This is a genomic window from Bacillus sp. jun7 (assembly GCF_051034795.1).
Lineage (GTDB): Bacteria > Bacillota > Bacilli > Bacillales > Bacillaceae > Bacillus > Bacillus velezensis.
Genome location: NZ_CP093219.1, coordinates 682,844 through 740,337, shown reverse-complemented (window position 1 = coordinate 740,337; position 57,494 = coordinate 682,844). Strand labels below are relative to the sequence as shown.

Below are 57,494 nucleotides of genomic sequence, written 5' to 3'. Positions count from 1 at the left end.
AAAATTGCAAAAACATCATACGAAACAATAAAATCCCCCTGTATCCCTAGGGGGATTTCAGTATGTCTGCGCCTGATATAAGCGGGTGATTATGATAATATTGAGATACTTATACGATAAGGAGGATCTGGGATGTTCCTCAAACGTTTAGACGTTATAGGATTTAAATCATTTGCAGAACGGATATCCGTTGACTTTGTAAAAGGCGTCACGGCCGTTGTCGGTCCGAACGGCAGCGGAAAGAGCAACATTACCGAAGCCATCCGCTGGGTGCTCGGCGAACAATCAGCCCGCTCGCTTCGGGGCGGAAAAATGGAAGATATCATTTTTGCGGGAAGTGATTCGCGCAAGCGGCTGAACCTTGCCGAAGTCACGTTAACGCTTGATAATGAAGATCAATTTCTCCCGATCGATTATCATGAAGTCAGCGTGACGAGACGGGTGTACCGTTCCGGAGAAAGTGAATTTCTCATCAACAATCAGCAGTGCCGCCTGAAAGACATCATTGACTTATTTATGGACTCCGGGCTTGGAAAAGAAGCATTCTCTATTATCAGTCAGGGGAAAGTCGAAGAGATTCTCAGCAGCAAAGCGGAAGACCGCCGCAGTATTTTTGAAGAAGCGGCCGGCGTGCTGAAATATAAAACACGAAAGAAAAAAGCGGAAAATAAACTGTTTGAGACGCAGGATAACTTAAACAGGGTGGAAGATATTCTCCACGAGCTTGAAGATCAGGTCGAACCGCTGAAAATCCAGGCATCAATCGCCAAAGACTACTTAGAAAAAAAAGAAAGAGCTTGAGCATGTCGAAATCGCCCTTACCGCCTTTGACATCGAACAACTGCATGGCAGATGGTCGGGTTTAAAAGACAAGGTGCAGGCTGCTAAAGAAGAAGAATTGGCGGAATCATCGGCTCTGTCCGCAAAAGAAGCGATGATAGAAGAGACGAGAGATAAAATCCACGCGCTTGATGAATCCATCAACGAACTGCAGCAGGTTCTGCTCGTGACAAGTGAAGAGCTGGAAAAGCTGGAAGGCCGGAAAGAAGTGCTGAAAGAGCGTAAAAAAAAACGCCGCGCAAAACCGGGAACAGCTAGAGGAATCCGTTACACATTACACGAACAAAGAAGCCGAACTGAAAGCGGACATTGAAAAGCAGTCTGCCGTCTATGATAAACTTCGTGCGGAAGTGAAGCGGTTAAACGCCCAGGTGAAAGAAAAGCAGCAGGCTCTCAGTCTGCATAATGAAAATGTAGAAGAGAAAATCGAACAATTAAAAAGCGATTACTTTGAATTGTTAAACAGTCAGGCGTCGATTCGCAACGAGCTGCAGCTTTTAGATGACCAGATGTCCCAATCTGCGGTCCAGCAGGCGAGACTGACCGCAAACAATGAAAAATATCTTGAAGAACGTAACGATATTGCAGTCCGCAAAGCGGCGTGCGAAGAGGAATTGGCCGCCGTTGAAGAGGATATTCACAATCAGGTCGTCCGCTTTCGCGAAGTCCAGACAGCATATGAACAGAAAAAACGCCAGTATGAAAAGAAAGAATCAGCGCTGTATCAGGCATATCAATTCGTCCAGCAGGCCAGATCCAAAAAAGATATGCTTGAAACGATGCAAGGCGATTTTTCAGGATTTTACCAAGGCGTAAAAGAAGTGCTGAAGCAGAAAGAGCAGCTCGGCGGCATCCGCGGCGCCGTTCTCGAACTGATTGCCACCGAACAAAAATATGAGACGGCGATCGAGATTGCACTCGGCGCAGCGGCGCAGCACGTTGTCACAGACGATGAGCAGGCGGCGCGGAAAGCGATTCAATATTTAAAACAGAATTCCTTCGGCCGCGCGACGTTCCTGCCGCTTACGGTTATGAAACCGCGCCAGCTCCAAACCCGTGATGAACAGACGGCTTCAAAGCATCCGTCTTTCCTCGGCACAGCGAGCGGGCTTGTCACATATGATGCGGCATATCGGAATGTTATTCAAAACCTTCTCGGCACCGTGCTGATCACTGAAGATTTAAAAGGCGCGAATGAACTGGCCAAGCTTCTCGGGCACCGCTACCGCATCGTGACGCTTGAGGGCGATGTCGTCAATCCAGGCGGATCAATGACAGGCGGCGCGGTCAAAAAGAAAAACAATTCTCTGCTCGGCAGAAGCCGTGAGCTTGAGACGGTGACTGCGCGGCTTGCCGAAATGGAAGAAAAAACAGCTCTGCTCGAAAAAGAGGTCAAAACGCTGAAGCAGGCCATTCAAGAGCTTGAACATACGCTGAGCGGTCTCCGTGAAGACGGTGAAGCTTTCAGAACAAAGCAGCAGGATGTAAAAGGCAGGCTGTATGAACTTGAAGTCGCTGAAAAGAACATCAATACCCATCTGGAGCTTTACGATCAGGAGAAAGCATCACTGACGGAAAGCAGCCGGGAAAAAGAGACGCGCAAATCAGCTCTGGAAGAACAGCTGAGTGAGGCATCCGGCCAGCTGAAAGAGCTTGAGGAAGAGATGGAAAGGCTGACAAAACAAAAGCAGACCCTATCCTCAACAAAAGAAACGCTCTCTCATGAACTGACGGAATGTAAAGTGGCCGCTGCGAAAAAAGAACAGGCGTGCTCGAGTGAAGAAGACAACCTCAAAAGGCTGAAAAAAGAGCTTGAGGAAACGCAGCTCGCTCTGAAAGAAACACGGGAAGATTTAAGCCTCCTGACCTCAGAAATGACGTCCAGCACAAGCGGTGAGGAGCAGCTTGAAGAAGCAGCCCATCATAAGCTTCACGATAAAACGAGAACAATCGAATTGATCGCCAGCCGGCGCGACCAGCGTGTGAAGCTTCAGAGGGCGCTTGATACGAACGAACTTGAGCTGAAAGAGATGAAGCGTCTCTACAAGCAAAAAACAGAAATTCTGAAAGATGAAGAGGTAAAACTCGGCCGGATGGAAGTTGAGCTTGATAATCTCTTGCAGTATTTACGCGAGGAATACAGCTTATCCTTTGAAGGGGCTAAAGAACAATATCAGCTTGAAATCGAGCCTGAAGAGGCGAGAAAACGGGTCAAACTGATCAAGCTCTCAATTGAAGAGCTCGGAACGGTCAATCTCGGCAGCATCGATGAATTTGAAAGAGTAAACGAACGGTACCAGTTTTTAACAGAGCAGAAAAATGACCTGACGGAAGCGAAAAACACACTGTTTCAAGTCATTGAAGAAATGGATTCTGAAATGACGAAGCGTTTCCATGAAACGTTTATCCAGATCCGTTCTCAATTCAACGACGTGTTCCGTTCTTTATTCGGAGGAGGGCGGGCTGAACTGAAGCTGACTGATCCGAATGATCTTCTTAACTCCGGGGTGGACATTATCGCGCAGCCTCCGGGCAAAAAACTGCAAAACTTAAATCTTTTGTCAGGGGGAGAACGGGCGCTGACTGCCATTGCCCTTTTATTCTCCATTCTGAAAGTAAGGCCCGTGCCGTTCTGCGTCCTTGATGAAGTGGAAGCTGCGCTTGATGAAGCCAATGTATTCAGGTTTGCGCAATATTTAAAAAAATACAGCAGCGACAGCCAGTTTATCGTCATCACCCACAGAAAAGGCACCATGGAAGAAGCGGATGTCCTCTACGGTGTAACGATGCAGGAATCCGGCGTTTCCCGAATGGTTTCGGTCAAACTGGAAGAAACAAAAGAATTCGTTCAGTAACGAGGAAAGAGGTTGAAAGATGAGCTTTTTTAAAAAATTAAAAGAGAAAATCACGAAACAGACAGACTCCGTCTCTGAAAAATTTAAAGATGGTCTTGAAAAAACAAGAAATTCCTTCTCGAATAAAGTGAACGAACTCGTCTCCCGCTACCGGAAAGTCGACGAGGATTTCTTCGAGGAGCTTGAGGAAGTGCTGATTGGCGCTGACGTCGGTTTTACAACCGTCATGGAGCTGATTGATGAGCTCAAAAAAGAAGTGAAGCTGAAAAACATCCAGGATCCTCAGGAAGTGCAGTCCGTCATTTCTGAAAAGCTTGTCGACATTTATAACAGCGGCGACGAACAGATTTCTGAATTAAATATTCAGGACGGGCGCCTGAACGTTATTCTGCTTGTCGGGGTAAACGGCGTCGGAAAAACGACAACGATCGGAAAACTTGCCCATAAGCTGAAGAATGAAGGCAAATCCGTTGTGCTCGCTGCCGGAGACACCTTCAGAGCCGGGGCGATTGAACAGCTTGAAGTGTGGGGGGAGCGTACAGGCGTGCCTGTCATTAAGCAGGCTGCCGGAAGCGACCCTGCGGCGGTTATTTATGATGCCGTACACGCGGCTAAAGCAAGAGGAGCGGATGTGCTGATTTGTGATACGGCCGGCCGCCTTCAGAATAAAGTAAACTTAATGAAAGAGCTTGAAAAAGTCAAACGCGTCATCGAACGCGAAGTGCCTGAGGCTCCGCATGAGGTTCTCCTTGCGCTGGACGCGACGACAGGCCAGAATGCGATGGCGCAGGCGAAAGAATTCTCCAAAGCGACGAATGTGACGGGTATCGCGTTAACGAAGCTTGACGGCACCGCAAAAGGCGGTATCGTCCTGGCGATCCGCAATGAGCTTCACATCCCCGTGAAACTGGTCGGCCTCGGAGAAAAGGTTGACGATCTCCAGCGATTTGATGCAGAATCTTACGTATACGGTCTCTTTTCTGATTTAGTTGAAAAAGCCGAGGATTAATGAATAAAAAACGAGTATAAAATGGACGGTTTTATACTCGTTTTTTTATACGCATTGATAGATCGGAATGGAGGGGGCAATTGTTGGACAAATGGCTGAAAGCTGAATTGGAAAGTAAGATCGGCGCGATAAACCATATGTCGCTGTTGGGTGAACAGGGAGGCACTTCAACCGTTCGAAAAATAGTGACCGGTCAAGACGCATTTCTGCTGAAAAGTTCTTTTCAACAGAAGTATCGGGAATGGTTAATGAGAGAAGCCTTCGTTTTACAAAAACTGACGGAAACTCGTCGTCTGCCTGTTCCTGTTTATTATGGGATGATACAGGAACAGCATGCCAGCCATATCATCATGTCATTTGAGGATGGAATCACCCTGACTTCGGCTTTAAGAAAAGCAAAAGGGGATACTGAAAAGAAAAAGCTGATCAAAAGTTTCGGCCGGTTTCTGCAACGGCTGCATGAAACCGAAATGGTCTCTGGTTTACAGCCGGAAACAGACTGGCTCGATCTGCAAATCAAACGAGCCGGGGAATATGTCAAAAAAGGGCAGGCTGAAGGAAGTGCAGAGCTTTTGAAGGAATTGGACAGGTACAGGCCTGTTCCTGTTCAGCAGACAATGATTCACGGTGACTGCACGACTGATAATGTGCTGGTGAAAGACGGAGAGGTCTATCTGTTTATCGATGCTGCGGGAATATCGGCGGGAGATCCGCGATATGATGAATCATTAGCGATCAGTCGTTTTGTCACAAATGAAGCATGCCTCAATGCTTTTTACGAAGGTTATTGCCGCTATCGTGTATCAAAACAAGAATTCGAGTATTTTAACGACGGTCTGTATGAATTTTTTTGAAAACTTATTATGTAAAAAGAGCATCATTCTTTGACAAGATAAAAACTTGACACACGCTCTGAAACCATGTAAACTAAGTTTTTGTAAAGGGATTTGACTTAACAAAGGGGAGAGCTCAAATGTCGCTCGAAAAAACGACGAGAATGAACTATTTGTTTGACTTCTATCAGTCGTTGCTGACGTCAAAACAAAAGAGCTATATGTCGCTTTATTATCTGGACGATTTCTCCCTTGGTGAAATAGCCGAAGAGTATGACGTTTCAAGGCAAGCCGTTTACGATAACATCAAACGGACTGAAGCGATGCTTGAACAATATGAAGAAAAACTGCTCCTTTTTAAAAAGTTTCAGGAGCGTAAAGAAATGTTTACAAAGCTGAAAGAGCTTGCTTCCGGCTTGCAGGAAGAGGAAAAAATGACGGCTCTGATTGAAGCGCTTGAGAAATTAGATTAGGAGGCGGCAAACAATGGCATTTGAAGGATTAGCCGACCGACTGCAAAAGACGATTTCAAAAATCCGCGGAAAAGGAAAAGTCAGCGAACAAGACGTAAAAGAGATGATGCGTGAAGTCCGTCTTGCGCTTCTTGAGGCTGACGTTAACTTTAAAGTCGTAAAGGATTTTGTGAAAAAAGTAAGTGAACGGGCTGTCGGGCAGGACGTCATGCAGAGTCTGACACCCGGTCAGCAGGTTATTAAAGTCGTAAAAGAAGAGCTTACCGAGCTGATGGGCGGCGAAGAAAGCAAAATTGCCGCCGCCAAACGCCCGCCGACCGTTATTATGATGGTCGGGCTCCAAGGTGCCGGTAAAACGACAACCACGGGGAAGCTTGCCAACCTGCTGCGCAAAAAACATAACCGCAAACCGCTGCTCGTGGCTGCGGATATTTACCGCCCCGCCGCGATTAAACAGCTGGAAACACTGGGGAAACAGCTTGATATGCCGGTCTTTTCGCTTGGCGATCAGGTCAGCCCGGTGGAAATTGCCAGACAGGCGATTGAAAAAGCGAAGGAAGAGCATCATGATTATGTGATTTTAGATACCGCCGGACGGCTGCACATCGATCATGAACTGATGGATGAGCTCTCCGGTGTAAAGGAAGTCGCAAATCCTGAGGAAATTTTCCTTGTCGTCGACTCAATGACCGGTCAGGATGCGGTAAACGTCGCCAAAAGCTTTAATGACCAGCTCGGTTTAACGGGCGTCATTTTAACAAAGCTTGACGGGGATACCCGCGGAGGTGCGGCGCTTTCTATCCGCGCGGTCACCGAAACGCCGATTAAATTCGCCGGAATGGGAGAAAAGCTCGATGCTCTTGAAGCGTTCCATCCTGAACGGATGGCATCCCGGATTCTCGGAATGGGTGACGTGCTGACGCTGATTGAAAAAGCTCAGGCGACCGTTGATGAAGACAAAGCCAAAGAGCTTGAGCAGAAAATGAGAACGATGAGCTTCACATTGGATGATTTTCTGGAGCAGCTCGGCCAGGTCCGAAACATGGGGCCTCTTGACGAACTGCTGCAAATGATGCCCGGCGCAGGCAAAATGAAAGGCTTAAAAAACATCCAAGTCGATGAAAAACAGCTGAATCATGTGGAAGCGATCATTAAATCAATGACTGTTCTTGAAAAAGAACAGCCGGATATTATTAACGCCAGCCGGCGGAAGCGGATTGCCAAAGGAAGCGGAACATCCGTTCAGGAAGTCAACCGTCTTTTAAAGCAGTTTGAGGAAATGAAAAAAATGATGAAGCAGATGACCAACATGTCAAAAGGGAAGAAAAAAGGCTTTAAATTACCTTTTATGTAATCGGTTATACATGATAAAACCGTTGTTAAGAAAAAACACTTTACAAACACTTTTATCATTGTTAATATACTATCTTGTTGAAATATTTTCGGAGGTGCTAGTAAAATGGCAGTAAAAATTCGTTTAAAACGTATGGGAGCAAAAAAATCTCCTTTCTATCGTATTGTTGTAGCAGATTCTCGTTCACCGCGTGACGGCCGTTTCATCGAAACAGTCGGCACATACAACCCGGTTGCAAAGCCGGCTGAAGTGAAAATCAACGAAGAGCTTGCTCTTAAATGGCTTCAAACAGGAGCTAAACCTTCTGATACAGTCCGCAACTTGTTCTCAAGCCAAGGAATTATGGAAAAATTCCACAACGCTAAACAAGGCAAGTAATGACTGATCAGAACTTGGAAGATTTGATTGTCAGCATTGTGGCTCCGCTTGTCGACCATCCGGAAGACATAACGGTCACAAAGGAAGAGACTGATCAAAAGATTGCGCTGCGCTTATCTGTCAATAAGTCAGATACCGGTAAGATTATCGGAAAGCAAGGCCGGACTGCAAGAGCGATTCGAACCGTCGTTTTTGCAGCTGGCGCACAGTCTTCTAAGAAAGTTCAATTTGAAATATTTGACTGAAAAAGGGAGAGGGCCGGCACCTCCCCTTTTTTTACACGTAAAAAAGGCAAATGAACAGAAATATGTTGGAAGAGTGGGGAGTCTGGTCCTATGCAGATTATTCACAGGGTAACCGTTATGCAGGTTCTGACCGAGCAAAGCAAGGAAAAGCTTTTGGCCTCTTTTGCAGAAAAAAAGCAAACGCTTGAACGAGAATGCAGCCAGCTCTATTTTCAGCTTAGAAAACATGAAAAAGATCAGCAGAATCGCGATGTAGCGGAATCTTTTAAAAAAGCCATTGAAAAAAGACAAGACAAAATCAAAATGATCGATTTCCAAATAAGCCAGACAGAGTCGCTCCCGCTTGGAAGCGAAGTGAAGGAAAAGGAGATCGATGCGCTGCTTTCAATCAATGTCGGTGATAACTGGCATGAAAAAACAGCGGCAAATACCATCGTCATAAAAGACGGGGTAGTAATTGAAATCCGCCCGAGGTGATAATATGACAAACAGATGGTTTAATGTAGGCAAAATTGTAAATACCCACGGCATTAAAGGCGAAGTGCGGGTCATTTCTAAAACGGACTTTGCCGAAGAACGGTACAAGCCCGGCAATACGCTCTATTTGTTTGCGGAAGGGGCTGCGGAGCCAATCAAAGTAACGGTCAGCGCCCACAGGCTTCACAAACAGTTTCACCTGCTGCAATTCAAAGAAATGCCGAGTCTCAATGAAGTCGAACACTTAAGAAACATGGTGATCAAAGTCCCTGAAGAAGACTTGGGAGAGCTTGAAGAAGATGAATTTTATTTTCATGAAATCATCGGCTGCGAGGTTGTGTCAGAAGACGGGGAACTGATCGGCACAGTGAAGGAAATCTTGACGCCCGGGGCTAATGACGTATGGGTGGTTGCAAGAAAAGGCAAAAAAGATGCGCTCATTCCGTATATTGCTTCTGTGGTAAAGGATATTAATATAAATGAGAAGAAAATTAAGATTCATGTAATGGAAGGGTTAATAGACGAATGAAAATCGACTTTTTAACACTGTTTCCCGAAATGTTTCAAGGGGTGCTCGGCTCATCCATTCTGCAAAAAGCACAGGAAAAAGAGGCTGTCCGTTTTGACGTCATCAATTTCCGGGCTTTTTCGGATAATAAACACCAAACGGTTGATGATTACCCGTACGGCGGGGGAGCCGGGATGGTGTTAAAGCCGCAGCCCGTATTTGATGCGGTTGAAAAGCTGACAGCCGGTACGGACGCCAAGCCGCGCATTATTCTCGTCTGCCCGCAAGGTGAGCGTTATACGCAGAAGAAAGCCGAGGAGCTGGCGGAAGAGGAACATCTCATGTTTATTTGCGGACATTATGAAGGGTATGATGAACGGATCCGGGAACATCTTGTCACTGATGAAATCTCCATCGGGGATTTTGTGCTGACCGGGGGAGAGCTCCCTGCCATGATGATTGCCGACAGCGTTGTCAGGCTTTTGCCGGGCGTCCTCGGAAAAGAAGCATCCCACGTGGAGGATTCCTTCAGCACGGGGCTTTTAGAGCATCCGCACTATACGAGGCCAGCAGATTATAAAGGCTTAAAAGTGCCTGAGACCCTTCTGTCCGGCAACCATGCCAAAATACAAGAATGGCGCAATAAAGAATCAATCAGAAGAACCTTTTTAAGACGTCCGGATCTTCTTGAAAACTATCCTCTCACTGATGAGCAAAGAAAATGGATTTCCGAGTGGGAAAACGAATAGATTCTATTGCGCAGGTGATGAAGATATGATAAGATACTACTTGTGGCTTAAGGAGGCTTATCCTTCAGAAGCTTGAAAACGATGTTCCGCTGTGCCTTGCAGTTGTGGCCAAGAGCATCTGTTGGAAGGAGTTGAAAACGATGCAAAAACTAATTCAAGATATCACAAAAGAACAGCTTCGCACTGATCTTCCTGCGTTCCGTCCTGGTGACACTTTACGTGTACACGTAAAAGTTGTTGAGGGTAACCGTGAGCGTATCCAGATCTTCGAAGGTGTTGTGATCAAGCGTCGTGGTGGTGGAATCAGCGAAACGTTCACAGTTCGTAAGATTTCTTACGGTGTTGGCGTTGAACGTACATTCCCTGTACACACACCAAAAATCGCGAAAATCGAAGTTGTACGTTACGGTAAAGTACGTCGCGCTAAGCTTTACTACCTGCGTGAACTTCGCGGAAAAGCGGCTCGTATTAAAGAAATCAGACGATAATGATAACGAACGAAAAGAGCTTGTTACCCGTAACAGGCTCTTTTTTTATATGAAATTTGTAAAAGCGGAACAAGCAACGTAAAATACATAAGAGATCATCGGAACATCCGGTTCCGGTAAATAAGGCAGGTGTCGAAGTCACATGACCATTCAATGGTTCCCGGGCCATATGGCTAAAGCGAGACGGGAAGTAACAGAAAAACTGAAATTAATTGATATCGTATACGAATTGGTGGATGCGAGAATCCCGATGTCATCGAGAAATCCGATGATTGAGGAGATTTTAAAAAATAAGCCGCGCATTATGCTTTTAAATAAAGCCGATAAGGCGGATGCGGCTGTGACTGCCCAGTGGAAGGACCACTTTCAGGAACAGGGCATTCCCTCTCTTTCAATAAACTCCGTTAACGGGCAGGGACTGCATCAAATCGTGCCGTCCTCGAAAGAGCTGTTGAAGGATAAGTTCGATAAAATGAAAGCAAAAGGCATTAGGCCGAGAGCAATCCGCGCATTAATCATCGGCATTCCGAATGTCGGCAAGTCTACGCTCATTAACCGGCTGGCCAAAAAAAACATTGCCAAGACGGGAGACAGGCCCGGCATTACCACTTCACAGCAGTGGGTAAAGGTAGGCAAGGAATTAGAGCTGCTCGATACACCGGGAATTTTATGGCCTAAATTTGAAGATGAGCTTGTCGGCTTGCGCCTGGCGATCACCGGGGCGATTAAAGATACGATTATCAACCTGCAGGATGTGGCTGTTTTCGGGCTGCGCTTTCTGGAAGAGCATTATCCCGACCGTTTGAAGGAGCGCTACGGACTTCAGGAAATCCCTGAGGATATCGCCGCTCTTTTCGACGCGATCGGTGAAAAACGCGGCTGTTTGATGGGCGGCGGAATGGTTGACTATGATAAAACAACGGAAGTCATCATTCGGGACATCCGTACGGAAAAATTCGGCAGGCTTTCATTTGAAGCACCATCAGAATAAAGACGCGCAGCGATGCGGGTCTTTATTTTTTCCGCAGAATACCGATATACATAATGTAAGGGAGAAGAGAACGTGAATACATTAACCGTAAAAAGCGTAAAAGAACGCCTGCAAGAGATCAGGGACGAAAGCGACCCCTTCCTTGCCCAATGTGAGAAAGACCCGAGAAAAAGCGTACAGACGCTTTTAGAGCAATGGCTGAAAAAGCACGCGAAGGAAAAAGCTCTTAAAGAGCAATGGCTGAACATGACGGCATACGAAAGACTGTCATCCAAAAAGGGCTTCCGCCTGATTGCGGGTGTTGACGAAGCCGGAAGAGGGCCGCTTGCCGGACCGGTTGTCGCCGGCGCCGTCATTTTGCCGGCAGAATGCGAGATTCTCGGTCTCACGGACTCGAAGAAATTGTCGGAAAAGAAGCTCGAGGAGTATTACAGCCGGATCACGGAAGAAGCGGCGGCTGTAGGAGTCGGCATTGTCCATGCGGACGTCATTGACCGGATCAACATTTATGAGGCCGCGAGACTGGCGATGGTAAAAGCCGTCAATGCTTTAACGGAAACTCCTGATTATCTGCTTGTTGATGCCATGACCCTTCCGCTCGACATTCCGCAGTCATCAGTTATAAAAGGGGATGCCAAAAGCGTGTCAATTGCCGCCGGAGCCTGCATAGCAAAAGTAACGCGGGACCGTCTCATGGCTGAGTACGCCAAAACCTACCCCATGTACGGCTTTGAAAAAAATAAAGGCTACGGAACGAAAGAACATCTTGAAGCTCTTCAGGCATACGGACCGACAACTATTCACCGAAAAACGTTCGCTCCCGTTCAATCTTATTGTTAGAAAAGAGGCTTAAGACATGAACATTAGCGGCGAAATCCAAGCGGCTTTCAGACAGCTGACGGCGGAAATCCCTCCGGACCGGCAGGACGGCGGTAAAGACAGCGGCGCTCAAAGGCTGCTGTTAGGGAAGGTTCTCCGTTTGCTGGACGATCAAAGCGCTCTTATCCAGATCGGCGGCCGGACGATGCAGGGAAAGCTTGAAACCGCCCTCCGACCGCAGGCGTATTACTGGTTTTCTTATGACAAACAGCCGGCGGAAAAAACGGGCCGGCTTCATGTCATCGACCAATTCGAAGGAAGCCCGAAAACCGTTCAGGAAGCGGCGGGTAGACTGTTAAACGCACTTTCCGTCAAACCGGGCCCTGTGTCTCTGCAGATTGCCGAAACGTTTATGCAGCAGAAGCTGCCGATGACGGAAAACAGTCTCAAAGCCTGCATCCGCTGGGCTGAATCGCTTCCGGCCGCCGAATTGAAAAAAGCGGCGGAAACAATCGTATTTGCGCTGAAACGGGAACTGCCCGCACATCCGGAAGTCTTGTCAGCCATTCATGCCGTTAAATATCCGGTTCCGACCCGTCGCCTCCTCTCAGGACTGCTTCAGGCAATCAATCAGGCTCCGCAATCGGCAAAAGAGCTGTCTGTGCTCAAAGAGGCGGTTTCTGACGTATTAAACGCGGAAACGGATCTTCATGCAGAACGTCTCTTGAAGAAGCTTGCCGAGGCTGCACGCATGCCGATCCCAGAAACCGGGCTGATGGATGAAGAAGAACGGACGGAATCAAAACAATCACCATTTGTCCGAGAGACTCGTGAAAACGGAAAGGCAGTCTCAAGCCAACCTTCTCCTCCGAGTGCGCGGACAGATCCGGAACTTCCTGAAAAAACGGCAAAACAGATTATAGAGAAATTAATGACATCGGCAGAAAAAACTGAAAACCGCCCCGTAAAAGTAACGGCGGAGATCATTAAGGCTTTCATTTCTCAAGAAAAAACATTTAAAACAGCACCTGTTCTTCAAAAAGCACATCTGACAGAACAGGAGGCGGCTGTTTTCGAAAAAGCCGTTCAGCTCACCGAATTGAAATATGCGGAAAAAGATGATGTATTAAGCCTTTTGCAGAAAATCAAAAAAGGATTGGGCACGCGTGATGAATTATCATTCATTACAGCGCTTGAAAAAGGCGTATCTCCGCAGCCGGAGAAACAAGCGCTGAAAACCGCCCTCCAAGCCGTCCGGACGCTTCAAGAAGCGCCCCAATCCGTTAAACAAGAGGCGGAACCGCTTATTCATAAATTAAACGGCCAGCTGTTTATTGAGCAGCATAACCCTTCTTTTACGCAGATGGTGCTGTCATTTCCGCTGGGAGCGTCCGCGTATGAGAATGACATCACAGTTCTCTTTAAAGGACGGAAGAAGCCGGACGGAAAACTCGATCCGTCACATTGCAGGCTCCTGTTTTTGCTGCATCTTGAAACACTGCAAGAAACCGTTGTGGACTGCATGATTCAGCAAAATGTAATGACCATTACGGTTGAGACTGATTTTGAGCTTCAGGCGGCCATCGACCCTCTCGTACCGGCTTTAAAAGAAGCCGTAAAAGAAACGGGCTTCAGCCTGTCAGGCGTCACGTCTAAAAAACGGCGCCCGAAAGACCAGAGCGCTCTTGTGGAAGAGTTTATAGAAAAAGACGGCGGAAGAAAAGTGGATGTGAAAATATGAAAGAGCAAACGCCGTTAAGAAGAGCTGTCGCCCTGCATTACGACCGGCAGAAAGACCAAGCCCCGAAGGTTGTCGCAACAGGCAGGGGGCATGTGGCGGAAAATATTATAAAAGAAGCTGAGAAGGCTGGGGTTCCCATTCAGGAAGACAGAACCCTTGTCGAATTAATGCGCCATTTGACGGTTGACGATCAGATACCGGAGGCGCTCTATGAAACCGTTGCCGAAATTTTTTCATTTGTTTACAGACTGGACGAAACCCTGAAAAACGAAAAATAAGGACCATTCATTTCCCGGACTCCGTTTAAATTTATATTTTCAATAAAATAAAAGTTAGAATGTTTGGAAGGATATAAAGATTTTGTTTTGAACCCTAGACAATTCTTCCAGTATTATATAGAATGAAAGCGCAGTCTATTTTTAGTTTTGCTACATAAGTTAGGAGGATGGGAAATGAATATCCATGAGTACCAGGGAAAAGAAGTCCTCAGAAAATACGGGGTGTCTGTTCCTGAAGGTAAAGTGGCTTTTACAGCAGAGGAAGCAGTTGAAAAAGCAGAGAGCCTGTCAAGCTCGGTTTATGTCGTAAAGGCGCAAATCCATGCTGGCGGCCGCGGCAAAGCTGGTGGGGTAAAGATTGCAAAAACAAAAGATGAAGTGAAAGAGTATGCCGAAGAACTGTTAGGCAAGACGCTCGTCACACATCAAACGGGTCCGGACGGACAAGTAATAAAACGCTTACTTATTGAAGAAGGCTGCGATATTAAAAAGGAATACTATGTCGGGCTTGTACTTGACCGCGCTACTTCAAGAATCGTTTTAATGGCGTCTGAAGAAGGCGGAACGGAGATTGAAGAAGTAGCGGAAAAAACACCTGAAAAAATTAAAAAAGCGGTAATTGATCCGGCTGTCGGCCTTCAGGGCTATCAGGCAAGGGAAATTGCATTCGCAATTAACATCCCGAAAGAGCTTGTCGGCAAAGCCGCTAAATTTATGCTCGGTTTATATAAAGCATTTGTTGAGAAGGACTGCTCCATCGCCGAGATCAACCCTCTCGTCGTTACGGGGGACGGAAACGTCATGGCGCTGGATGCTAAGCTGAACTTCGACAGCAATGCGTTATACAGACAAAAAGACATTATGGAATACAGAGATTTAGATGAAGAAGATCCGAAAGAAATCGAAGCGTCAAAATACGATTTAAGCTACATTTCCCTTGATGGAAATATCGGCTGTATGGTAAACGGCGCGGGTCTTGCAATGTCTACAATGGATATCATTAAACACTACGGCGGAGAACCTGCAAACTTCCTTGATGTCGGGGGCGGCGCAACCGCAGAAAAAGTGACGGAAGCTTTTAAAATCATTCTTTCCGATCAAAACGTAAAAGGAATTTTCGTTAATATTTTCGGAGGCATCATGAAGTGTGATGTCATCGCCGAGGGCGTTGTTGAAGCGACGAGACAAGTCGGATTGACATTGCCGCTGGTCGTGCGCCTTGAAGGGACAAACGTAGATTTAGGAAAGAAAATCCTGAATGAATCAGGCTTAAACATCACATCTGCGGAATCAATGGCAGACGGCGCACAGAAAATCGTATCCTTAGTTTAGGAAAGAATGAAAGGCAGGGGACCAGATAATGAGTGTTTTTATCAATAAAGATACAAGAGTTATTGTACAGGGGATTACAGGTTCTACCGCTTTATTTCATACAAAGCAGATGCTGGAATACGGCACGAATATCGTTGGCGGTGTAACACCTGGAAAAGGCGGAACGGAAGCGGAAGGCGTACCGGTATTCAATACGGTCGCAGAAGCGGTTCACACAACGGGCGCTGATGCGTCAGTCATTTACGTGCCGGCTCCGTTTGCGGCGGACGCAATTATGGAAGCGGTTGACGCGGAAATTGATCTTGTCATTTGTATCACTGAGCACATTCCGGTTTTGGACATGGTGAAAGTGAAGCGCTTTATGGAAGGCAAGAAAACGAGATTAATAGGGCCGAACTGCCCGGGTGTTATTACACCTGAAGAATGCAAGATCGGCATTATGCCGGGATACATTCATAAAAAGGGTCATGTAGGCGTTGTATCCCGTTCAGGAACATTGACATACGAGGCCGTCCATCAGCTTTCAGAAGCCGGCGTAGGCCAGTCTACCGCTGTAGGGATCGGCGGCGATCCGGTCAACGGCACGAACTTTATTGACGTGTTAAAAGCGTTCAATGAAGATCCTGAAACACATGCCGTCATCATGATCGGAGAAATCGGCGGCACAGCTGAAGAAGAAGCGGCTGAGTGGGTGAAAGCGAACATGACGAAGCCTGTTGTCGGCTTTATCGGCGGTAAAACCGCGCCTCCGGGAAAACGCATGGGCCATGCGGGCGCCATCATCTCCGGAGGAAAAGGCACGGCAGAAGAAAAAGTCAAAACGATGAACGCCTGCGGAATTGAAGTCGCGGAAACCCCTTCTGTAATGGGTGAAACGCTGATTAAGGTGTTAAAAGAAAAAGGCTTATTTGAAACGTGCAAAACGCACTGATCGAAGCAGGGGCAGCCGTAACGGCTGTTCCTGTTTTTGCTGTACAAAAGAGGAGGTTGCCCGATTTGGATCAAGCATCGCGCTGTTTAATGGTCTGCAGTATTAATCAAATCATTTCCCCGTCTCTTCTATTAAAATGGTGGAAAGCTGATCACTCTCTGTCTTTTTTACCGGATCCGCATCCATTAACTGTTTTATCAGAAGGGAAAACAGCCCCGGAAGAAATTTTTCGGGAAATAGAGCGCAAGGATCCGGAACTTGATGAAGTTCTGTCCGATTACCGCCGCGAAGGCATTACTGTCATTCCGATTTCATCAAGCCGCTACCCAACATGGCTTAAAGCGATTTATGATCCGCCGGCTGTCTTGTATGCAAAAGGGAACACGCCGCTTCTTGAAAAAGGCAGAAAAATCGGGATTGTAGGAACGCGGAAACCGACGGAAGACGGAATAAAAGCGGCTGGGCATCTTTCCGCCGAACTCTCAAAAAAAGGCTGGGTCATTGTAAGCGGGCTTGCATCCGGTATAGACGGATTGTCTCATAAGGCGAGCATCAGGGCAAAAGGGCTTACGATCGGCGTGATAGCCGGCGGATTCCATCACATCTATCCCCGGGAAAATCTCCTGTTAGCAGAATACATGGCTGAACACCATCTCCTACTCTCAGAACATCCTCCTGAAACAAAGCCGAAAAAATGGCATTTTCCGATGAGAAACCGCATAATCAGCGGACTAAGTGAAGGAATTGTGGTCGTGCAGGGAAAAGAAAAAAGCGGTTCATTAATCACAGCTTACCAGGCCCTCGATCAAGGCAGAGAGGTATTTGCCGTTCCGGGTTCCATATTTAATCCATATTCCGGAGGACCTATAAAACTCATTCAAGAAGGGGCGAAAGCTGTATTATGCGCAGAGGATATTGACGGAGAGCTGACCGCCCGATGCGTTCAGTATACGGAACCCTTTTGAAATATCGTTTGACAAACGGTATTGTAATATTTAATAATAGTGAGGATTTAAAGTTGCATATTATTTTCATGTATAAAATGACGTTCATCATAAAGAATGAAATGTTGAAAGCCATAAAAAGGCAGCTCTAAAATGAATTGATACTTGAAAAGAGAGAGAACACCTCTTGAGGGGGATGAAAATGTCTGATTATCTAGTCATCGTGGAATCGCCGGCAAAGGCGAAAACGATTGAACGTTATTTAGGGAAGAAATATAAAGTCAAAGCTTCAATGGGACATGTCCGGGATCTTCCGAAAAGTCAAATGGGAGTTGACATCGAACAGAACTTTGAACCGAAATATATTACGATCCGCGGAAAAGGCCCTGTTTTAAAAGAATTAAAAACAGCGGCAAAGAAAGCAAAAAAAGTCTATCTCGCGGCCGACCCCGACAGAGAAGGGGAAGCGATTGCATGGCATCTCGCACACAGCCTTGATCTGGATCTCAGCTCGGACTGCCGGGTCGTCTTTAATGAAATAACGAAAGACGCCATTAAAGAATCATTTAAACATCCGCGCATGATTAATATGGATCTTGTCGATGCGCAGCAGGCGCGCCGCATACTAGACAGACTCGTCGGATACAAAATCAGCCCGATTCTTTGGAAAAAAGTAAAAAAAGGCCTCAGTGCGGGCCGTGTGCAATCCGTTGCGCTCCGGCTGATCATCGACCGGGAAAAGGAAATCAATGACTTTAAACCTGAAGAGTACTGGACGATTACCGGCTCATTTTTAAAGGGAAAAGAGACGTTTGAAGCCGGATTTTTCGGGAAAAACGGCAAAAAGCTTCCTTTAAAAAGCGAAGAAGACGTAAAAGCCGTCCTTGCTCAGCTGAAAGGCAATAAGTATACAGTTGACAAGGTGACGAAAAAAGAGCGCAAACGAAATCCCGCTCTGCCGTTTACAACGTCCACTCTGCAGCAGGAGGCTGCCAGGAAGCTGAATTTCAGAGCGAAGAAAACGATGATGATCGCTCAGCAATTATATGAAGGAATTGATCTCGGCAAAGAAGGGACAGTCGGGCTCATCACGTATATGAGAACGGACTCAACGCGGATTTCCAATACAGCCGTTGAAGAGGCGTCAGCTTTTATTGATCAGGCGTACGGAAAAGAGTACTTAGCGGGAAAACGGAAACCGGCAAAGAAAAATGAAAACGCTCAAGATGCCCACGAAGCGATCCGCCCGACTTCAGTACTCAGAAAACCAGCCGACTTAAAAGCGGTGCTTGGAAGAGACCAGCTCAGATTATACAAGCTGATTTGGGAGCGCTTTGTTGCAAGCCAGATGGCGCCTGCCGTCCTTGATACGATGAGCGTCGATCTCAGCAATAACGGATTGACATTCCGGGCAAACGGAAGTAAAGTCAAATTCGCCGGCTTCATGAAAGTCTATGTAGAGGGTAAAGACGATCAGCTGGAAGAAAAAGACCGCATGCTTCCGGACCTTAAAGAGGGAGACACGGTTTTATCGAAAGATATTGAGCCTGAGCAGCACTTTACTCAGCCGCCTCCGCGTTACACAGAAGCGCGCCTGGTTAAAACGCTTGAAGAACTGGGAATCGGCCGTCCTTCGACATATGCGCCGACTCTTGATACCATCCAGCGCCGCGGTTACGTGGGATTAGACAATAAACGGTTTGTGCCGACTGAGCTTGGGCAGATCGTGCTGGATCTTATCATGGAGTTTTTCCCGGAAATCATCAACGTTGAATTCACGGCTAAAATGGAAAGAGACCTTGACCATGTTGAAGATGGCCAGACAGAATGGGTTCAAATCATTGACAGCTTCTATACCGATTTCGAAAAACGCGTGAAAAAAGCGGAAGCTGAAATGAAAGAAGTGGAAATTGAACCTGAATACGCAGATGAAGATTGTGAATTATGCGGCTCCCGGATGGTTTATAAAATGGGCCGATACGGTAAATTTATGGCGTGTTCCAACTTCCCTGACTGCCGGAATACAAAACCGATTGTCAAACAAATCGGCGTAAAATGTCCGAAGTGCCATGAAGGAAACATTGTCGAACGAAAATCAAAAAAGAAACGCGTCTTTTACGGCTGTGACCGTTATCCTGAATGCGACTTCGTATCTTGGGACAAACCGATTGAACGAAAATGCCCGAAATGTGAAAATATGCTCGTAGAGAAAAAGCTTAAAAAAGGCATACAAGTCCAATGCGTCGAATGCGATTATAAGGAAGAACCACAGAAGTAGCGGTGAGCAGAGCCTTGCTCACCTTCTTTGTGTGGAAGGGACAAACAACAGGAGATGAAAAGAAATGAACCAGCAAACAGTTAATGTAATCGGAGCAGGCCTTGCCGGAAGTGAAGCGGCATGGCAGCTTGCAAAACGAGGAATTCAAGTAAAACTATACGAAATGCGGCCCGTCAGGCAGACGGCAGCCCATCATACTGATAAATTCGCTGAACTGGTATGCAGCAACTCCCTCCGTTCAAATACACTCGCCAATGCGGTAGGCGTATTAAAAGAAGAAATGCGGGCGCTTGACTCAGCAATCATTCAATCTGCTGATAAATGCTCGGTTCCGGCAGGGGGAGCGCTTGCAGTTGACCGCCATGAATTTGCGCAAAGCGTGACGGATCTCGTGAAAAACCATCCGAACGTAACGGTTCTTACTGAGGAAGTAACAGAGATTCCGGAAGGCCCGACGGTTATCGCGACCGGACCGCTTACGTCAGAATCGCTTTCACAGCAGCTGAAAGAGCTCACGGGAGAAGAGTATCTGTATTTTTATGACGCGGCGGCGCCGATTGTCGAAAAAGACAGCCTTGATATGGAGAAAGTGTACTTAAAATCCCGTTACGACAAGGGAGAAGCGGCATACTTAAACTGCCCGATGACAGAGGAAGAGTTTGACCGTTTTTATGAAGCATTGACGACGGCTGAGACGGTTCCTTTAAAAGAATTCGAGAAAGAAATCTTCTTTGAAGGCTGTATGCCGATTGAAGTCATGGCGAAAAGAGGCAAGAAAACGATGCTGTTCGGACCGATGAAACCGGTCGGACTGGAAGATCCGAAAACAGGCAAGCGCCCTTATGCAGTCGTTCAGCTCAGACAGGATGACGCGGCGGGAACGCTTTATAATATTGTAGGTTTTCAGACACATTTAAAATGGGGAGACCAAAAAGAAGTGCTTAAACTGATCCCCGGCCTTGAAAATGTTGATATCGTCAGATACGGCGTCATGCACAGAAACACATTTATCAACTCGCCGAGCCTTTTGAACCCGACATATCAATTTAAACAGCGGAACGATCTGTTTTTCGCGGGCCAAATGACCGGTGTAGAGGGTTATGTTGAATCTGCCGCTTCAGGTCTTGTAGCGGGAATCAATGCCGCCAAACTTGTGCTCGGTCAGGATCTTGTGACATTCCCGCAGGAGACGGCGATCGGAAGCATGGCTCACTACATTACGACGACAAATCAGAAGAACTTCCAGCCGATGAATGCAAACTTCGGCCTCTTAAAAGAATTGCCTGTAAAAATTAAAAACAAAAAAGAACGAAATGAAGAATACGCTAAACGCGCAATTGAGACTATTCAAACTATTTCGAAAACGATATAGCTTTTCATTGCAACTTCGATGCATTATATGATACCATTTAAAAGCCCTTCGGAGAGGGAGGTCTTCATAATGACTGAGAATGTTAACTTTTTTTTAAAGTTATTCGTTGAATATTTACAAATTGAAAAAAATTATTCACAATATACTATTGTGAATTATGTTAATTCGATTGAAGAATTTGGGATGTTTCTGCATGCTCAAAATATAAATGGAATGAAAGAAGCTGCATATCATGATGTGAGAATATTTTTGACAGAGGCTTATGAAAAAGGCCTGTCAAGAAAAACAATCAGCAAGAAAATTTCAGCTTTGAGAAGCTTCTATAAATTTTTAATGAGGGAAAAGCTTGTTGAAGAGAATCCGTTTCAGCTTGTTCATCTGCCGAAACAAGAGAAACGGATTCCGAAGTTTCTTTATGAAAAAGAACTTGAGGAGCTATTCGCTGTCTCAGACAGAAGTCAGCCGTCAGGGATGCGCGATCAGGCCCTGCTTGAGCTTCTTTATGCGACCGGAATGAGGGTCAGTGAGTGCTGTACGCTCACTGTCGGCGATCTTGACCTGTTCATGGATACGGTGCTCGTTCACGGGAAAGGCAAGAAGCAGCGCTATATCCCGTTCGGCTCATATGCCCGTGATGCGCTGGAGCTGTATATCAACAGCGGAAGGCAGTGCCTGCTTGAAAAAGCAAAAGAGCCTCATGATGTGCTGTTTGTCAATCAAAGAGGCGGCCCGCTGACCGCCAGAGGAATCCGGTATATTTTAAGCGGGCTTGTAAAAAAAGCATCCGGCACTTTACATATACACCCGCATATGCTTCGGCACACGTTTGCGACTCATCTGCTGAATGAAGGGGCTGATTTAAGAAGCGTCCAGGAGCTTTTGGGCCATTCCAATCTGTCTTCTACGCAGATATACACGCATGTATCGAAGGAAATGCTGAGAAACACATATATGTCCCACCACCCGAGAGCTTTTAAAGAAAATTAAAAGGAGGCCCTTCTCATGTCATCTTTTCATGCGACAACGATTTTTGCCGTCCAGCATAACGGGAAAAGCGCTATGTCAGGAGACGGCCAGGTCACATTCGGTCAGGCTGTAGTCATGAAACATACTGCGAGAAAAGTGAGAAAGCTGTTTAACGGAAAGGTTCTGGCCGGATTTGCGGGATCTGTTGCAGACGCTTTCACACTTTTTGAAATGTTTGAGGCGAAGCTTGAAGAATACAACGGCAATTTAAAACGTGCGTCGGTTGAGCTTGCGAAAGAATGGCGCAGCGATAAAGTGCTGCGCAAGCTGGAAGCCATGCTGATTGTCATGAACCAGGATACCTTGCTTCTCGTATCGGGAACAGGTGAAGTGATTGAGCCGGATGACGGCATTTTGGCAATCGGCTCCGGCGGAAACTACGCCCTGTCAGCAGGAAGGGCGCTGAAAACCTATGCCGGAGAGAATCTGTCCGCCAAAGATATTGCAAAAGCCGCTTTGAAAATCGCAGGCGAGATCTGCGTGTACACAAACGATCAGATCATTTTGGAAGAACTTGAATAGAAAGGACTTGAGGCGCATGGAAAACAAACCGTTAACACCGAGACAAATCGTAGATCGGTTGGATCAATACATTGTAGGACAGCAGGATGCGAAAAAAGCTGTCGCCGTGGCATTAAGAAACCGCTATCGCAGAAGTCTTCTTGATGAAAAACTGAGAGACGAGATCGTTCCCAAAAACATCCTGATGATGGGCCCGACCGGGGTGGGGAAAACAGAGATCGCCAGACGGATCGCCAAGCTTACCGGTGCGCCATTTATAAAAATTGAAGCGACAAAATTTACAGAAGTCGGCTATGTAGGCAGAGATGTCGAATCAATGGTCAGAGACCTTGTTGAGACATCCGTGCGGCTCATTAAAGAAGAAAAAATCAGCGAAGTGAAAGAACAGGCTGAAGAAAATGCAAACAAACGTATAGTGCGGCTTCTCGTTCCGGGAAAGAAAAAACAAGCGGGTGTGAAAAATCCGTTTGAAATGCTTTTCGGAGGAAGCCAGACGGCAAATGATGATGAAGCCGACCAGCAGGAAGAAGCAAGCCTTGAAGAAAAAAGAAAACGCATGGCGCATCAGCTCGCATTGGGAGAGCTCGAAGACCATTACGTCTCCGTAGAGGTGGAAGAGCAGCAGCCGTCGATGTTTGACATGCTGCAAGGCTCCGGGATGGAGCAGATGGGCATGAATATGCAGGATGCGCTGAGCAATCTGATGCCGAAAAAGAAAAAACGCCGCAAAATGACGGTCAGAGAAGCAAGGAAGGTTCTGACCAATGAAGAGGCAGGCAAATTAATCGATATGGATGAAGTCGGCCAAGAGGCCGTGTTAAGAGCTGAAGAGGGCGGCATTATCTTTATTGACGAAATAGATAAAATCGCAAAAAATGGAGGGGCTTCTTCCTCAGCAGATGTATCGAGAGAAGGCGTTCAAAGAGATATCCTTCCGATTGTCGAAGGATCTACCGTCGTCACGAAATACGGCTCCGTCAAAACAGATCACGTGCTGTTTATCGCAGCCGGGGCATTCCATATGGCCAAACCGTCTGATCTGATACCGGAGCTGCAGGGCCGCTTTCCGATTCGTGTAGAATTGAGCAAGCTGACGGTGGATGATTTTGTGAAGATTCTCGTCGAACCCGATAACGCGCTGTTAAAACAATATCAGGCTTTATTGCAGACAGAAGGTATATCTCTTGAATTTTCTGACGAAGCTATTCGTAAGATCGCCGAAGTGGCTTATCATGTGAATCAGGACACGGACAACATCGGAGCGAGAAGGCTTCACACGATATTGGAACGTCTCTTGGAAGACCTGTCGTTTGAAGCGCCGGACGTGACGATGGAAAAAGTCGCCATCACGCCGCAATACGTTGAAGAAAAGCTCGGAACGATTGCAAACAACAAAGATCTAAGTCAATTTATATTGTGAAAATTTAATAAGAGGAATTCTAGGAGGATTATTTATCATGGCTTTACTACAAAAAACACGAATTATTAACAGCATGCTGCAGGCTGCGGCAGGCAAACCCGTAAACTTTAAAGAAATGGCTGAAACGCTTCGTGACGTCATTGATTCTAATATTTTCGTCGTCAGCCGCAGAGGAAAGCTTTTGGGCTACTCTATTAATCAGCAGATTGAAAATGACCGCATGAAAAAAATGCTTGAAGACCGCCAGTTCCCGGAAGAGTACACGAGAAATCTGTTCAATGTTCCGGAGACGTCTTCAAACCTTGATATCAACAGCGAATACACGGCGTTTCCTGTGGAAAACAGAGACCTGTTCCAAGCGGGCTTAACAACGATCGTGCCGATCATCGGCGGAGGAGAGAGACTGGGCACGCTGATTCTGTCCCGTCTGCAGGATCAATTTGAAGATGATGATCTCATTCTTGCTGAATACGGAGCAACCGTTGTAGGAATGGAGATTTTAAGAGAAAAAGCGGAAGAAATCGAAGAAGAGGCGCGAAGCAAAGCGGTTGTTCAAATGGCGATCAGTTCTCTGTCTTACAGTGAACTTGAAGCGATTGAGCATATCTTTGAAGAGCTTGACGGAAACGAAGGCTTGCTTGTGGCAAGTAAGATTGCGGACCGTGTCGGCATTACGCGTTCAGTCATCGTTAACGCGCTGAGAAAGCTGGAAAGCGCAGGCGTCATTGAATCCAGATCACTGGGAATGAAGGGGACGTACATTAAAGTTCTGAACAACAAATTCCTTATTGAATTGGAAAACCTTAAATCTCATTAAGACAAAAGCAGGATCCCTGAAAATGGGGGTCCTGCTTTTTTTATGGACAATAGGTGAAAAGTTGCAGTTTAAAGTTGCTTATTGGAAGCTGATCTGAGATAATCCATCTTGCTGTGTGAAAAAAGGAGGAAGATACAGAAATTCTGCTATTTTCAGTCTTATATTAAACAAATGCTTGTAGTCCAAATACTCTAGGACTTAATACCTACATGCAAAATAGATATAATTGAGCACTTTTTTTTAGCCTAACTTCATAGACTTTAAGCCTGTTATTTCTTACAATAAGCATATGGTTTTACAATTCTCGACAAGGATTTTTAGGAGAAAAATATCTGAAATGGAGGTAAGTGGATTTGGACTTATTTTCTGGAACTATACAAAATCTTGAGAATGCCTTGGGGAGAGCGGACATTAAGCAAAAAGTCTTAACTAATAACATCGCCAATATAGATACACCGAACTATAAGGCAAAAAAAGTCTCTTTCCGAAATTTGTTAGATCAGGAAACATCCAATTTCGAGGCGGTAAAAACCGACTATCGGCACGTTGACTTTACGGGTTCAGGGGACGATTATTCTATCGTGTCCAGCAGTGATACATCGTACCAGCAAAACGGAAACAATGTCGATATCGACAAAGAAATGACAGATTTAGCCGAAAACCAAATTAATTATCAGGCTTTGGTTGAAAGAATGAGCGGCAAATTCAATTCTCTGAAAACCGTCTTGACAGGAGGAAAATAATGAGTGGCTTTCAAAGCTTAAATATTTCGGGCTCCGCTTTAACTGCACAGCGTGTCCGGATGGACGTCGTATCGTCCAACCTGGCCAATATGGATACAACGAGAGCGAAGCAGGTAAATGGCGAATGGGTGCCTTACAGAAGAAAGCTGGTATCTCTCCAATCGGGAGGCGAATCATTTTCGTCCCTTTTACATTCCAAGATGAACGGAACAGGAAGCGCTGGAAATGGCGTAAAGGTATCTGGCGTTACGGAAGACCCGTCCGCTTTTAATCTCGTTTATGATCCGGAGAATCCTGATGCGAATAAAGACGGATATGTACAAAAACCAAATGTAGACCCATTAAAAGAAATGGTTGATCTTGTCAGCAGCACGAGATCATATGAAGCAAACGTAACTGCATTAAACGCCTCCAAAGGCATGCTTTTGAAGGCTTTAGAAATCGGAAAGTAAGGTGATGTAAGTGGTTAACGCTATTACTCCTTTTCAGCTTCAACAAACCCAAAACACTCAAAACGTAACGAATCAATTAAACCAAACTCAAAAAACTGATTCTTCAAACCAAACAAGCTTTTCGGAGCTTTTAAAAAACTCTATTGATTCGTTAAATGAGTCACAAGTAAAATCTGACCAAATAACGAACGAACTGGCTGCAGGAAAGGATGTAAACCTTGACGAGGTCATGATCGCTGCCCAAAAAGCAAATATCTCTCTGACGGCCGCTACCGAATTCCGCAATAAAGCCGTGGAAGCCTATCAGGAAATCATGAGAATGCAGATGTAGTGGTCAGATTGAAGAGAATGACTGGAATGACCGGGGGTTAACATGAATCGTACTCTAATGCAAATGAAAACCAAAACGGCAGCGTTTTGGAACAACAGATCAAAAACACAGAAGATACTCATGGTAAGCGGCTTGGCCGCATTCATTATTTTACTCATCGTCGTTATTATTTTTACTTCGTCTGAAAAGATGGTGCCTCTTTATAAAGATTTGTCCGCGGAAGAAGCGGGGAAGATTAAAGAAGAGCTCGATACGAAAAAGGTGTCTTCTGAACTTGCTGACGGCGGCACGGTCATTAAGGTTCCTGAGAGCCAAGTGGATTCGCTTAAAGTCCAGCTTGCCGCGGAAGGCCTGCCGAAAACGGGATCAATTGATTATTCGTTTTTCGGACAAAATGCGGGCTTCGGCCTGACAGATAATGAGTTTGACGTTTTAAAGGTTGAGGCGACTCAGACCGAATTGTCAAACCTGATAAATGAAATGGACGGTATTAAAAACTCGAAGGTCATGATCAATATGCCGAAAGAAGCCGTGTTCGTCGGTGAAGATCAGCCGGCAGCGTCCGCATCCATCGTTTTGCAGATGAAACCGGGCTACTCGCTTGATCAAAATCAGATCAACGGGCTGTACCATCTCGTTTCTAAAAGTGTTCCGAACTTAAAAGAAGATAATATCGTCATAATGGATCAAAATTCTACATATTATGACAAAAGTGACAGCGGTGCAGGGTCCGTTTCTGACAGTTATGCATCTCAGCAAGGTATTAAGTCGCAGGTCGAAAAGGACATTCAAAAACATGTTCAGTCACTGCTCGGCACAATGATGGGGCAGGATAAGGTCGTTGTTTCCGTAACGGCGGATATTGACTTCACGAAGGAAAAACGCACTGAAGACACTGTCGAACCTGTCGATAAAGATAACATGGAAGGCATAGCGGTAAGCGCCGAAAAAGTTGCGGAAACGTATAAAGGCGACGGCGCAGCCAACGGCGGCACGGCCGGAACGGGAAGCAATGACACCGCGAACTATGCCGAGACAAACGGCGGTTCAAACAGCGGGGACTACGAAAAAAGCAGCAATAAAATCAACTATGAAGTCAACCGCATTCATAAAGAAATCGCGGAAAGCCCGTATAAAGTGCGTGATTTAGGCATTCAGGTCATGGTGGAGCCGCCTAATCCGAAAAATGCCGCTTCCTTATCAGCACAGAGACAGGCTGATATACAGAAGATTTTAGGAACGGTCGTCAGAACGTCTCTTGATAAAAACGAAACGCAAAATCAAAACCTGACAGACAATGATATCAACAATAAAATCGTTGTATCCGTTCAGCCGTTTGACGGAAAAACAAGCCTGAACACAGATTCGGCACAATCTTCAGGTCTTCCGATCTGGGTATACATTACAGGCGGCGTACTGCTTGCGGCCATTATTCTGCTTATTATTCTCCTCATCAGAAAGAAACGCTCACAAGAGGATGAATACGAAGAATATGAATATGAAACACCGCCGGAGCCGGTTCGATTGCCTGATATCAACGAAGAGAAAATTGAAACGGAAGAAACAGTCAGACGAAAACAGCTTGAAAAAATGGCTAAAGAAAAACCGGAAGACTTTGCTAAATTGCTTCGAAGCTGGCTGGACGAGGATTAGGGGGAATGGAAAATGGCGAAACGTGATCAGAACAAGCTTACAGGAAAACAAAAAGCAGCCATCCTCATGATTTCCTTAGGCCTTGATGTATCAGCTTCTGTGTACAAGCATTTGTCTGAAGAAGAAATTGAAAGATTGACTCTCGAGATTTCGGGAGTCAGAAGCGTCGATCATCAAAGAAAAGATGAAATCATTGAAGAATTTCATAATATCGCAATCGCTCAGGACTATATTTCACAAGGCGGTTTAAATTACGCCCGCCAAGTGCTTGAAAAAGCGCTCGGAGAAGATAAAGCGGTAAGCATTTTAAACAGGCTCACCTCTTCTTTGCAGGTAAAGCCGTTTGATTTTGCAAGAAAAGCGGAGCCCGAACAGATTTTAAATTTCATTCAGCAGGAACATCCGCAAACGATGGCACTGATTTTATCCTACCTTGACCCGGTGCAGGCCGGACAGATTTTGTCTGAGCTGAACCCGGACGTTCAGGCTGAGGTGGCAAGAAGGATTGCGGTTATGGACAGAACGTCTCCCGAAATCATAAATGAAGTGGAGCGGGTCCTTGAACAAAAGCTGTCCTCCTCCTTTACGCAGGATTATACGCAGACCGGCGGCATAGAAGCCGTTGTTGAAGTGTTAAACGGCGTAGACAGAGGAACGGAAAAAACGATCCTTGATTCATTAGAAATCCAAGATCCTGAATTGGCGGATGAAATCAAAAAACGGATGTTTGTCTTTGAAGATATTGTCACTCTTGATAACCGTGCGATTCAGCGCGTGATCAGAGACGTTGAAAACGACGACCTCCTGCTTTCATTGAAGGTTGCAAGCGAGGAAGTCAAAGAGATCGTCTTCAGCAATATGTCACAGCGTATGGTTGAAACGTTTAAAGAGGAAATGGAAATTATGGGGCCTGTGCGTTTGCGTGATGTGGAAGAGGCGCAATCAAGAATCGTGGGCGTCGTCCGCAAGCTGGAAGAAGCCGGAGAAATTGTAATCGCGCGAGGCGGAGGAGACGATATTATTGTCTAATATCATTAAACAGCAATCATCATTTTCTCCTGAACAAAAACGGCGTAAGCTTTCCTTGCAGGAAGTCAGGAAAACACATTCCCAGCCAGACCGGGAGGAACTTGAAAATCCGGAGGCTCTCATGGCCTTTGCCAAGGCCGAAGCCGACAGGGTGTCTGAAGAAGCGAAAAATCAATTGGATCACACTCTTCGGCAGATTGAAGAAGAGAAAAACCGCTGGGCGGAAGAAAAACAAAGATTGATGGAAGAAGCGAAGGCAGAAGGATATAAAGAAGGCATGGCATTGGGAAAAGCCGATGCTCAAGCTGAATATGCCAATCTCATCAGCCGGGCCAATGCCGTTATGGAAATGGCGAGACAGTCAGTCGAGGAAAAACTGGAAAGCGCTGAAGAAGAAATTATTGAGCTTTCCGTTGCGCTCGCTAAAAAAGTCTGGCGGCAAAAAAGTGACGATAAAGAGGCTTTCCTTCTGCTGGTCAAACAGGTAGTAGCCGAAGTAAAAGATTATGATGACATCTCCATCTATGTGGACCCTGAATATTATGAGACGGTTCATCAGCATATGGACGAAATTCAGCAGCTGTTATACAAAGAATGCAGATTAAGCTTATATGCCGATGAAAAAGCCGCGAAGGGAACGTGCTCGATAGAAACTCCGTTCGGACGTGTTGATGCAGGCATAGACACCCAGCTGATGCAATTAAAGCAAAAACTTTTAACGGCGCTTGAGGCGGGAGCGGAGCAATGAAGACACAGTATTTAATAGAATCAATTGAAACAGCGGATCCGTACAAACGCTACGGCAAGGTTAAACGGGTCATCGGGCTGATGATTGAATCAAAAGGGCCCGAAAGCTCAATCGGAGATGTTTGTCTCATTTATCCGAAAGGCCATGCAAAAAAAGCGATTAAAGCTGAGGTTGTAGGCTTCCAGGATGAAAACATTCTGTTAATGCCTTATCTGGAAGCAGCCAGTATCGCGCCGGGCAGCATTGTGGAGGCCACTGGCGAGTCGCTCCGCATCAAAGTAGGGGCGGGGTTAATCGGACAAGTTGTCGACGCGTTCGGCGAACCTCTTGACGGCCGGGCGCTTCCGAAAGGTTTGTCCCCCGTTTCGACAGAACAGCAGCCGCCAAACCCGATGAAACGCCCGCCGATACGGGAAAAGATGGGTGTCGGCGTCAGATCGATTGACAGTCTGCTGACGGTAGGAAAAGGGCAGAGAATCGGGATTTTTGCCGGAAGCGGAGTCGGGAAAAGCACCTTGATGGGAATGATTGCGAAGCAGACTGAAGCTGATTTAAACATTATCGCACTTGTCGGTGAACGGGGGCGCGAGGTGCGTGAATTCATCGAGAAGGATTTAGGCGAAGAAGGCCTGAAACGCTCGATAGTCGTAGTCGCGACCTCTGATCAGCCTGCGTTAATGCGATTGAAAGCGGCGTATACGGCCACCGCCATTGCGGAGTATTTCCGCGATAAAGGCCGGAATGTGATGTTCATGATGGACTCCGTCACGAGGGTCGCGATGGCTCAGCGGGAAATCGGCCTGGCAGCGGGAGAACCGCCGACAACAAAGGGATATACACCTTCTGTGTTCGCTATTTTGCCTCGTTTGCTGGAAAGAACGGGCGCAAATGAACAAGGAACGATAACCGCTTTTTATACGGTTCTCGTTGACGGAGATGACATGAACGAACCGATTGCCGATACGGTGCGCGGAATATTAGACGGGCATATCGTTCTCGATCGGGCGCTTGCCAACAAAGGGCAGTTCCCGGCCGTGAACATCCTGAAAAGCATCAGCAGGGTCATGTCTAATATTTCAGACACAGCGCACATAGAGGCGGCCAACAAATTCCGCGATCTTCTGTCAACTTATCAAAACTCTGAAGATCTCATTAATATCGGAGCTTACAAAAGAGGGTCATCAAGAGAAATTGATGAAGCGATTCAGTTTTATCCGCAGCTTATTCAATTTTTAAAACAAGGAACGGAAGAACCTGCTCAATTGGAAGACAGCATTGCGGCATTGACGAGTCTGACAGGAAATGAGGAATAAACATCATGGCTTACCAATTCAGATTTCAAAAGCTGCTGGAATTAAAAGAAAATGAAAAAGACCAAACATTGACTGAATACAGACAATCGGTTTCTGAATTTGAGACAGTGGCTGAAAAACTATATGAAAATATGAGCAAAAAAGAATTGCTCGAAAAAGACAAAGAATCAAAGCTGAAATGCGGGATGAGCGTTCAGGAAATGAGACATTATCAGCAATTCGTTTCCAACCTTGAGAACACCATCTACCATTATCAAAAGCTTGTCATTATGAAACGAAATGAAATGAATGAGAAGCAGGAACAGCTCACCGAAAAAAACATTGAAGTAAAGAAATTTGAAAAAATGCGGGAAAAACAATTTAATATGTTCGCACTTGAAGATAAAGCTGCAGAGATGAGGGAAATGGACGACATTTCAATCAAGCAGTTTATGATTCAGGGGCATTAGGAGCGAATGAAATGGCCGATAAAGAAAAGAGATCTGGAAAGTTCGGTTCAATCCTGCTTTTTATCATGATCCCGCTGATTTTTCTGATCATCGTCGCAAGCATCATCCTTTGGGCTGCCGGCGTTGATGTGATGAAGCCGATTCAGGAAACAGCCGCTAAAACGCCTGTTTTAAAAGAATTGGTTCCCGAAACGAAAGAAATGAAAAGCGCGGCGGAAAAGCAGAAGGAAGACAGAACGGCTTCTCTTGAAAAGACCATAAAGGAACAAAAAAGTGAAATTAACATTTTGAATAAAGATTTAGACACAAGCAAGTCCGAAATCGATAATCTGAATCAGAAAATCCGTTCGCTGAAACAGGAAGCTGAACAGCAGCAGAAAACGAAGACGGATGAAACAAAAAAAGACGCTTCGGATTCAGCCGGAAAAGATAAAATGATCAACATCTATAAAAGTATGGACAGCGGTAAAGCGGCAAGCATTATCGTAAAGCTGAAAGAAAAAGAAGCCCTCGATATTTTAAATGGATTAAGTAAAAAGCAGCTTGCTGAAATCTTGACGAAAATGACTCCTGAACAAGCGGCTAAATATACAGAAAAACTATCCGCTGACGGAAATAAGGAGTGATGTAAGTTGAAGCTGCTTGAATTAACGGGTAATCGTACGCAGACTGCGCAAAACAGCAATGTGAAGACGAATGTAAACAGCTTAGGTCTATTTCAGAACTGGCTCCTGTCGGAAATCACTTCTCCCCGGCAGCCCGGAGATGAAACAAAAACAAGTGACGCAGAGCTGAATGACGCCCTATCGAAAATCGGTGATTGGCTGAAAGCCGGCCCGGAAGATAAAGAATTGCAGCTTAAACAGCTGCTTGAGGCGGTAAAAGCTCTTGAAGGAAAGCAGACGGCTGAAACAGCTCTTCCTTTATTGAAACAGCTTGCCGAATCCGTTGAAGACATGTTAGCGGGAAAACAGCATGAGACGAAGCCTGAAACGGATGAGCCGGATTCTTCCGAAAAAGACGGGGATTCCGTCAAGGATGCGCTTGAGAAGGGCCTGCTTTTCATTCAAGAAGCCGTATCCCGGCTCTTCACATCTCAGCAGGAACTGCCTGACAGCACGCAGGCAAAGGCGGTTTACCGGGAAGGCGCCCGTTTATTAGAGGCATTGAAAAAACAAGGTGTTCCGGACCGCGTGATTCAAGACCTGCGGCAGACATTTTTTCCGAAAAACGAATCTGCATCTAAACTTTACGCCATGACAGCCGCTGAGCTGAAGAGCTTTCAAAGCGTCGCGGAGCAGCTTGCGGGCCTTTCTCAAAAGGGAACAAAGGAATGGGATATGGCTGAAACTGAGCTGAAAGCTTTTGTGTTATCTCAATCATCTGAATCATCCCAAGAGTCAGCCGGGAAAACGGAACAGCAAAACGGAGGCACGGTTTCTCACGCAAAGGCGCCTGACAGCAAATTGTCTGCACATATACTGTTTTCGGGAACGAGAAGCCTTGCCGGCATTCAGCAAGCGTCCGCAGGAGCTGAACAGCAGCCGGCAGAAAATAAACCGTTAACGGATCAGGTTATCAGCGGCTGGAAACAGATGAAATACACGCCTTTCGGGAAAGCAACCGGAAGCTTTACGATTCGTCTTAATCCCGAGAACCTCGGATTTGTCACAATTAAGGTGACAAACGAAAACGGGATGTTTCAAAGCAAAATAATCGCATCCAGCCAGTCCGCGAAAGAGCTGCTGGAACAGCATCTTCCTCAGCTGAAACAGTCGCTTCCGAATATGTCGGTCCAGGTCGACCGTTTTACAGTCCCGCTTCAAAGCGGGGATCAGCAGCCTGTTTACGGGCAGACGGCAGATCACAATAAACAGCAGCATCAGGGACAGAGAGAGCAGAAGAACCAGCAGCAGTCAGGCGATTTCGGAGATATGCTGGAGGAGCTTTCTCTCAATGAAATGGAGGAAGAATAGTTGACATCAGTAAACTCGGATTATGCCGCGGCGGGCGCTTCAACCACTTCAAACGCGAAGAGCACCTCCGCAGTAAACAGCAGTACGAATTTAGGGAAAGACGAATTTCTGAAGATCTTAATGACACAGGTTCAAAACCAGGACCCGCTCAATCCGGTTGATGACAAAGAATTCATCAGCCAGATGGCGACATTTTCTTCATTGGAGCAAATGATGAATATGAATACGACGATGACTAAATTTGTAGAAAATCAAGATCCGTTTACGATGTATGTGAACTGGATCGGCAAAAATGTCACATTCAGCGACAGCGACGGGAAGGATCAGACAAGCCCAGTCAATTCAGTCAAGCATTCAAACGGCAATTACGTGCTCGTGCTTGAAAATGGCAAAGAGGTCAGTCCGTGGAATGTCACGGCCGTCAGCGAAACATCTAAATAAAAAGAAACCCAGGGGGAATTTAACATGTTACGTTCATTATATTCCGGTATCAGCGGCATGAAAAACTTTCAGACAAAACTAGATGTAATCGGCAATAACATCGCCAACGTCAACACAGTGGGATTTAAGAAAAGCCGCGTTACATTTAAAGATATGATCAGCCAGACAGTCGCCGGCGGTTCAAACGTGACCAATTCAAAACAAATCGGCTTGGGTGCCGCGACTTCTTCCATTGATGTCGTTCATTCAACCGGCGCCCCGCAGGCTACACAGAATAAAACCGACCTAGCCATTGACGGAGACGGATACTTTCAGATTAATACAGGTTCGGGAATCGTTTACACACGTGCGGGGAATTTCGGAAAGGACAATCAAGGCAACCTTGTTACGACTGACGGGTACTACCTTGAAAAAATCGGCGGCGGCAAAATCAATATTCCGACTGATGCGAAAGATTACAGCATCGGTGCAGACGGAACCGTTACATACACTGATGCAGGGGATGCGGTTCATGATGCCGGACAAATTGGTCTGGTCACGTTCCCTAACAGCGCCGGTCTGGAAAAAATCGGAGGCAATCTTTACAGAGAATCATTAAGTTCAGGAGCTGCGAGCGCAGTCACCACTCCGGGCGAAAACGGAACGGGTAAGCTTTTGGCAGGCTATCTTGAAATGTCAAACGTAGATCTGACAGATGAATTTACCGAAATGATCGTTGCTCAGCGCGGTTTCCAATCAAACTCAAAAATCATTACGACTTCAGATGAAATCCTTCAGGAGCTGGTTAATCTGAAACGGTAAGGAGGGAGGAGAGGCGGTTAGGCCGCTTCTCCGGATTGCATGATTCAAGTCACCCGTTTAAACGGCCAGCCTTTTACGCTGAACGCGCTGTTTATCGAACAGATTGAGTGCTTCCCCGACACGACGATTACACTGTCCAACGGCAAAAAGTTCGTAGTGAAAGAACCGGAAGAAGCAGTTCTCAAAAAAGTCATATCGTTTTACCATAGCATACAAATATTTTCACTGGATCAGGGAATAGAGGAAGAAGAATGAAGAAAAAATTAGTCATCATTTTGCTGATTATTTTAGTTGTCATCGCCGGCCTCGGAACGGCAGCATATTTTGTCGTCAGCGGACATTCCGGCAAAGATAAAAAGCCGACAATTGACGAAGTCGTTGCAGCCACTGTGTCTGTCGACGATATCACGACAAACTTAAAGTCTGACAGCATCATCCGTATCGGCATCAAGCTTGAAACCGACTCGGCTAAAGCGAAGGAAGAACTTGAAAAACGCGATTTTCAGGTGAAAGACAACATCATTTCCATTTTAGCTGACACAAGCGCCGGAGAGATTGAGGGAGATAAAGGAAGAGAAGCGTTTAAACAATCATTAAAAGAAAAAGTAAACAGCTATCTCCAAGAAGGAAAAGTTCAGAAAGTGTACATTACCTCCTTTAATCTGCAATAAAAACAAATTTGACAGAATACGGAGGTGAAGAAGATGTCAGGAGAAGTTCTCTCCCAAAATGAAATAGACGCACTGCTTTCCGCCATTTCGACGGGTGAGGCGGATGCGGAAGAGCTGAAAAAGGAAGTTAAAGAGAAAAAAGTAAAGGTATATGATTTTAAACGGGCGCTCAGGTTTTCGAAAGATCAGATACGAAGTTTAACCCGGATACATGATAACTTTGCGAGGCTTCTCACAACACATTTTTCCGCCAAGCTCAGAACGTATATTCATATATCTGTCAGCTCAGTCGACCAGGTGCCGTATGAAGAATTTATCCGCTCCATACCGAACATGACGATCCTGAATTTATTCGATGTTCATCCGATGGAAGGCAGAATCATGATGGAGGTTAATCCCACCATCGCCTACGCCATGCTTGACCGCGTCATGGGAGGCATCGGCATCACGCATAACAAAGCTGACAATCTTACGGAAATTGAAACAAACATTATTTCTAACTTATTTGAAAATGCACTGGGCAACTACAAAGAAGCTTGGCAATCCATTGCTGATATTGACCCTGAAATGACTGAATTCGAAGTGAATCCTCAGTTTGTACAGATGGTTTCGCCAAATGAAACAGTCGTGGTCATTTCTCTCAATACGCAGATCGGTGAAATCAGCGGTGTCATTAATCTTTGTATTCCCCATGTCGTGCTTGAGCCGATTATCCCTAAGCTTTCCGTACACTATTGGATGCAATCAGACCGGAATGAAGCGAAGCCCGAAGAAACGAAGTCGCTTGAAAAGCGCATCATGACGGCTCAAATTCCCGTTGTGGCTCTCTTGGGCGCTTCTGAACTGACAATAGAAGAATTTTTAAGTTTGGAAGTCGGGGACTGTATAACTCTGGACAAATCAGTGACTGATCCTCTTACTGTATTGGTCGGAAACAAACCGAAGTTTTTAGGGCAGGCCGGCCGGGTGAATCGAAGACAGGCAGTGCAAATTTTAGATCACGACATAAGAGGTGAACAAGATGAACAATAGATTATCTCAAGATGAAATCGATGCTCTTCTTAATGGCACAGGCAGTCACTCAGAGGATACAGAACAGCCTCAAGAAGCGAACTTGTCTGAACTTGAGCGTGATGCGATCGGAGAAATCGGGAATATTTCGTTCGGCAGCTCGGCTACGGCGCTGTCCACTCTTTTAAATCAAAAAGTGGACATTACGACGCCGAGTGTGACCGTCATTTCAAAAAGCAAAATCAGTGATGAATTTCCTCATCCGTATGTTGCCATTGAAGTGAACTACACAGAAGGATTTGACGGCAGCAATTTGCTCGTCGTAGAACAAAGCGACGCGGCTATCATCGCGGATTTGATGATCGGGGGGGACGGCCAAGGCGCCGATCCGTCACTCGGTGAGATCCACCTGAGCGCCGTGCAGGAAGCAATGAATCAAATGATGGGCTCGGCTGCTACGTCAATGTCGACCGTATTCAGTAAAAAGATCGACATTTCTCCGCCAAGGGTTGAACTTCTGGATGTGACGGAAGAAAAAGGGACAGACAGAATACCTGAGGATGACCTGCTTGTAAAAGTTTCATTCCGTTTGAAAGTCGGTGAACTCATCGATTCGAGCATCATGCAGCTTTATCCGATCACATTTGCGAAAGATCTGATCGCAGAGCTGATGGATACAGATCAGCCTGAGGCCGATGAAACCGTATCAGAACCGCGGGAAACATACGAAACGCCGCAGCCGGAACCTGCCATTCAGCAGGAGCCGCAGGCAAAACCCGAGCTTCCGAAGAGACAGGGAACTGCTAAAAAAGCCGCTCCTGTTCAAGTCGCTCCGGTGGAGTTCCAGGCGTTTGATCAAAACGCAGCGGATGGGCACGGTTCAAGGAATAACCTTGATATGCTGATGGATATCCCGCTTTCCGTTACGGTCGAGCTCGGCAGAACGAAGAGAAGCGTTAAAGAAATCCTGGAACTTTCTGCGGGAAGCATTATTGAACTTGATAAGCTGGCGGGTGAACCCGTTGACATTCTGGTCAATCAGCGGATCGTAGCAAAGGGCGAGGTCGTTGTCATAGAAGAAAACTTCGGCGTGAGAGTCACTGATATTTTAAGTCAGGCAGACCGCCTTAACAATTTAAAATAAGCGAACATAGAGGAGAGAAACAGATTATGGCACACAGAATTTTAATTGTAGACGATGCAGCATTTATGAGAATGATGATCAAGGATATTTTAGTGAAGAACGGTTTTGACGTTGTAGCTGAAGCTTCGGACGGAGCACAGGCAGTCGAAAAATTCAAAGAGCATTCACCCGACCTTGTGACAATGGATATTACAATGCCTGAAATGGACGGGATTACCGCATTAAAGGAAATTAAACAAATCGATCCGCAGGCGAAAATCATCATGTGTTCGGCTATGGGGCAGCAGTCAATGGTTATTGACGCGATTCAAGCCGGCGCAAAAGACTTTATCGTGAAGCCATTCCAAGCAGACCGCGTGCTTGAAGCCATTAATAAAACATTAAGCTAAAGGGTGTACGACTGTTGAAAAAGAGTCATGGTTTACTAGCTTTGATTTGTTGTTTCGTTTTACTCAATGTACATCCGTTCCCTGCTTTTGCAGCGGAGTCTGACAATTCCACTGTCAACGAATGGTTTGACAAACAATCAACAAACAAAACAGAGAAAAAAAGCGATACATCGAAACAAACGGCTGATCAAGAGATAGGGGATGCTTCTGCATCTTCTGTCTCCGCTTTTGATTTTGTAAAGATGATTGGGGCGTTATTATTTGTCATTCTGCTGATCTACGGAGTTGTCAAACTGATGAATAAAAGAAACCGCCTTCTGAAGCCGTTTCAATACGTAGAAAATATCGGCGGAACGTCAGTCGGCCAAAACCGCTCCGTGCAGCTGATTAAAGTGGGAAACAGCGTTCTCGTAGTCGGTGTCGGCGAGACGATACAGCTTTTAAAAGAAATTGAAGATGAAAAAGAGCGCGAGGCGATTCTGAGCCAATACGAAGAGGCGATGTCCTCAAAAGTGGAATGGACCAAACTCGTAAATCCGCGTAAGGATGGAGAAAAGAAGCCGCAAACGATGCTTCCGTCGTTTTCAAAAGCGCTGAAAGAACAGCTGAACGAGCTGAAACAAAGCCGTTCTGAAGGAAAGAAGAAAGGCCCGTATCATCATGAATGAATTCATTAATCTTTTTAATTCAAGCAGTCCGACCGAAGTCAGCTCCACTGTTAAATTACTGCTGCTTTTGACTGTCTTTTCAGTGGCGCCGGGGATTCTGATTTTGATGACCTGCTTTACGAGAATCGTCATCGTCCTGTCCTTTGTGAGAACTTCACTGGCGACGCAGAACATGCCTCCGAATCAGGTTTTAATCGGTCTTGCGCTGTTCTTGACGTTTTTTATCATGGCTCCGACTTTTTCAGAGATTAATAAGGATGCCTTAACGCCGTTGATGGACAACAAAATCAGTCTCGATGAAGCATATACAAAAGCCGAGAAACCGATTAAAGAGTATATGAGCAAGCATACAAGGCAGAAGGATCTGGCGCTGTTTATGAACTATGCCAAAATGAAAAAACCCGAATCGATTCAGGATATTCCTTTGACGACGATGGTGCCCGCTTATGCGATCTCAGAACTCAAAACCGCTTTTCAAATGGGCTTTATGATTTTTATTCCGTTTTTAATTATCGATATGGTCGTGGCGAGCGTCTTAATGTCAATGGGAATGATGATGCTTCCGCCGGTTATGATCTCTCTGCCCTTTAAAATATTGCTTTTCGTTTTGGTCGATGGATGGTATTTAATCGTGAAATCTTTGCTTGACAGCTTTTAGGGTAGGTGCTAATTGTGAGTTCAGAATTTGTAATTTCCATGGCGGAAAAAGCCGTATATGTAACACTTATGATCTGCGGGCCGTTACTTGCGATCGCGCTGATCGTCGGTTTGCTCGTCAGTATCTTTCAAGCGACAACTCAAATCCAGGAACAGACGCTTGCGTTCATTCCGAAAATCGTGGCGGTGATGCTCGGACTGATCTTTTTCGGTCCTTGGATGCTGTCGACGATTCTTTCGTTTACAACTGATCTGTTCTCTCATCTGAACCGATTTGCAGGGTAGAATCAAATGAATTCCATCATTGATTTATTTCCCGCTTTTTTATTGGTTTTTATCAGAATTTCTGCTTTTTTTGTAACGGTGCCGGTGTTCGGGCACCGGAATCTGCCGGCGGTTCACCGAATCGGCTTTGCTTTTTTTCTTTCGGTGATCTGCTTCAGCACACTGAAACATGCGCCGGCAATTGACATAGGGGAACAGTATATGCTGCTTGTCATAAAAGAGGCCGTTGTGGGCTTGAGCCTTGGGCTGATTGCTTTCATGATGATGGCAGCGATCCAGATAGCGGGTTCCTTTATTGATTTTCAAATGGGCTTTTCCATCGCCAATGTCATTGATCCGCAATCAGGCACGCAAAGCCCGCTGATCGGCCAATTCGTTTATACGCTGGCGCTGTTATTTATGCTCAGTGTAAACGCCCATTATCTTTTATTGGACGGGATTTATTACAGCTTTCAGTATATCCCGCTTGATCAGGCATTTCCGTCGTTTGGAAATGATCGCTTTGGACTTTTTATCGCAAAAAGCTTCAATGCCATGTTCATTATCGCTTTTCAAATGTCTGCGCCGGTTGTGGCCAGTCTGTTTTTAGTTGATTTGGCGCTCGGCATTGTGGCGCGAACAGTGCCGCAGCTGAACGTTTTCGTGGTCGGGCTTCCCCTGAAAATAGCTGTGAGCTTTATTATGCTGATCGTTTGTATGGCGGTGATGTTTGTCATCGTCCGCAATATCTTCAGCCTTACCGTTGAAACCATGCGGAATCTATTGGCATTGGTCGGTGTGACATGATGAGACTCAGACTGAATCTGCAATTCTTTGCCGGTGAAAAAACGGAAAAAGCCACCCCGAAAAAACGGAAGGATACAAGAAAGAAAGGACAGGTCGCGAAAAGTACGGATGTAAATACAGCCGTTTCTTTACTGATTATCTTTCTTTCGCTGATCGCGCTCGGACCTTATATGCGGGACAGGCTGCTGTCCTTTATTAAAACGTTTTATACGAAATCGATAGCATTAGAATTGTCTGAATCTAACGTGCATGAGCTTTTCGTGGATACAGTGAAAGATATCAGCCTCATCCTTGCGCCGATTATGCTGGTCGCACTTTTGGCAGGAATCGTGTCCAATTACATGCAGGTCGGTTTTCTGTTTTCCGCGGAAGTCCTCAAGCCTGACCTGAACAAGCTCAGTCCCTTGAAAGGATTTAAGCGGATTTACAGCATGAGGGCGATAGTTGAACTGGTCAAATCGATTTTGAAGATTACCGTGGTCGGTTTTGCCGCTTTTATGGTGCTCTGGCTGCATTATGGCGATATTCTCCGCCTTCCGCTTTTAACGCCTGCGGAAGTGCTCACTTTCGTTTCTAAACTCACTCTTTGGATGGGGCTTGCGGGCTCGGGGGCTTTAATGCTGCTGGCCGGGCTTGATTACTTATACCAGCGTTTTGACTATGAGAAAAATATCAGAATGTCAAAGCAGGATATAAAAGATGAATATAAAAAATCGGAGGGTGATCCGATTATCAAGTCCAAAATTAAGCAGAAGCAGCGGGAAATGGCAATGAGGCGAATGATGCAGGAAGTGCCGAAAGCCGACGTCATCATTACCAACCCGACCCACTATGCGATTGCTTTAAAATATGATGAAAAGAAAATGGACGCCCCCTACATTGTTGCTAAAGGGGTCGATCATCTCGCATTAAAAATCAGGCAGATCGCCAAAGAGCACGATGTCATGACGATAGAAAACAGGCCGCTCGCGCGTGCGTTATATGATCAGGTTGACATTGACCAGGCCGTGCCGGAAGAGTTTTTCAAAGTCATTGCGGAAATTTTGGCTTATGTATATAAAACGAAACAAAAAGTATAGTGAATTTCAGATTCAAAAGGAGAGAAAAACAGCATGTCAACAAGAGATTTATCGGTTTTAATAAGTGTTGTCCTCATTGTGGCAATGCTGGTGATTCCATTCCCTCCATGGTTGTTAAGTATTTTGATCATCATTAATATCTCTCTTGCGTTGATCGTGCTTCTCACCACAATGAATATGCAAGAACCGCTGCAATTCTCGATCTTCCCGTCATTGCTGCTGTTATTGACGCTTTTTCGCCTTGCGCTCAATGTGTCGACGACACGTTCGATTCTTTCTCATGGAGAAGGGGGAAAGGTTGTTGAGACATTCGGGAATTTCGTTGTCGGCGGAAATGTGCTGGTAGGGCTTGTTGTCTTCATTATCTTGATTATTATTCAGTTTATCGTCATTACAAAAGGCGCCGAGAGGGTATCGGAAGTCGCGGCGAGATTTACGCTCGATGCGATGCCCGGAAAACAAATGAGTATTGACGCGGATTTAAACGCCGGCATGATTACGGAGCAGGACGCAAAGCACAGACGTGAAAAAGTCGCCCGGGAAGCGGATTTTTACGGTGCCATGGACGGTGCGAGCAAATTCGTCAAAGGGGATGCCATCGCGGGTATCATCATCGTGATGATCAATATTATTTTCGGGATCGTAATCGGCATGCTGCAGCAGGGGATGAGCATACAAGAAGCTGCTTCTCACTTTACAATGCTGACGGTCGGTGACGGTATCGTTTCTCAAATGCCGGCCTTGCTCATTTCTACGGCTACGGGGATTGTCGTGACGAGAGCGGCATCTGAAGGAAACCTCGGTCATGATATTACAGGCCAGCTGTTCGCTTATCCGAAGCTCTTGTATGTAGCCGCGGGAACTGTTCTTTTGCTTGGTCTTCTTACACCGATCGGCATTCTGCTGACGGGGCCGATTGCCGGCCTGCTTGCATTCGGCGCCTACACGCTGTCCAAAACGGATAAGCCGAGCGAAGAAGAGGAAGAAATTCTTGAAGAAGAGGCTCAGGCGGATGAACTGAAAAGCCCGGAAAGCGTTGTACAGCTTCTACATATTGATCCGATTGAATTTGAGTTCGGATACGGGCTTGTGCCGCTTGCAGACGCAGGGCAGGGCGGTGATCTTCTTGACCGCATCGTCATGATCAGACGTCAGCTTGCGCTTGAATTGGGGCTTGTCATTCCGGTTGTGCGCATCAGAGATAACATCGCGCTTCAGCCGAATGAATACAGATTGAAAATTAAAGGCAACGAAGTCGCTAAAGGAGAGCTTCTGCTTGATCATTACTTAGCGATGTCGCCTACGCCTGAAGATGATGTCATTGAAGGAATTGAAACGATTGAGCCGTCGTTCGGACTGCCCGCAAAATGGATCAGTGAAGCAGCGAAGGATGAAGCGGACATGCTGGGGTATACCGTTGTTGATCCGGCGTCTGTCGTATCCACGCATATTACAGAAAAGATTAAGCAGCATGCCCATGAACTGGTCGGCAGACAGGAAACAAAGCAGCTGATCGATCATCTGAAGGAAAATTATCCTGTGCTTGTTGAGGAAGTCACGCCAAACCCTCTTTCTGTCGGCGATATTCAAAAGGTGCTTGCCAAATTGCTGAGAGAAAAAGTTTCAATCAGAAACTTGGTGACCATTTTTGAAACACTTGCCGATTACGGAAGATTAACAACAGATTCAGACCTTTTGACAGAATACGCGAGACAGTCGCTTGCCAAACAAATCACGGCTCAATATGCGAGAGAGCATGAAACGCTAAAAGTCATGACATGCTCAGGCCGGGTGGAAAAAGCAATTGCAGACGGGGTTCAGCAGACTGAACAAGGCAATTACTTGTCGCTCGATCCCGAGGTTTCAGACAGTATCATCCGTTCTGTCGCTAAAGAGGCCGAGCAGCTTTCCATCCGGCAGGAGACGGCAATTCTTCTTTGCTCGCCCGCTGTCAGAATGTATGTAAAACAGCTGTTAGAACGCTATTTCCCTGATCTGCCGGTTCTTTCTTATAATGAGCTGGAAGCAAACGTTGAAGTACAGAGCATTGGAGTGGTGGATATTTAATGAAGATAAAAAAATTTACAGCCGCTTCAATGCAGGATGCCGCGAAGCAAATCAAAAAGGAACTCGGTAACGATGCCGTTATTTTACATTCAAAACAAGTAAAGAAACGAAAATGGCTGGGGCTGCGGTCACAGCAAGCCGTTGAAGTGATAGCCGTTTTAGATCGTGACGTCAGGGAAGCGAGAAAAACTCCGCCTGCTGCCGGTGAAGAAATGAAAAAGACGGAAAAGGCGGAGAAAGCTGAGCCCGTTCAGCCGCCGCGTCTTTCTGATCACAGTACTTCAGACGATCTGGCACATTACAAAGAGGTGCTCCCTGAACCATTAAAAAAAGCCGAGAGACTATTGAAGCAAGCCGGGCTTCCTGATCATACGCAAAACGCCGTGCTGAGTGAATTGCTCCGTTCTTCAATTGCTTCCGGCGATTTAACTGATGAAAATGTCAACTCGAAACTGCAGGATTTGTTAGTGAAAAAACTCCCTTCAGCAGACAGGTGGCAGGAAGGAATTCAATCAAAATATGTCGTGCTTTTCGGTTCAACCGGAGCCGGCAAAACGACTACACTTGCAAAACTCGCAGCCTCATCAATGCTGACAGAGCATAAAAAAATTGCATTTATGACGACGGATACGTACCGTATTGCCGCGGTTGAACAGCTGAAGACGTATGCTGAGCTGCTTCAGGCTCCTCTTGAAGTATGTTATTCAAAAGAAGAATGTCTGAAGGCGCAGGAAAAATTCGCTGAATATGACCATGTTTTCATTGATACAGCCGGAAGAAATTTCAAAGAAGAGCAGTATATTACGGAATTACAAGAGATGATTCCGTTTGACTCAGGTTTACAATCCTTTCTCGTATTATCGGCATCTGCAAAATATGAAGATATGAAACAGGTGCTGAAACAGTTTTCCGGTGTGCCGGTCAATCAATTCATTTTTACGAAAGCGGATGAAACCGCCTCGCTCGGTTCCGTGTTTCAAGTGCTGTCGGAATCAAGAATCGGCGCCGCCTATTTGACAAATGGACAGGATGTGCCTGAAGATATCCTATCGGCTTCACCAAAAGAGTTTGTAAGGATGCTTTTGGCATGAAACCCGATCAGGCAGAGTCATTAAGAAGGAAAATGAGAGAGCGGCAAATGATCAAGCCGGAGCTTTATGAGAAAAAAGCGAAGACATTAGCCGTCATCAGCGGTAAAGGCGGCGTCGGAAAATCTAATTTAACATTAAACATGGCAGTTGCCCTGCAGGAAAAAGGAAAAAAAGCACTCATCATTGATCTTGACATCGGAATGGGCAACATTGATGTGCTGATCGGCGCTGCTTCTTCCCGCACCATTATTGATGTGATGGAGAATCAGCATGCATTGGCTCAATCACTTTCCTCCGGTCCGAAAGGCCTTCGCTACATATCCGGAGGAACGGGGCTTGAGGCGATCTATCAAGCAGACAGAGAGAAGTGGTCGGTTTTTATGAATGGTCTTTCCGCTGTATTAAGCGATTTTGATTACGTTCTGTTTGATATGGGAGCGGGACTTTCAAAAGAACAGCTGCCGTTTATTTTATCGGCGGAAGACATTCTCGCCGTGACAACGCCTGAGCCGACGGCCATTATGGATGCCTACAGCGCGATCAAACATCTTTTGCTCGCGGATGAACGGCTGACCGTAAACATTGCTGTCAATCGCGCCCGCGCCCAAAAACAGGCGCTGGACACGTACAACCGCCTTTCTCATGCGATTCACACGTTTTTAGGCGCGGAGGTGCGTTTCGCCGGCTCCATACCCGATGATCCGCTAGTAAGTCAAGCCGTCATTGACCAGGTGCCTTTTTTAATAAAAAGTCCTCAAGCAAAAGCCAGCAGGTCCGTCCGTCTTCTGACGGATGTCTTGTTTCAAACGGAAGAAAACAAACCAAGAGAAGAGAAACCGGCATTTATTGAGAGACTATCTTCTTTTTTATTGAGGAGGACTTTACAGTGATTCGTGTGCTTGTCGTTGATGACTCAGCTTTTATGAGAAAGATGATTACCGATTTTCTGGCTGCGGAAGTGCAGATAGAAGTCATCGGGACAGCCAGAAACGGGGAAGAGGCGCTGAAGAAAATAGAGCTTCTCAAACCGGATGTTGTCACGCTTGATATTGAAATGCCGGTCATGAACGGAACGGATACATTGCGGAAGATCATCAGCATATATAAACTTCCCGTCATCATGGTATCGAGCCAGACACAGCAAGGGAAGGACCGAACGATCAACTGCCTGGAAATGGGCGCTTTTGATTTTATCACTAAGCCTTCCGGATCGATTTCACTTGATCTTTATAAAATTAAAGAGCAGCTGATTGAGAGAGTGATTGCAGCCGGGCTGTCCCGCGCACAAAAACCTGAGGCGGCAGTGAAAGAGCCTTCTATCCCGGAACGTCCGGCTTTGGCGGGATTTGAAAGACCGAAAGCAAAATCCGCCAAGCAGGCCGTATTCATCGCGACCTCTACAGGCGGACCGCGTGCCCTGCAAAAGGTGATTCCGAAACTGCCGAAGGATTTAAAGGCGCCTGTATTTGTCGTTCAGCACATGCCTGAAGGCTTCACCGCTTCACTTGCAGACAGACTCAACCATTTGTCAGATATTCAGGTCAAAGAAGCGGAAAACGGTGAAGAAGCGAAAGACGGATGGGTGTACATCGCGCCCGGCGGAAAAAATATGACGGTTGCAGAGGAAGGCGGAAGGCTCCGCATCATTCTTGACGTTCATGATACGGAAAGCCGGCATAAACCGTCAGCCGATTATTTGTTTCGGTCGGCAAGCCGCTTATCCGATTACGAAAAGGTAGCCGTCATTATGACAGGCATGGGCAGCGACGGAACCGAAGGCGTAAAAGAAATGCTCAGAACAGGCGGCGTTAAAACGATTGCGGAATCGGACGAATCCTGTGTTGTGTTCGGAATGCCGAAGTCAGCGATAAAGGCGGGCCTCATTCATGAGATTAAACATGTGGAAGATATCGCGGCATCCATCACCGGATGTGTGAAAAAAGAGAGGGTGTGAATCAATTGGATATGAATCAATATTTAGATGTCTTTATTGATGAAAGTAAAGAGCACTTACAGACATGTAACGAAAAGCTGCTGCTGTTGGAAAAAGATCCGGCAGACCTTCAGCTTGTGCATGACATCTTCAGAGCTGCCCATACGCTGAAAGGCATGAGCGCAACGATGGGATATACAGATCTGGCGCATTTAACCCACCTGATGGAAAATGTGCTGGACGCCATCCGCAACGGAGAAATGCCCGTTACATCGGATTGGCTGGACGTGCTGTTTGAAGCGCTTGATCATCTTGAAGAGATGGTGCAGTCCATTATTGACGGAGGAGACGGCAAACGTGATATTTCTGAAGTAAGTGCGAAGCTCGACGTAAATGCGGTGCATGAGACTGCGGCTTCAGCCGAAACAGCAGAACCGCCGGCTTCAAAACAACAGACTTCAACTGAATGGAATTATGATGAGTTCGAACGGACTGTTATTGAAGAGGCGGAAGAGCAGGGATTCAGCCGCTATGAAATAACGGTTTCTCTGAATGAAAGCTGCATGCTCAAAGCCGTGCGCGTGTACATGATATTTGAAAAGCTGAATGAAGCCGGGGAAGTCGCAAAAACGATACCCGCCGCGGAAGTACTTGAGACGGAAGATTTCGGAACGGATTTTCAGGTGTGTTTCTTGACAAAGCAGCCTGCTGAAGAAATTAAAGAACTCATCAGCGGCATTTCAGAAGTGGAGAAAGTCGAAATTTCTGCCGGTGCGCCGTTAAAAACGGCCGAAAAACCGCAAGCGGCTGAACCGGTGAAGGAAACTCCGGTTAAAAAGGCTGAAAAAACGCCGAAGCCGCAAGCGAAAACGGAAGAACAGCCGAAGCATCACAGCGGCTCGAAAACGATTCGTGTCAACATTGAAAGACTGGATTCTTCAATGAATCTTTTTGAAGAACTTGTCATTGACCGCGGACGTCTTGAGCAGATCGCCAAAGAGCTTGACCACAATGAGCTGACTGAAACCGTTGAACGCCTGACCAGAATTTCGGGCGACCTTCAGTCTATTATTCTTAATATGCGGATGGTGCCGGTAGAAACCGTCTTTAACCGTTTCCCGAGAATGATCCGCCAGCTTCAAAAGGAATTAAACAAGAAAATCGAATTGTCCATCATCGGAGCTGAAACGGAGCTGGACCGCACGGTGATTGATGAAATCGGCGATCCGCTTGTGCATTTAATCAGAAACAGCATCGATCACGGCATTGAATCGCCTGAAGTGCGGGTGAATAAAGGAAAACCGGAATCGGGTCATGTCGTGCTTAAGGCATATCACAGCGGCAATCATGTCTTTATTGAGGTTGAAGATGACGGGGCCGGCCTGAACAGAAAGAAAATTCTTGAAAAAGCGCTCGAGCGGAGTGTAATCACCGAACGTGATGCTGAAACGCTTGAAGATAATGAGATTTACGAGCTTATTTTTGCTCCTGGCTTCTCGACTGCCGATCAAATTTCTGACATTTCAGGTCGGGGCGTCGGTCTGGATGTCGTAAAAAATAAACTCGAATCACTCGGCGGCTCTGTCAGTGTCAAATCCGCGGAAGGTCAAGGTTCTCTTTTCAGTATCCAGCTTCCGCTGACACTTTCAATTATATCCGTTCTTCTCATTAAACTGGAAGAAGAGACGTTTGCGATACCGATTTCTTCTATTATAGAGACGGCTGTTATTGATAAGAAAGATATCCTGCAGACGCATGACAGAGAAGTGATTGATTTCAGAGGCCAAATCGTTCCGATCGTCTATCTGAAAAATGAATTCGGCATTACGGATTCAAAACAGGATGCCGATCAGTTCCATGTAATCGTCGTGAAAAAGGGCGATAAATCCACTGCTTTTGTCGTGGACTCTTTTATCGGACAGCAGGAAGTCGTACTGAAATCACTCGGCGACTATTTGACGAACGTCTTTGCGATTTCCGGCGCTACGATTCTCGGAAACGGAGAAGTGGCGCTGATTATTGATTGCAATGCGCTGATCTACTAAAACGACACGAGGAGGTGCCCGCATGACTGCTGAAATCAAAACAGGTGAAAAAATGATTGTGTTTATGATAAACGGGAAAGAATACGCTATCTCAGTTTCCCAGGTGAAATCAATTGAAAAGTGGCAAAAACCGACGAGGGTCCCGGGGGTGGAATCTTATATCCGCGGCGTTATCAATCTGCGCGGAGTGATTACCCCGGTTCTTGATTTAAGAAAACGTCTGAACCAGCCTGAACAGGACATCACAGAAGAGACACGGATTATCATCATTTCTTACCGTGACGCCGATGTCGGATGGGTCGTGGATGAGGCCAATGACGTCATCACCGTGCATGAAAATGAAATTGAATCCGCGCCTGAAAGCCAGACAAAGGAAACGGATGTGTGGATTAAACAGATCGTCAAGCAAGATAACAGGCTCCTCAATATTATCGATGCGCATGCGGTGCTGGATAAAGGTGCTTCGGCATCTGCGTCCGGAGAGCCGAATGCTTAAAGGGGAAAAGACAACATGAGTAAGTTTGAAGCGATCAAAGAAGAGCAGATGGATATTTTGCGGGAAGTCGGAAATATCGGGGCGGGTCACTCGGCTTCTGCCATGGCTCAGCTGCTGAACAGAAAGATAGACATGGAAGTGCCGTTTGCGACTTTATTGACATTTGATGAGCTCGCTGATTTTTTCGGCGGGGCTGAAACGCCGGTCGCCAGTATCTTTTTAAGAATGGAAGGCGACATGACCGGTTCTATCTTTCTCATCATGCCTTTTGATCAAGCGGAACAGTTTATCAGAGAGCTGATCGGAAATCCGGATTTTGATATTGACCAGTTGGGTGAAGATCATTTGAGTTCTTCTGCTTTACATGAGTTTGGCAATATTTTAGCAGGCTCCTATTTAACGGCATTGGCTGATTTGACAAAGCTTGAGATTTACCCGAGCGTGCCGGAAATCTCACTTGATATGTTCGGCGCGGTTATCAGTGAAGGACTGATGGAGCTCAGCCAAGTCGGAGAGCATGCCATTGTCGTGGATACTTCTATTTTTGACCAGGGCAGCCGGCAGGAGCTCAAAGCCCATATGTTTATGCTCCCGGACTATGATTCTTTTGAAAAGCTCTTCGTCTCATTGGGTGCGGCTTTATGAGCCGTGCGGAAGCCGCAGTCGTTAAAGTGGGGATTGCGGATGTTCAAGTCGCGCGTTACCCGGATAAAATCCGAACCTCGGGACTCGGTTCATGCGTGGGGCTGGTTTTATACGATAAAGACAAACAAACGGCAGGACTCGTTCACGTCATGCTGCCGGACTCCGGTTTATCAAAAACGGCGGAGCTCAACCGTGCAAAATACGCGGACACCGCCGTTAAGATGACAATTGATATGCTTTTGAAAGCCGGCTGCCGCAAGTTTGCCCTGAAGGCAAAACTCGCCGGGGGAGCGGAGATGTTTAAGTTTAAAATGACAAACGACCTGATGAAAATCGGTCCGAGGAATGTAGCGGCTATCAAAGAGCAGCTTTCATTGTATAACATTCCGGTCATCAGTGAAGATACGGGCGGCTCAAGCGGCCGGACGATTGAATTTGAGCCAAAGTCCTGCATGCTGCACATTCGAACTGTTAAACAAGGTGAAACAACGATTTAATAAAGGTATGAGGTAGGGGGATAACAATGCAATCCTTGAATTATGAAGATCAGGTGCTTTGGTCGCGCTGGAAAGAGTGGAAAGATCCTAAAGCCGGTGATGATTTAATGCGCCGTTACATGCCGCTGGTCACATATCATGTCGGCAGAATTTCCGTCGGACTGCCGAAATCGGTGCATAAAGACGATCTAATGAGCCTTGGTATGCTTGGTTTATATGATGCCCTGGAAAAATTTGACCCCGGCCGGGATTTAAAATTTGATACCTATGCCTCGTTTAGAATTCGCGGTGCAATCATCGACGGGCTGCGTAAAGAAGATTGGCTGCCCAGAACTTCACGGGAGAAGACAAAAAAAGTCGAAGCGGCAATCGAAAAACTTGAACAGCGCTACCTTCGGAATGTGACGCCTTCAGAGATCGCAGAAGAGCTGGGCATGACGGAACAGGACGTAGTATCAACGATGAATGAAGGTTTTTTTGCCAATCTCTTATCAATTGATGAAAAGCTTCACGACCAGGATGACGGTGAGAATATTCAAGTGATGATCAGAGATGACAAAAATGTGCCGCCGGAAGAAAAAATCATGAAGGACGAGCTGATCGCTCAGCTTGCGGGCAAAATTCACGAGCTCTCTGAAAAAGAGCAGCTTGTCGTCAGTTTATTCTATAAAGAAGAACTGACTTTGACCGAAATCGGACAAGTCCTGAACCTTTCGACGTCGCGGATTTCACAGATTCATTCAAAGGCGCTGTTTAAATTAAAGCACCTGCTTGAAAAAGTAATTCAATAATGAACTCATGGTTAGCGAGTGAAAAACATGTCAACACTATTATGGCTTTTAAGCTTTGTGCTTCACGGCGTACTGCTTTATGCCGTCATTATTCTGTACACGAGGTTTTCAGCCCTCAAGGAGACGGAGCGCCAGCAGAAGAAGATTCTTGAAGAGACGGAAAACACTCTTGCAGCGTTTCTGCTTGAGCTGAAAGAAGAAAATGAAAGACTCGAAGACGCAAAAAGCCGGAATGATCAAGCACCTGACGCAGAAGACGCCGAACCCCGGCCGGAACCGAAAAAAGAGCCTGATATTCCGGACCACATGGAAAAGCTCATCAGTGCAACAGAACGGGCTGAAAGTGACGAAAACAGCGGCGCGCATTCGTTTGAAGAACGTGTTTCAGAATTATATGAACAAGGGCTCACCCCCGCGGAAATCGCCAAACGGGTGCAGAGCGGAAAGACAGAAATCGAGCTGTTTTTAAAATTTCGCGGCAAAGCTGTAAAGGATTCTTGATTGTCGCATAAAGCTGTGTTATATTATGTCTTGGTGTTAAATACACACGCTTAACGATTTATGCAGAGGGTGCTGCAAACGGCAGTTCTGCACAAAAATGACCTAAGCGGAGGAAAAAAACCATTTTATTAGGAGGAAATCACATGTCAGTTATTTCTATGAAACAATTGCTTGAAGCTGGTGTTCACTTCGGCCACCAAACACGCCGCTGGAACCCAAAAATGAAGCGTTACATTTTCACGGAGCGTAACGGAATCTACATCATTGACCTTCAAAAAACAGTGAAAAAAGTAGAGGAAGCTTACAACTTCACGAAAAACCTTGCTGCTGAAGGCGGAAAAATCCTTTTCGTCGGCACAAAAAAACAAGCTCAGGATTCTGTTAAAGAAGAAGCTGTACGCTCTGGCATGTACTATGTCAACCAACGCTGGTTGGGCGGTACACTGACAAACTTCGAAACAATCCAAAAACGCATTAAGCGTCTGAAAGACATCGAGAAAATGCAAGAAAACGGTACATTTGAAGTACTTCCGAAAAAAGAAGTTGTTCAATTGAAAAAAGAATTAGAGCGTCTTGAAAAATTCCTCGGCGGAATTAAAGACATGAAGGATCTTCCTGATGCATTATTCATCATCGATCCTCGCAAAGAGCGCATCGCTGTTGCGGAAGCTCGCAAATTGAACATTCCTATCATCGGAATCGTAGATACAAACTGTGATCCTGATGAAATTGATGTCGTAATCCCTGCAAACGATGACGCAATCCGCGCTGTCAAACTTCTTACTTCTAAAATGGCAGATGCTATTCTTGAAGCGAAGCAAGGCGAAGAAGAAGCGGAAGCTGCTGAAGAGACTGCACCTGAAACAGAAACGACAACTGCGTAACCTAATCAAAAGGTGATAGAAGGGACTGCCTTTTATCACCTTTTTTCAAGAAAAATGTATCTATACATATCTTGTTTACACATATAAGGAGGAATTCAAATGGCTATTACTGCACAGCAGGTAAAAGAACTGCGTCAAAAAACAGGCGCTGGTATGATGGACTGTAAAAAAGCATTGACTGAAACTGACGGAGATATGGACAAAGCAATCGACCTTCTGAGAGAAAAAGGAATTGCGAAAGCGGCTAAAAAAGCTGACCGTATCGCTGCTGAAGGTTCTACTCTTATTAAAACTGACGGCAACAAAGGCGTTATCTTAGAAGTAAACTCTGAAACTGATTTCGTTGCGAAAAACGAAGGCTTCAAAGAGCTTCTGAACACGCTTGCTGACCACCTTCTTGCAAACGCTCCTGCTGATCTTGAAGAAGCAATGGGTCAAAAGATGGAAAACGGTTCTACTGTTGAAGAATACATCACTAGCAACGTTGCTAAAATCGGAGAGAAAATCACTCTTCGCCGTTTTGCTGTTATTACAAAAGAAGACAGCGAAGCGTTCGGTGCTTACCTTCACATGGGAGGCCGCATCGGCGTATTATCCGTTCTTAGCGGAACAACTGACGAAGATCTTGCAAAAGACATCGCGATGCATGTTGCAGCGGTAAATCCTCGTTACATTTCCCGCGACCAAGTGTCTGAAGAAGAAGCAAACCATGAGCGTCAGATCCTGACTCAGCAAGCTCTTCAAGAAGGCAAACCGGAAAACATCGTAGCTAAAATGGTTGAAGGCCGTCTGAACAAATTCTTCGAAGAAATTTGCTTATTAGACCAAGCTTTCGTTAAAAACCCAGACGAAAAAGTGAAACAAGTTGTGGCTGCGAAAAACGCATCTGTTAAAACTTACGTCCGCTACGAAGTTGGAGAAGGTATTGAAAAACGCCAAGAAAACTTTGCTGAAGAAGTTATGAACCAAGTGAAAAAATAATGGCGGAAAGCCTTGGCGAATCTTTCGCGGCTTTTCAGGCAGTATAGGGGACACTACTTGTGTTCCCTATTTTTAAAACTATATTTACAAACCTTTTTTTCTCTTGCATAATAGGAAACGGCAATGTTTACACTTGGAGGTTATTATGGAAAAACCAAAATACAATCGTATCGTTTTAAAGCTTAGCGGAGAAGCATTGGCAGGAGAGCAGGGAAATGGCATTAATCCGACTGTCATCCAATCCATCGCTAAACAGGTAAAAGAAATCGCTGAGCTTGACGTCGAAGTGGCCGTAGTCGTAGGCGGCGGCAACTTATGGCGCGGAAAAACAGGCAGTGACTTAGGAATGGACCGTGCGACGGCCGATTATATGGGCATGCTTGCTACTGTCATGAACTCACTTGCCCTGCAGGACAGCCTGGAAACGCTCGGAATTCAGTCCAGAGTGCAGACATCAATTGAAATGCGTCAGGTCGCTGAGCCTTACATCAGAAGAAAAGCCATCCGCCACCTGGAGAAAAAACGCGTTGTTATTTTTGCCGCGGGAACAGGAAACCCTTATTTCTCTACGGACACAACCGCAGCGCTGCGTGCCGCTGAAATCGAAGCGGACGTGATCTTAATGGCGAAAAATAATGTCGACGGTGTGTATAATGCTGATCCGAGAAAAGATGAGTCAGCCGTTAAATACGAAAAATTATCTTATCTCGATGTGTTAAAAGACGGGCTGGAAGTCATGGATTCTACGGCTTCTTCACTATGTATGGATAATGATATTCCGCTGATCGTCTTTTCTATTATGGAAGAAGGAAATATTAAGCGTGCCGTAACCGGCGAATCAATCGGAACGATCGTAAGGGGGAAATAACGTTGTCAAACGAAGTATTAACACAAACAAAAGAACGCATGGAAAAAGCGGTTGCCGCTTATTCACGCGAATTGGCGTCAGTCCGCGCAGGACGTGCCAACCCATCTCTATTGGATAAAGTGACAGTAGAATACTACGGTGCCCAAACACCTTTAAACCAGCTGTCTTCCATCAATGTGCCTGAAGCGCGTATGCTTGTTGTCACACCGTATGACAAAACGGCAATCGGCGATATTGAAAAAGCGATCCTGAAAGCTGATCTTGGCGTAACGCCGACAAGTGACGGCACAATTATCCGTATCGCGATCCCGGCTTTGACGGAAGAAAGACGTAAAGAACTTGTCAAAGTCGTGAAAAAATACGCGGAAGAAGCGAAAGTAGCAGTCCGTAATGTCCGCCGTGACAGCAACGATGACCTCAAAAAACTTGAGAAAAACGGAGACATTACAGAAGACGAGCTTCGTGCTTCCAGTGAAGACGTTCAAAAGCTGACAGACGAATATGTGTCAAAAATTGACAGTGTCACAAAGGACAAAGAAAAAGAAATCATGGAAGTTTAATGAAAAACTATGTACAATAGATAATGTGAAAAGACCCTCTCATGTTTACAGGGGGTTTTTTTGTTAATACTGTTGATTACATTGATCATCAGCAACGCAACCTTTTTGGGTGACGGAGGAATCTCATGCTCAACATACTCAAAAATTGGAAGAATCAGCAGAATGCGGCTTCCAACTTAGAACGGTATACAAAAGAAGACATACTGAAGGGTGAAATTCCCGCACACATTGCCATTATTATGGACGGAAACGGACGCTGGGCGAAGAAGCGCTCACTCCCTCGGATTGCAGGACATCATGAAGGAATGAAAGTGGTAAAAAGGGTGACAAAGCTCGCAAGTCAGCTCGGCGTTAAAGTTCTGACTCTTTATGCGTTTTCAACGGAGAACTGGAAGCGCCCGAAGATGGAAGTCGACTTTTTGATGAAGCTTCCGGAAGAGTTCCTGAATACGTATCTTCCTGAATTGATAGAGGAAAATGTACAGGTGAAAATTATCGGAGATGAATCCGCGCTCCCTTCTCATACGTACAGGGCGATTGAGAAAGCCGTAAAAGATACAGAACAAAATGACGGGATGATTCTCAATTTCGCTTTGAACTACGGCGGACGCACGGAAATCGTCAATGCGGCAAAAGCACTGGCCGAACAGGTGAAAAGCGGCACGCTGAATATCGAAGACATTGATGAAGCGCTCTTTTCCGGGCATTTAATGACAGAATCAATCCAGGACCCGGAGCTGCTCATCAGAACGAGCGGAGAAATCAGATTGAGCAACTTTATGCTTTGGCAGGTGGCTTACAGTGAATTTGTTTTTACAGATGTCCTGTGGCCCGATTTTAAAGAAGATCACTTTCTGCAGGCAGTGGGAGAATTTCAGCAGCGGGGCCGGAGGTTTGGCGGAATTTAGAGGATGGTGGAAATGAAACAAAGATTGTTAACGGGTGTTCTGGCAGCGGCACTATTTTTATTTTTGGTTATTTTCGGAGGATTGCCGTTCACCGTATTTGTTTATGTGATGGGCAGTATAGCGCTTTTTGAGCTTTTGCGGATGAAAAAGCTCAAGTTTTTTTCTTTTCCGGGTCTGATCAGCCTCCTGTTATTATGGCTGTATATGATGCCGGACAAATATCATTTTTTTGACGCGAAAATGGAAGTAACGATTTTCGCCGTTTTGATATTGCTCAGCTATACGGTGCTTGTGAAAAACACCTTTACGTTTGATGAAGTCGGGTTTATCGTCCTAGCGACGGTATATATCGGACTGTGTTTTCATTATTTTATCGAAATCAGAAACATTGAAACAAACGGGCTTTTGTATATCTTTTATGCCTGCGTTGTCATATGGTCAACGGACTCAGGCGCATATTTCGTCGGAAAGTCGCTCGGGAAGCGGAAGCTGTGGCCCGAAATCAGTCCCAACAAAACGGTGGAAGGGTTTCTCGGCGGTATTGTCATCGCCCTTATTTTTACGGCTGTTTTTCAGCTGTTTGCGCACCTTCCGATTTCATACCTGGTTCTTTTGGTCATCACGCTTGTTCTGTCTGTGTTCGGACAGATCGGGGATTTGGTTGAATCAGCGCTTAAGCGGCACTATGATGTGAAAGATTCGGGGAAAATCCTTCCCGGGCACGGCGGCATTTTAGACCGATTTGACAGCTTTTTGTTTGTCATGCCGTTCTTATACTTTCTGCTTGTGCTTTTTTCATGAGAAAGGCTAATATGAAAATAAGACCGATCTGGACGCATAGAATGGGAGTGGCATTTTGAAGAATATTTGTCTTTTAGGAGCAACAGGATCAATCGGGGAGCAGACGTTAGACGTATTGCGCATGCATCAAGATCAGTTCCGTCTCGTCTCGATGACTTTCGGTAAAAACGCCGAGAAAGCGATCCCGTTGATCAGAACGTTTCAGCCGAAATATGTAGCAGTCGGCGACATGGATACATATCAAAAAGTGAAAGAAGCGTCTTTTTCTCATGAATGTCAAATCGGCATCGGAGAAGAAGGCCTGATTGAAGCGGCAGTCATGGACGAAGTGGATATCGTGGTCAATGCGCTGCTTGGAAGCGTCGGTTTAATCCCGACTTTGAAAGCGATTGAACAGAAAAAAACAATTGCGCTTGCAAATAAGGAAACTCTCGTCACTGCCGGGCATATAGTGAAAGGACACGCAAAACGATACGGTGTTCCTCTTCTTCCGGTCGACAGCGAACATTCCGCTATTTTTCAGGCGCTGCAAGGCGAACAGAGCAAAAATATCGAGCGCCTGATCATTACGGCATCCGGCGGCAGTTTCAGAGATAAAACGCGGCAGGAGCTTGAGTCTGTAACGATTGCCGACGCCCTTAATCATCCGAACTGGTCGATGGGTGCAAAGATTACGATTGACTCGGCTACAATGATGAATAAAGGGCTTGAAGTCATTGAAGCGCATTGGCTGTTTGACATTCCGTATGAACAGATTGACGTTGTATTACATAAAGAGAGCATCATTCATTCGATGGTTGAATTTCACGACAGAAGCGTCATCGCCCAGCTCGGAAATCCGGACATGAGGGTGCCGATTCAATACGCGCTGACATATCCGGACCGGCTGCCTCTGCCTGAAGCAAAAAGGCTTGAATTATGGGAGATCGGAAGCCTTCATTTTGCGAAAGCTGACTTTGAAAGGTTCCGCTGCTTACAATTTGCCTTTGAATCAGGTAAAATAGGGGGAACGATGCCGACGGTTTTAAATGCGGCCAACGAAGAAGCCGTTGCCGCTTTTCTTGCCGGACGGATTTCATTCTTATCGATTGAGGACCTGATTGAAAAAGCATTGGACCGC

63 protein-coding genes and 1 pseudogene (2 of these 64 running past the window's edge) are annotated in these 57,494 nt (G+C 45.9%); all 64 read left to right on the top strand.

Going from position 1 to position 57,494, the window contains the following annotated elements; genetic code table 11:
* Positions 1-31 carry the 3' end of a ribonuclease III gene (rncS, locus tag MJQ52_RS03110; protein ID WP_003154303.1) on the top strand. Its footprint begins 719 nt before the window's first position, so the window shows 31 of its 750 coding nt (coding positions 720-750); its start codon lies off the left edge, out of view; its stop codon occupies positions 29-31.
* A gap of 101 nt (positions 32-132) precedes the next feature.
* Positions 133-3,695 (top strand): annotated as a pseudogene (smc, locus tag MJQ52_RS03105) (chromosome segregation protein SMC).
* A gap of 19 nt (positions 3,696-3,714) precedes the next feature.
* Positions 3,715-4,704 carry a signal recognition particle-docking protein FtsY gene (ftsY, locus tag MJQ52_RS03100; protein ID WP_003154301.1) on the top strand — a complete coding sequence of 330 codons (990 nt, stop codon included), beginning with the start codon at positions 3,715-3,717 and terminating at the stop codon, positions 4,702-4,704.
* 83 nt (positions 4,705-4,787) lie between these two features.
* Positions 4,788-5,558, top strand: coding sequence for a phosphotransferase family protein (locus MJQ52_RS03095; protein ID WP_434181855.1), 771 nt, complete (start codon positions 4,788-4,790; stop codon positions 5,556-5,558).
* Positions 5,559-5,677: 119 nt separating this feature from the next.
* Complete coding sequence (locus tag MJQ52_RS03090) at positions 5,678-6,010, top strand: putative DNA-binding protein (protein WP_003154299.1); 333 nt, start codon at positions 5,678-5,680, stop codon at positions 6,008-6,010.
* A gap of 13 nt (positions 6,011-6,023) precedes the next feature.
* Positions 6,024-7,364: a signal recognition particle protein gene (ffh, locus tag MJQ52_RS03085; RefSeq protein WP_003154298.1), complete on the top strand. Its 1,341-nt coding sequence runs from the start codon at positions 6,024-6,026 to the stop codon at positions 7,362-7,364.
* Between the two features lie 105 nt (positions 7,365-7,469).
* Entirely contained in the window at positions 7,470-7,742 is a 273-nt protein-coding gene (gene rpsP / locus MJQ52_RS03080) for a 30S ribosomal protein S16 (protein ID WP_003154296.1), read from the top strand.
* Positions 7,742-7,987: a KH domain-containing protein gene (locus MJQ52_RS03075; RefSeq protein WP_007611392.1), complete on the top strand. Its 246-nt coding sequence runs from the start codon at positions 7,742-7,744 to the stop codon at positions 7,985-7,987. The genes rpsP and MJQ52_RS03075 overlap by 1 nt, the downstream gene beginning before the upstream one ends.
* A gap of 90 nt (positions 7,988-8,077) precedes the next feature.
* Positions 8,078-8,464, top strand: coding sequence for a YlqD family protein (locus tag MJQ52_RS03070; RefSeq protein ID WP_094246943.1), 387 nt, complete (start codon positions 8,078-8,080; stop codon positions 8,462-8,464).
* Between the two features lie 4 nt (positions 8,465-8,468).
* A complete protein-coding gene (gene rimM, locus MJQ52_RS03065; RefSeq protein ID WP_003154290.1) occupies positions 8,469-8,993 on the top strand; it encodes a ribosome maturation factor RimM in 525 nt (174 codons plus the stop codon).
* Positions 8,990-9,721, top strand: a complete 732-nt coding sequence (gene trmD, locus MJQ52_RS03060; protein ID WP_003154289.1) for a tRNA (guanosine(37)-N1)-methyltransferase TrmD — start codon at positions 8,990-8,992, stop codon at positions 9,719-9,721. The genes rimM and trmD overlap by 4 nt, the downstream gene beginning before the upstream one ends.
* Before the next feature lie 140 nt (positions 9,722-9,861).
* The gene (gene rplS, locus MJQ52_RS03055) at positions 9,862-10,209 is read left to right on the top strand and encodes a 50S ribosomal protein L19 (RefSeq protein ID WP_003154288.1); all 348 of its coding nucleotides are present in this window, start codon (positions 9,862-9,864) and stop codon (positions 10,207-10,209) included.
* 142 nt (positions 10,210-10,351) lie between these two features.
* Entirely contained in the window at positions 10,352-11,200 is an 849-nt protein-coding gene (gene ylqF / locus MJQ52_RS03050) for a ribosome biogenesis GTPase YlqF (protein ID WP_070081818.1), read from the top strand.
* Positions 11,201-11,272: 72 nt separating this feature from the next.
* Positions 11,273-12,040 carry a ribonuclease HII gene (locus MJQ52_RS03045; protein WP_094246942.1) on the top strand — a complete coding sequence of 256 codons (768 nt, stop codon included), beginning with the start codon at positions 11,273-11,275 and terminating at the stop codon, positions 12,038-12,040.
* Between the two features lie 16 nt (positions 12,041-12,056).
* Complete coding sequence (locus tag MJQ52_RS03040; protein ID WP_094246941.1) at positions 12,057-13,760, top strand: glycosyl transferase; 1,704 nt, start codon at positions 12,057-12,059, stop codon at positions 13,758-13,760.
* Complete coding sequence (locus MJQ52_RS03035) at positions 13,757-14,038, top strand: FlhB-like flagellar biosynthesis protein (RefSeq protein ID WP_007409769.1); 282 nt, start codon at positions 13,757-13,759, stop codon at positions 14,036-14,038. Before MJQ52_RS03040 ends, MJQ52_RS03035 begins: the two co-directional genes overlap by 4 nt.
* Before the next feature lie 174 nt (positions 14,039-14,212).
* Entirely contained in the window at positions 14,213-15,370 is a 1,158-nt protein-coding gene (sucC, locus tag MJQ52_RS03030) for an ADP-forming succinate--CoA ligase subunit beta (protein ID WP_003154283.1), read from the top strand.
* Between the two features lie 28 nt (positions 15,371-15,398).
* Entirely contained in the window at positions 15,399-16,301 is a 903-nt protein-coding gene (gene sucD / locus MJQ52_RS03025; RefSeq protein ID WP_003154281.1) for a succinate--CoA ligase subunit alpha, read from the top strand.
* Between the two features lie 65 nt (positions 16,302-16,366).
* Positions 16,367-17,266 carry a DNA-processing protein DprA gene (dprA, locus tag MJQ52_RS03020; RefSeq protein WP_094246940.1) on the top strand — a complete coding sequence of 300 codons (900 nt, stop codon included), beginning with the start codon at positions 16,367-16,369 and terminating at the stop codon, positions 17,264-17,266.
* Between the two features lie 181 nt (positions 17,267-17,447).
* Positions 17,448-19,523 carry a type I DNA topoisomerase gene (topA, locus tag MJQ52_RS03015; protein ID WP_025649465.1) on the top strand — a complete coding sequence of 692 codons (2,076 nt, stop codon included), beginning with the start codon at positions 17,448-17,450 and terminating at the stop codon, positions 19,521-19,523.
* A gap of 64 nt (positions 19,524-19,587) precedes the next feature.
* The gene (trmFO, locus tag MJQ52_RS03010) at positions 19,588-20,895 is read left to right on the top strand and encodes an FADH(2)-oxidizing methylenetetrahydrofolate--tRNA-(uracil(54)-C(5))-methyltransferase TrmFO (protein WP_012117550.1); all 1,308 of its coding nucleotides are present in this window, start codon (positions 19,588-19,590) and stop codon (positions 20,893-20,895) included.
* Between the two features lie 69 nt (positions 20,896-20,964).
* Entirely contained in the window at positions 20,965-21,882 is a 918-nt protein-coding gene (xerC, locus tag MJQ52_RS03005) for a tyrosine recombinase XerC (RefSeq protein ID WP_007409774.1), read from the top strand.
* 15 nt (positions 21,883-21,897) lie between these two features.
* Positions 21,898-22,443, top strand: a complete 546-nt coding sequence (gene hslV / locus MJQ52_RS03000; RefSeq protein WP_003154267.1) for an ATP-dependent protease subunit HslV — start codon at positions 21,898-21,900, stop codon at positions 22,441-22,443.
* Between the two features lie 16 nt (positions 22,444-22,459).
* Entirely contained in the window at positions 22,460-23,863 is a 1,404-nt protein-coding gene (gene hslU / locus MJQ52_RS02995) for an HslU--HslV peptidase ATPase subunit (protein WP_014305002.1), read from the top strand.
* A 37-nt stretch (positions 23,864-23,900) separates the two neighbouring features.
* Positions 23,901-24,680, top strand: coding sequence for a GTP-sensing pleiotropic transcriptional regulator CodY (gene codY / locus MJQ52_RS02990; RefSeq protein WP_003154263.1), 780 nt, complete (start codon positions 23,901-23,903; stop codon positions 24,678-24,680).
* 353 nt (positions 24,681-25,033) lie between these two features.
* Complete coding sequence (gene flgB, locus MJQ52_RS02985) at positions 25,034-25,423, top strand: flagellar basal body rod protein FlgB (RefSeq protein ID WP_094246939.1); 390 nt, start codon at positions 25,034-25,036, stop codon at positions 25,421-25,423.
* Positions 25,423-25,875 (top strand): flagellar basal body rod protein FlgC, encoded by a 453-nt coding sequence (flgC, locus tag MJQ52_RS02980; RefSeq protein WP_003154259.1) that lies wholly within the window; start codon positions 25,423-25,425, stop codon positions 25,873-25,875. The genes flgB and flgC overlap by 1 nt, the downstream gene beginning before the upstream one ends.
* 10 nt (positions 25,876-25,885) lie before the next feature.
* On the top strand, positions 25,886-26,206 hold the full coding sequence (fliE, locus tag MJQ52_RS02975; protein ID WP_007409777.1) for a flagellar hook-basal body complex protein FliE: 321 nt from the start codon (positions 25,886-25,888) through the stop codon (positions 26,204-26,206).
* Between the two features lie 42 nt (positions 26,207-26,248).
* Positions 26,249-27,859: a flagellar basal-body MS-ring/collar protein FliF gene (fliF, locus tag MJQ52_RS02970; protein WP_062623353.1), complete on the top strand. Its 1,611-nt coding sequence runs from the start codon at positions 26,249-26,251 to the stop codon at positions 27,857-27,859.
* Positions 27,860-27,871: 12 nt separating this feature from the next.
* Positions 27,872-28,888, top strand: coding sequence for a flagellar motor switch protein FliG (gene fliG / locus MJQ52_RS02965; RefSeq protein ID WP_003154256.1), 1,017 nt, complete (start codon positions 27,872-27,874; stop codon positions 28,886-28,888).
* Complete coding sequence (fliH, locus tag MJQ52_RS02960) at positions 28,881-29,636, top strand: flagellar assembly protein FliH (protein ID WP_094246938.1); 756 nt, start codon at positions 28,881-28,883, stop codon at positions 29,634-29,636. Before fliG ends, fliH begins: the two co-directional genes overlap by 8 nt.
* On the top strand, positions 29,633-30,949 hold the full coding sequence (gene fliI / locus MJQ52_RS02955) for a flagellar protein export ATPase FliI (protein ID WP_094246937.1): 1,317 nt from the start codon (positions 29,633-29,635) through the stop codon (positions 30,947-30,949). Before fliH ends, fliI begins: the two co-directional genes overlap by 4 nt.
* Before the next feature lie 5 nt (positions 30,950-30,954).
* A complete protein-coding gene (fliJ, locus tag MJQ52_RS02950) occupies positions 30,955-31,398 on the top strand; it encodes a flagellar export protein FliJ (RefSeq protein WP_003154253.1) in 444 nt (147 codons plus the stop codon).
* A gap of 11 nt (positions 31,399-31,409) precedes the next feature.
* Positions 31,410-32,024, top strand: a complete 615-nt coding sequence (locus MJQ52_RS02945; RefSeq protein ID WP_015388236.1) for a MotE family protein — start codon at positions 31,410-31,412, stop codon at positions 32,022-32,024.
* Between the two features lie 6 nt (positions 32,025-32,030).
* A complete protein-coding gene (locus MJQ52_RS02940; RefSeq protein WP_094246936.1) occupies positions 32,031-33,374 on the top strand; it encodes a flagellar hook-length control protein FliK in 1,344 nt (447 codons plus the stop codon).
* Positions 33,375-33,815 (top strand): flagellar hook assembly protein FlgD, encoded by a 441-nt coding sequence (flgD, locus tag MJQ52_RS02935; RefSeq protein WP_003154247.1) that lies wholly within the window; start codon positions 33,375-33,377, stop codon positions 33,813-33,815.
* A 24-nt stretch (positions 33,816-33,839) separates the two neighbouring features.
* Positions 33,840-34,616: a flagellar basal body rod protein FlgG gene (flgG, locus tag MJQ52_RS02930; RefSeq protein WP_003154244.1), complete on the top strand. Its 777-nt coding sequence runs from the start codon at positions 33,840-33,842 to the stop codon at positions 34,614-34,616.
* 39 nt (positions 34,617-34,655) lie between these two features.
* Positions 34,656-34,871, top strand: coding sequence for a flagellar FlbD family protein (locus MJQ52_RS02925; protein WP_003154243.1), 216 nt, complete (start codon positions 34,656-34,658; stop codon positions 34,869-34,871).
* Positions 34,868-35,287 carry a flagellar basal body-associated protein FliL gene (fliL, locus tag MJQ52_RS02920; protein ID WP_014305005.1) on the top strand — a complete coding sequence of 140 codons (420 nt, stop codon included), beginning with the start codon at positions 34,868-34,870 and terminating at the stop codon, positions 35,285-35,287. The genes MJQ52_RS02925 and fliL overlap by 4 nt, the downstream gene beginning before the upstream one ends.
* A 33-nt stretch (positions 35,288-35,320) precedes the next feature.
* Positions 35,321-36,319, top strand: coding sequence for a flagellar motor switch protein FliM (gene fliM / locus MJQ52_RS02915; protein ID WP_013352266.1), 999 nt, complete (start codon positions 35,321-35,323; stop codon positions 36,317-36,319).
* Positions 36,309-37,442, top strand: coding sequence for a flagellar motor switch phosphatase FliY (gene fliY, locus MJQ52_RS02910; protein ID WP_013352267.1), 1,134 nt, complete (start codon positions 36,309-36,311; stop codon positions 37,440-37,442). The genes fliM and fliY overlap by 11 nt, the downstream gene beginning before the upstream one ends.
* A gap of 26 nt (positions 37,443-37,468) precedes the next feature.
* Positions 37,469-37,831: a chemotaxis protein CheY gene (gene cheY, locus MJQ52_RS02905; protein ID WP_003154238.1), complete on the top strand. Its 363-nt coding sequence runs from the start codon at positions 37,469-37,471 to the stop codon at positions 37,829-37,831.
* A gap of 14 nt (positions 37,832-37,845) precedes the next feature.
* Positions 37,846-38,499: a flagella biosynthesis regulatory protein FliZ gene (fliZ, locus tag MJQ52_RS02900; RefSeq protein WP_013352268.1), complete on the top strand. Its 654-nt coding sequence runs from the start codon at positions 37,846-37,848 to the stop codon at positions 38,497-38,499.
* Positions 38,492-39,157 (top strand): flagellar type III secretion system pore protein FliP, encoded by a 666-nt coding sequence (fliP, locus tag MJQ52_RS02895; RefSeq protein WP_013352269.1) that lies wholly within the window; start codon positions 38,492-38,494, stop codon positions 39,155-39,157. Before fliZ ends, fliP begins: the two co-directional genes overlap by 8 nt.
* Before the next feature lie 14 nt (positions 39,158-39,171).
* Positions 39,172-39,441, top strand: coding sequence for a flagellar biosynthesis protein FliQ (fliQ, locus tag MJQ52_RS02890; RefSeq protein WP_013352270.1), 270 nt, complete (start codon positions 39,172-39,174; stop codon positions 39,439-39,441).
* Between the two features lie 6 nt (positions 39,442-39,447).
* Complete coding sequence (gene fliR / locus MJQ52_RS02885) at positions 39,448-40,227, top strand: flagellar biosynthetic protein FliR (RefSeq protein WP_013352271.1); 780 nt, start codon at positions 39,448-39,450, stop codon at positions 40,225-40,227.
* Positions 40,227-41,306, top strand: a complete 1,080-nt coding sequence (flhB, locus tag MJQ52_RS02880; protein WP_013352272.1) for a flagellar biosynthesis protein FlhB — start codon at positions 40,227-40,229, stop codon at positions 41,304-41,306. Before fliR ends, flhB begins: the two co-directional genes overlap by 1 nt.
* A 33-nt stretch (positions 41,307-41,339) precedes the next feature.
* On the top strand, positions 41,340-43,373 hold the full coding sequence (gene flhA / locus MJQ52_RS02875) for a flagellar biosynthesis protein FlhA (protein WP_014470398.1): 2,034 nt from the start codon (positions 41,340-41,342) through the stop codon (positions 43,371-43,373).
* Positions 43,373-44,464 carry a flagellar biosynthesis protein FlhF gene (flhF, locus tag MJQ52_RS02870; RefSeq protein WP_094246935.1) on the top strand — a complete coding sequence of 364 codons (1,092 nt, stop codon included), beginning with the start codon at positions 43,373-43,375 and terminating at the stop codon, positions 44,462-44,464. The genes flhA and flhF overlap by 1 nt, the downstream gene beginning before the upstream one ends.
* Positions 44,461-45,354, top strand: coding sequence for a MinD/ParA family protein (locus MJQ52_RS02865; protein WP_094246934.1), 894 nt, complete (start codon positions 44,461-44,463; stop codon positions 45,352-45,354). Before flhF ends, MJQ52_RS02865 begins: the two co-directional genes overlap by 4 nt.
* Complete coding sequence (locus tag MJQ52_RS02860) at positions 45,351-46,418, top strand: protein-glutamate methylesterase/protein-glutamine glutaminase (protein WP_017417783.1); 1,068 nt, start codon at positions 45,351-45,353, stop codon at positions 46,416-46,418. Before MJQ52_RS02865 ends, MJQ52_RS02860 begins: the two co-directional genes overlap by 4 nt.
* A gap of 5 nt (positions 46,419-46,423) precedes the next feature.
* Positions 46,424-48,442: a chemotaxis protein CheA gene (gene cheA, locus MJQ52_RS02855; protein ID WP_094246933.1), complete on the top strand. Its 2,019-nt coding sequence runs from the start codon at positions 46,424-46,426 to the stop codon at positions 48,440-48,442.
* 22 nt (positions 48,443-48,464) lie between these two features.
* Positions 48,465-48,938 (top strand): chemotaxis protein CheW, encoded by a 474-nt coding sequence (gene cheW / locus MJQ52_RS02850; RefSeq protein WP_003154225.1) that lies wholly within the window; start codon positions 48,465-48,467, stop codon positions 48,936-48,938.
* A gap of 15 nt (positions 48,939-48,953) precedes the next feature.
* Positions 48,954-49,583 carry a CheY-P phosphatase CheC gene (gene cheC / locus MJQ52_RS02845; protein ID WP_014417781.1) on the top strand — a complete coding sequence of 210 codons (630 nt, stop codon included), beginning with the start codon at positions 48,954-48,956 and terminating at the stop codon, positions 49,581-49,583.
* Positions 49,580-50,080 (top strand): chemoreceptor glutamine deamidase CheD, encoded by a 501-nt coding sequence (gene cheD / locus MJQ52_RS02840; RefSeq protein ID WP_003154219.1) that lies wholly within the window; start codon positions 49,580-49,582, stop codon positions 50,078-50,080. Before cheC ends, cheD begins: the two co-directional genes overlap by 4 nt.
* A 26-nt stretch (positions 50,081-50,106) precedes the next feature.
* Positions 50,107-50,871 (top strand): RNA polymerase sigma-28 factor SigD, encoded by a 765-nt coding sequence (gene sigD, locus MJQ52_RS02835; protein WP_003154217.1) that lies wholly within the window; start codon positions 50,107-50,109, stop codon positions 50,869-50,871.
* 27 nt (positions 50,872-50,898) lie between these two features.
* Positions 50,899-51,372, top strand: a complete 474-nt coding sequence (locus MJQ52_RS02830) for a DUF6115 domain-containing protein (protein ID WP_062623359.1) — start codon at positions 50,899-50,901, stop codon at positions 51,370-51,372.
* A 143-nt stretch (positions 51,373-51,515) separates the two neighbouring features.
* Positions 51,516-52,256, top strand: a complete 741-nt coding sequence (rpsB, locus tag MJQ52_RS02825) for a 30S ribosomal protein S2 (RefSeq protein ID WP_003154215.1) — start codon at positions 51,516-51,518, stop codon at positions 52,254-52,256.
* Positions 52,257-52,355: 99 nt separating this feature from the next.
* Positions 52,356-53,237 carry a translation elongation factor Ts gene (gene tsf, locus MJQ52_RS02820; RefSeq protein ID WP_007409794.1) on the top strand — a complete coding sequence of 294 codons (882 nt, stop codon included), beginning with the start codon at positions 52,356-52,358 and terminating at the stop codon, positions 53,235-53,237.
* A 145-nt stretch (positions 53,238-53,382) separates the two neighbouring features.
* Positions 53,383-54,105 carry a UMP kinase gene (gene pyrH, locus MJQ52_RS02815; protein ID WP_029973460.1) on the top strand — a complete coding sequence of 241 codons (723 nt, stop codon included), beginning with the start codon at positions 53,383-53,385 and terminating at the stop codon, positions 54,103-54,105.
* Between the two features lie 2 nt (positions 54,106-54,107).
* A complete protein-coding gene (gene frr, locus MJQ52_RS02810) occupies positions 54,108-54,665 on the top strand; it encodes a ribosome recycling factor (protein ID WP_003154212.1) in 558 nt (185 codons plus the stop codon).
* A gap of 125 nt (positions 54,666-54,790) precedes the next feature.
* Positions 54,791-55,573, top strand: a complete 783-nt coding sequence (locus MJQ52_RS02805; protein WP_014417783.1) for an isoprenyl transferase — start codon at positions 54,791-54,793, stop codon at positions 55,571-55,573.
* Between the two features lie 3 nt (positions 55,574-55,576).
* On the top strand, positions 55,577-56,374 hold the full coding sequence (locus tag MJQ52_RS02800) for a phosphatidate cytidylyltransferase (protein WP_434181854.1): 798 nt from the start codon (positions 55,577-55,579) through the stop codon (positions 56,372-56,374).
* A gap of 55 nt (positions 56,375-56,429) precedes the next feature.
* Positions 56,430-57,494 carry the 5' portion of a 1-deoxy-D-xylulose-5-phosphate reductoisomerase gene (gene dxr / locus MJQ52_RS02795; RefSeq protein ID WP_070081828.1) on the top strand. The gene runs 87 nt beyond the window's last position, so only the first 1,065 of its 1,152 coding nucleotides appear in the window; the start codon lies at positions 56,430-56,432; the stop codon falls past the right edge of the window.

Excerpts from the sequence above, each read along its gene's own strand:
- ftsY (WP_003154301.1), top strand. The coding sequence starts at position 3,715 with ATGAGCTTTTTTAAAAAATTAAAAGAGAAAATCACGAAACAGACAGAC.
- MJQ52_RS03090 (WP_003154299.1), top strand. The coding sequence starts at position 5,678 with ATGTCGCTCGAAAAAACGACGAGAATGAACTATTTGTTTGACTTCTAT.
- ffh (WP_003154298.1), top strand. The coding sequence starts at position 6,024 with ATGGCATTTGAAGGATTAGCCGACCGACTGCAAAAGACGATTTCAAAA.
- rpsP (WP_003154296.1), top strand. The coding sequence starts at position 7,470 with ATGGCAGTAAAAATTCGTTTAAAACGTATGGGAGCAAAAAAATCTCCT.
- MJQ52_RS03075 (WP_007611392.1), top strand. The coding sequence starts at position 7,742 with ATGACTGATCAGAACTTGGAAGATTTGATTGTCAGCATTGTGGCTCCG.
- MJQ52_RS03070 (WP_094246943.1), top strand. The coding sequence starts at position 8,078 with ATGCAGATTATTCACAGGGTAACCGTTATGCAGGTTCTGACCGAGCAA.
- rimM (WP_003154290.1), top strand. The coding sequence starts at position 8,469 with ATGACAAACAGATGGTTTAATGTAGGCAAAATTGTAAATACCCACGGC.
- trmD (WP_003154289.1), top strand. The coding sequence starts at position 8,990 with ATGAAAATCGACTTTTTAACACTGTTTCCCGAAATGTTTCAAGGGGTG.
- rplS (WP_003154288.1), top strand. The coding sequence starts at position 9,862 with ATGCAAAAACTAATTCAAGATATCACAAAAGAACAGCTTCGCACTGAT.
- ylqF (WP_070081818.1), top strand. The coding sequence starts at position 10,352 with ATGACCATTCAATGGTTCCCGGGCCATATGGCTAAAGCGAGACGGGAA.
- MJQ52_RS03040 (WP_094246941.1), top strand. The coding sequence starts at position 12,057 with ATGAACATTAGCGGCGAAATCCAAGCGGCTTTCAGACAGCTGACGGCG.
- MJQ52_RS03035 (WP_007409769.1), top strand. The coding sequence starts at position 13,757 with ATGAAAGAGCAAACGCCGTTAAGAAGAGCTGTCGCCCTGCATTACGAC.
- sucC (WP_003154283.1), top strand. The coding sequence starts at position 14,213 with ATGAATATCCATGAGTACCAGGGAAAAGAAGTCCTCAGAAAATACGGG.
- sucD (WP_003154281.1), top strand. The coding sequence starts at position 15,399 with ATGAGTGTTTTTATCAATAAAGATACAAGAGTTATTGTACAGGGGATT.
- topA (WP_025649465.1), top strand. The coding sequence starts at position 17,448 with ATGTCTGATTATCTAGTCATCGTGGAATCGCCGGCAAAGGCGAAAACG.
- trmFO (WP_012117550.1), top strand. The coding sequence starts at position 19,588 with ATGAACCAGCAAACAGTTAATGTAATCGGAGCAGGCCTTGCCGGAAGT.
- xerC (WP_007409774.1), top strand. The coding sequence starts at position 20,965 with ATGACTGAGAATGTTAACTTTTTTTTAAAGTTATTCGTTGAATATTTA.
- hslV (WP_003154267.1), top strand. The coding sequence starts at position 21,898 with ATGTCATCTTTTCATGCGACAACGATTTTTGCCGTCCAGCATAACGGG.
- hslU (WP_014305002.1), top strand. The coding sequence starts at position 22,460 with ATGGAAAACAAACCGTTAACACCGAGACAAATCGTAGATCGGTTGGAT.
- codY (WP_003154263.1), top strand. The coding sequence starts at position 23,901 with ATGGCTTTACTACAAAAAACACGAATTATTAACAGCATGCTGCAGGCT.
- flgC (WP_003154259.1), top strand. The coding sequence starts at position 25,423 with ATGAGTGGCTTTCAAAGCTTAAATATTTCGGGCTCCGCTTTAACTGCA.
- fliF (WP_062623353.1), top strand. The coding sequence starts at position 26,249 with ATGAATCGTACTCTAATGCAAATGAAAACCAAAACGGCAGCGTTTTGG.
- fliG (WP_003154256.1), top strand. The coding sequence starts at position 27,872 with ATGGCGAAACGTGATCAGAACAAGCTTACAGGAAAACAAAAAGCAGCC.
- fliI (WP_094246937.1), top strand. The coding sequence starts at position 29,633 with ATGAAGACACAGTATTTAATAGAATCAATTGAAACAGCGGATCCGTAC.
- fliJ (WP_003154253.1), top strand. The coding sequence starts at position 30,955 with ATGGCTTACCAATTCAGATTTCAAAAGCTGCTGGAATTAAAAGAAAAT.
- MJQ52_RS02945 (WP_015388236.1), top strand. The coding sequence starts at position 31,410 with ATGGCCGATAAAGAAAAGAGATCTGGAAAGTTCGGTTCAATCCTGCTT.
- flgG (WP_003154244.1), top strand. The coding sequence starts at position 33,840 with ATGTTACGTTCATTATATTCCGGTATCAGCGGCATGAAAAACTTTCAG.
- MJQ52_RS02925 (WP_003154243.1), top strand. The coding sequence starts at position 34,656 with ATGATTCAAGTCACCCGTTTAAACGGCCAGCCTTTTACGCTGAACGCG.
- fliL (WP_014305005.1), top strand. The coding sequence starts at position 34,868 with ATGAAGAAAAAATTAGTCATCATTTTGCTGATTATTTTAGTTGTCATC.
- fliM (WP_013352266.1), top strand. The coding sequence starts at position 35,321 with ATGTCAGGAGAAGTTCTCTCCCAAAATGAAATAGACGCACTGCTTTCC.
- fliY (WP_013352267.1), top strand. The coding sequence starts at position 36,309 with ATGAACAATAGATTATCTCAAGATGAAATCGATGCTCTTCTTAATGGC.
- cheY (WP_003154238.1), top strand. The coding sequence starts at position 37,469 with ATGGCACACAGAATTTTAATTGTAGACGATGCAGCATTTATGAGAATG.
- fliP (WP_013352269.1), top strand. The coding sequence starts at position 38,492 with ATGAATGAATTCATTAATCTTTTTAATTCAAGCAGTCCGACCGAAGTC.
- fliR (WP_013352271.1), top strand. The coding sequence starts at position 39,448 with ATGAATTCCATCATTGATTTATTTCCCGCTTTTTTATTGGTTTTTATC.
- flhB (WP_013352272.1), top strand. The coding sequence starts at position 40,227 with ATGAGACTCAGACTGAATCTGCAATTCTTTGCCGGTGAAAAAACGGAA.
- flhA (WP_014470398.1), top strand. The coding sequence starts at position 41,340 with ATGTCAACAAGAGATTTATCGGTTTTAATAAGTGTTGTCCTCATTGTG.
- flhF (WP_094246935.1), top strand. The coding sequence starts at position 43,373 with ATGAAGATAAAAAAATTTACAGCCGCTTCAATGCAGGATGCCGCGAAG.
- MJQ52_RS02865 (WP_094246934.1), top strand. The coding sequence starts at position 44,461 with ATGAAACCCGATCAGGCAGAGTCATTAAGAAGGAAAATGAGAGAGCGG.
- cheW (WP_003154225.1), top strand. The coding sequence starts at position 48,465 with ATGACTGCTGAAATCAAAACAGGTGAAAAAATGATTGTGTTTATGATA.
- cheC (WP_014417781.1), top strand. The coding sequence starts at position 48,954 with ATGAGTAAGTTTGAAGCGATCAAAGAAGAGCAGATGGATATTTTGCGG.
- cheD (WP_003154219.1), top strand. The coding sequence starts at position 49,580 with ATGAGCCGTGCGGAAGCCGCAGTCGTTAAAGTGGGGATTGCGGATGTT.
- sigD (WP_003154217.1), top strand. The coding sequence starts at position 50,107 with ATGCAATCCTTGAATTATGAAGATCAGGTGCTTTGGTCGCGCTGGAAA.
- MJQ52_RS02830 (WP_062623359.1), top strand. The coding sequence starts at position 50,899 with ATGTCAACACTATTATGGCTTTTAAGCTTTGTGCTTCACGGCGTACTG.
- rpsB (WP_003154215.1), top strand. The coding sequence starts at position 51,516 with ATGTCAGTTATTTCTATGAAACAATTGCTTGAAGCTGGTGTTCACTTC.
- tsf (WP_007409794.1), top strand. The coding sequence starts at position 52,356 with ATGGCTATTACTGCACAGCAGGTAAAAGAACTGCGTCAAAAAACAGGC.
- pyrH (WP_029973460.1), top strand. The coding sequence starts at position 53,383 with ATGGAAAAACCAAAATACAATCGTATCGTTTTAAAGCTTAGCGGAGAA.
- MJQ52_RS02805 (WP_014417783.1), top strand. The coding sequence starts at position 54,791 with ATGCTCAACATACTCAAAAATTGGAAGAATCAGCAGAATGCGGCTTCC.
- MJQ52_RS02800 (WP_434181854.1), top strand. The coding sequence starts at position 55,577 with ATGGTGGAAATGAAACAAAGATTGTTAACGGGTGTTCTGGCAGCGGCA.